Here is a 46,275-nt window from a genome sequence, read left to right on the forward strand (position 1 = left end):
ATACATTTTGCTGGAATCAGCGATATAGCCACCTTTCTCCAGCGTGATATCCACATTGATGATATCACCCGACTTCAGTTTGTGATTGTCTGCAGGAACACCATGGCAAACCACATGATTGACCGACGTATTGAGCACATACTGGTAACCATATTGCCCTTTACTTGCAGGGCGGGCACCCAGTTGATCAACAATATATCGTTCAGCCAAATTGTTGATATCCATCGTGGATATGCCAACTGTTACATACTTATCGAGATAGCTGAAAACGGATGCGAGCAGTCTTCCGGCTTCACGCATCACCTGCAATTCGTCGGCGTTTTTGAGTGTTGCCCTAGACACCGACAATTTTCTTTATTTCAACGTCGGCATGTTTCATCTGGGCGCTGATGATTTCCGAGAAAGACATACTCGGGTTAGCCTCGGCCAGCATACCTATTTTTATCCAATACTCAGCCTGAGCATTGATCGAACGGACCATAACCGAGCTGGACTTTCGAATTTCCTCATGCAAATCATCACTTATTTTTACAATACCCATAATAAATCCCGATATACGAAACGTATACAGATCATATATTCTGACTGTTAATGTAGCAACCACGAAATTGAAGGGGTTTCTAAAATAAGGATCGCCTTTGAATGGTCAATCTTTGGCAGGATCGAACCATTACTCAATAATCTGAAGCTGATGCATATCAGCATTCGATAGCACAAAAGATGTACTTTTATTTTCAACATCATAAGCTGCATAAATCATCGCCTCTGCAACGCATTTTGTTGAAATTGGACGCGCAGCTTTGGGAATAAATGAGGATATAGGTGAGAGCAAACTTTCACCCAGTTTCTCAACAAAACGACCATCATCGGGTCGGCCTAAAAGTAGTGAAGGACGAGCAAAAAACACACTTGTTAAACCCAGTGATTGAATATCCCTCTCAACCTCACCTTTGACACGATTATAAAAACTGGCCGAATTCACCTTGGCCCCATGAGCAGTGACAACACCGAGTCGGCAAACATCAGCAGATTTACATGCTCGTGCAAACGCAATCACCAAACCATGATCAATATGGCGAAAGGCCGCTTTACTACCCGCTTTTTTTTGGGTGGTTCCCAATGCAATAAAAGCAACAGATTGTGGCGGAATCAGTTGATTTACCTGTTGTTCCAACTGTGCAAAATTAACAATATGATTGCTTATTTTTGAAGCAATCGCCTCTGGAAAATCAGTTACTACATCTATTTCGCGACGCGAAATTAACATGATATTAATAACATCTTCCCGGCGGCTTAACTGATTGACTAACTGCTTACCTACAGCGCCTGTTGCCCCTAAAACAATTGCTGTTTCACGCATCATCTACCTCTGAAGATTTTGGTATGACTAACTACTATAGCTATCAAATCTGCTGTTACTGAACTTTTCAAGAACGTCTTAAGGTTACTCTTTCATTCACTATTCTTGCCTTTATTTATGGCCTCTTCAGCTTCTTGCTCATCTTCAGCGTCAGACTGAGGCTCTTCGTTTTCGAAGGAAGCATCAGCGTCGTAATCAAGCACGACAAATAACGGAAAGTGATCCGATCCGATATCTGGAAGACGTCGTAGCTCAACGAGAAGGAAATGCTCAGAGGCAAAAGCGTGATCCAATGGATAGCGTAACAGGCGACTTCTGGTGTCAAAAGTATTCATTAACCCCCGACCTACACGCGGATCGAGTAAGCCCCCCGTTCGCTGAAAAAGATGTGTGGTATGGGACCAGGCCACATCATTAAAATCACCAGCGACGATGACCGGTGTCTCCCCAAGCTCCTTAATCTCTTTAGCAACCAACATCAATTCGGCATCCCGCATATCGGAGTCGGCCCGTTCATCATCTCCCTCATTTTCCTCTTCTTCAGGAAGGTCGAGTCCCGGCGGACGGGGATGCACGCCATAGAACGTTATGGGAGTTCCTGAAGGAAGTCTTACTTTGGTGCGAAATGACGGTATTTCTGGCTCAATCAAAAACCGGACTTCTGGCTTTTCCAACTCCAGCTTGGAAAAAAGCAACATGCCGTAATGGTTTTCCTGGGGCTGGTATATTGTGTGGGGATAATCGTCCTCCAAGCCTTTCAGTTTTTCAAACCACCAATGGGTTGGTTCGCTCAATAAAATAAGGTCGGGGTCGTTATCGCGTATGAGTTTCAGGAGCGCTTTAACTTCACGGTTGTCGTAACGTACGTTATAAACCAGCAGCGATATCCGGTTTGAATCATTTTCCTGTCGGCTTTCAGACATTTCATTTCGATAAAGTACAGTGTATGGAGCAATCGCTATAAGCTGCCAGATCAATGACAGGACAACCAACGCAGCAAGCGCATATTCCCATATTCGCATCCGACGCCAAAAACTTAGTGCCACATAGGCGGCTAAAGCCAGCCCTATCAATACTGAAATTTGTACACGGGGAAAATCGAATACTCGTACCCACCATTGATCAGTATGTATGAGGGGGATTGCGGTACTACAAACCAACGCTAACGAAAACAAGGCTAACGCAATGCGGCAAATAAGATTCAGTACTCTTTCTGAAGGTTTTATTGTCATGATAAGAAATGAGTATGTGGTAATAAGATAAGGGGTATCAAGTAAACAAACTTTTAATATTTATATTAAGTTTTTGTCTCAATATTCTTTTCGATAGAGAGAATATTTAATGTCTGGGCGGATTGAGTGAGCTGCTTATTTATCGGTTAACTTTCTGAGTTATCATTTACTACTACTCTGTTTCTACCTGACTCTTTGGCGCTATATAACATGCGATCAACACTTTGAAGCAGACTTGCCTGGGTTTGGTTCAATTGAAACTCTGTCACGCCAATACTGCATGTCAGAGAAATCGCAAGCCCATCCTCATTACAGAAATGGTGCTGTTCAATATCCAATCTGATGCGTTCTGCAAGCTTTTTGGCATCCTCGGTATCTGTCTCTGGCAACAATAAAAGAAATTCTTCACCACCATAGCGTCCTAATACATCCGTGCTTCTGCACGCATTAGACAAAATAGTGGCAGCTTCAATTAAAACCGAGTCACCATAATGATGACCGTGTTGATCATTCACATGTTTGAAATGATCGAGATCCACCATCAATAGACTTAATTTATGTTTATACCGAACTGCTCGATCAGTTTCTATTGCCAGACTATTCATCAGTCCACCACGGTTCAGTACACCAGTAAGTGCATCAGTACGAGCTAACTGTTCAAGCTCCTTAGTGCGATCTAAAACCCGTAATTCAAGTAACTGGTTTGCTTCCAATAACTCATTCTTGGCCTGAAGTAATGCTTCATTTTTGGTTCGAAAATCCTCATTGCTTGGAATAGTTAGCGCGTTTGGCATCAGACGCCAGATCATCAAGGCGGTCAAAATGGACACAAGGCCGGTGACGAATTTTGCGATGCCTTCAATGTAATAATACCCTTGCCAAATATTGATTAATGAAATTAAGTGTGTTACGCCACATAGAAAAATAAAAGCGGCAAACATCATGAATATCCAGTTAAAAGCGAGATCCGTTCTTTTTTTAACGAGATAAACCAATGCCAGAGGAATAACAAAATAAGCAGTTGCGGTTAATACATCGCCCATCACGTGAAGAAACAGGAGATCTGGAAGCCATCTTAAACAGTGCCCATGGGGCATAAAGCTTCCATCCATCAATTTGTCGACAATCTCCATATAAATCTCCGATGATTAAGCGATTTTTAATAACTACCAGCAATGCTCGGTAATGGCCGTAAGTCACCAGAGATACCGTATACATTCTTAAATAACCAAAACAAAACTGAATAGAAATCAGAATATCGTTATTTCCGATAGTACCTAATCTAACATCGTTGTAGAGACAATTGATGTATAAGACCAACTAAAAGACAGATTTATATCTAAATAATTCTCTTATATTTCTGCTGATCGTAAGTGTTAATAATCAAAGGGGCAGGGTTTACAGCTGTTTTTTTTCCAGACTCCATTGGAGGTGTTTTTAGCGATAATCTTGCTAAAGTCAGATGAGGCAGGGTTGTTAACGGATGAAAAAAGCAATATCGGTAATTCGACTGTATAACCATAAATTATCCTTCCCCTTCATACGCATTAAATGTCCTTACAAATACATTTTGTGGAATCAGGAGAAGGATAATTCTGGCTACCACCAGTCTCTTACTTATCGTTTACATTTGCTTTTCTGGCAGGAGATAAGTTTTTGTCAGTGCTATCTTCGTAATCGAAAGTTTTTGGATCATCAGTACCCTGGGTTCTTCCCTGCTCTGAACCTTGAATATAGGTCTTCTGACCTTCTTTATTTTGCTCAGCTTTTCTAGCAGGGGTTAAATTTTTTTGATCATTGTCTACGTTATCGTTAGCAAAAACAGGTGTGATGATAAAAGCTGTAGCGAAAATAGTAGAAAGAAAAATTGTTTTAAACATTTCATTCTCCTTTTTATTTATCGGCATAGTTTGTATTTAATTGTTTTACTCAAAGATGAGCCGAATGCTCCTCCTTGTATTGGTCGTTTCGCAAGCCTTATGCCAAAACACGGGTTATTGATAATTTACCCGTTCAAAAAATCTGTTAAGACTATCAAACCAATATGTTAAGAGAGTTTCAGCTCATTCAATCTGAATTGATAATTGAGGATAATCGGGAAGCCTTCCCGATAAAGAAATGAATTAATTATGAATTTTTCCTGATAAAACAAATACTTAATCCTGTAATTTTTACAAGATCAACTAAATTTTTCAGAGATTTTATTTCACATCAATCAATTTTACGGAACAATTTCATGTAAGGCCTGGAAACTCGATGAAAATGTATTATCCGAAAATCAATCGCTAAAATACACGACGTGGTTGAAAATGTTGGCATTCTCAATCCGGTATGAACCAACAAACTTTCAGATGAGCCATTGCAAACGAGTATACCTGTAACGGATTTTACCCATGAAGAAGAGATGGGTTACAGCACGGTTGAGAACATTCCGTTTCTGCTGGAGGAAGTGTTAGCCTGAAAAGCGACAAAGTCCTAGGCAAGTCTTTGTTATTGAAGAGGGTCGTGTCATTACCAGTCAAAACCTGTCCAGTGCCCACAGCCACTATTAAACAGCTTGGTGTTTGATCAACCCACTAAATTTACAAAAAACGAATGCGCCAAGGCGCATTCGTTTTGTTTAATCTTATTCGTTATTCAGCAAGTGAAATTTCGCTTTGATTTATTTTCAACTCAGATAGCTTTTCCAGAAGCATCTCAATATTTTTCTGTCCAGCCCCTTCGTTCGCTAAACGAAGTCTTTTTATTGCAGCAAAAGCGTCGCTCATTGTTGCAGTGTACGGAGCAATAATTGTCTCTTTAAAAATAACCGAATCATTCGTCGAGTCGACAAGTGAATATTCAACATACGTCGTTACTTCTAGATCAAATCCCATAAAAGGCTGATCAACACTTAACATGTTTACCGTTAGTTTATATCGTCCGTTATCAGATAATAATCCTTGTGTGGACAAGCTTTGTTTAACTGCCGTTGAAAACGCGTCACTACTGATTTCAGAAGTCCACAAGGGATTCGTTTCCTTGCCACCCGAGACCTTAGCAACTTCCACACTTTGCTTTAATCCTTCCGAGTAGTTTTTTTGAGCTCCCTGATACGTCATATTCTCGACTTTAGCGCCCGATGCACAACCTGATAGATAAAGTATGGCCACCAATATCAACGATATTTTTGCTATTTTCATTTTATTTCCATTCCGTTAGTTTTGATAAATACATTTTCATAACAGCTGGCTTATGAGACTTATAAGATCATAACTATCACATCGCTTATCGCAGCCATAAAAAAGATAACCTTATGAAATAAATATCTTTTTATTGCATTTAACAGTAAATAATAAAGGGTAAATAGCCCCAGTCTTCGGCTGAAAACTGGTCAGATATCAAAGAAACATCTATCAAGGGGAGGAAGTGGCACCAACACAACGTTGTGTTTTAAATCATTAATGCGACAAGCCTCATCCCTGTGGCCGCGAATAACAATAACGGAATCGATTAATGGACACAAATTCTTATATCAAGTCGATATAAGAGCGGTGGAAGCGTCCTAAATTTTTCTGACTCTAATTAACTTAAGCTAAATCAAATTGGTGGGCCAATTGCTTGCGCTTGATTCATAAGCGTTTAAACAATCTTGGATTGTTCTGAATGAATTTTCGAATCAGTCGCAACAAAAAAGATGGCTTTGAAGGTTTTTTCAGATATCGATAACCGAGCAGGCTGATGACCAACGCTCCAACGCAATCAACGATCAGATCCAGTATGGCATCAGGAAGACTCCCATCATTCGCAAAAGTGGCCCTTTCCATCGTATGATCAAGAATGTTACCAGCTACGAATTCAAAAATTTCCCATATTGCGCCAATCATAACAGCGAATGAAAAAGCAAAAAATGCGACAAAACCAGGTTTCATGTTAAAGCCGGTGTCTTGATGCAGACTGATCTGATCCGTTTCGTTAAGAATATATACCAACAGAAAGCCAACAATGCCTAACAAAAAGCCGGAGGAAGTATGAAGTACAATATCCCACCACCAGATTTTATTGTAATAATCATGAATTTCACCGAGAAACAATGAGGCGAAAACAAAAATAATAATGGTGAGCTGAAACTCTGCCGGGATTTTGACCTTCAGTTGTTTTGCCAGCAAATTTGGCAATATCGTCAGTAATAAAATACCGCTGACAATAACCCCCGTGAACCACTGGTTTTGCCAGAATGCACCAATGACACCGCCAACCAGAATAATCTGCAACAGAACAGCAAGGTATGTTTTTGAAGAGTTCTCATCCATGGTTTAAAGCCTCTATTTAACCTGATTACATCTTATACATTCAGCTTTTTGAGATCGAGCTCTTTAGTTAACATGATTTATCAGTTCAAATGGATCTAACATCCTGATTTTCCGGGAATACCTTTAAGTTGCAAATGGAACTTCTGCATTCTCCCGGCAACCCAAAATAAAAAACTATTCTCACTTAAAAGGAGATCATCGCAATGCCAACTGATTCAGCAAAACAAGCAACGCTCTATCGTATGGTCATGGACAAGCATATTTGCCCGTTTGGCCTTAAATCTCTGGATCTGCTTAAACGTGAAGGTTATGAGGTAGAAGATAAATGGCTGACCTCACGCGAACAAACCGATGCGTTCAAGGATAAGCATGATGTGGAAACAACACCACAGACGTTTATCAACGAAACCCGGATTGGTGGATATGACGCGTTGCGGCAGCACTTCGGAAAAAAGGTAAAAGCTAAGGATGAAACCAGTTACCAACCCGTATTGGCAGTCTTTGGCGTCGCCGTCCTGTTGGCTCTGGCGATAAGCTGGATGTCGGGCGAAGGTCTGCTGAGCATCCGTACTGCCGAGCTGTTTATCGCCCTTAGTATGAGCATTCTGGCGCTGCTCAAATTACAGGATGTTGAAAGCTTTTCAACTATGTTTCTCAACTACGACCTGTTGGCGCGTCGGGTGGTGCCCTATTCCTATGTGTATCCTTTTGGTGAATTGCTGGCAGGTGTGCTTATGGTGGCTGGAGCAATGCTCTGGTTGGCTATCCCGGTGGCATTATTCATTGGAACGGTCGGCGCGGTATCTGTGCTCAAGGCAGTGTATATAGACAAACGCGAACTCAAATGCGCCTGCGTAGGTGGTGGCAGCAATGTACCACTGGGATTTGTCTCCCTCACCGAAAACCTGATGATGATCGCGATGGGACTGTGGATGTTCAGATATTTCTGAGGAAAAATCAGCAGTATTTAAAAGATACCCCTCCAAAGATATCCCTTTTTATTCACTGTTCCACCCAAGAACTTAGAGAGGTCAAAAATCAAAAGGGTCAGAATCTGACCCTTTTGATCCATATGACATTGGCTCGACAATGAGAGTTAAATCATCTGTCGAATGTTATTTCAAAAGACGTGCTCGGCCTGCCCATAGCCCGAAAAGTCCGAAAGCGAAAAGAGGTAATGCCGCTGGCAATGGCACCGCACTCGGATTCATAAACTTACCTGCAAGTGCTTCTGTGGAGAAAGAGCCATCATTGGCAAACGTCCAGGTGGAGAAGTTTGTGAATTTTCCAGAGAACAGCTCATTATTCGCGATACCGAAGGACATATATATCAGTGCGTCGGTGATATCAAATGACAAAATATTGGACAGTGAAAAGTCATTAAAGAAAACACTATTCTCGCCCAAGCCGCCATCAAAAATGCCGGTACTCAACATGCCTGAAGTTGAAGTAAGCCCATCCACAATCAGCATGTCATCGCCAGCACCAAAAATAACATCACCAATAATCTCGCTGTTACCACTCAGTTTCAAGCTACTATCACCCTGATTGGGCGCAAACTGAATGGCAGTACCTGAACGGCCAACCAAGGTACCGCTATTCTCAATGGTGATCTCTGAAGTGCTCGCTCCATCCGTCCCAATCGCATGGACGCCTTCGATATAGCCTTCGTTTACAATGGTCAGTGGACCTGCTGTGCGCACTTCACCTTGTGTAGGCTCGTACAATGAATCCACATCAATGCCATTGCCGCCAACCAATGGATCACTCGCCGTTCCGGTAGAGACAATTACGCCTGTGGCATGGTTATGCACCTTACCTTCATCAATGTCGATTCCGTCATCGCTACCAAGGATCACACCGTAGTTATTTGCTTCACCGCTGGCGAATTGCACACCGTCTTCATCGTCCGTCGCACCAGCATTTGTCCAGCTCTGCGTTCCAGCATCCCATGAAAGTCCGTTTAGAGAGATGGTGCCGTGATTTTCCAGAGTGAAATCCTCACGCGCTTCAATCACTTCCTCACCACCGAGTAATGTGCCGTGATTGATCACAGTGCCACCCGGTCCGCGGCTCTGAATGGCGCGGCCATCAGTACTTTGAATCAGCCCATAATTGGTGATGTGGGCGTTTTCCAGTTCGGCATCATTGTCTAATCTGACGGCCTGATTTTCCGCAAAGATTTTTCCACTTTCCCGGTTGATCAGAGTGAAATTATCGGCGTCATCCTGAAGACGGATACCCCGGTCACCGCCACGGATAGTGCCGGAATTGTCGATGGTCAGGTTCGCACCATTGCCACGGATCGCATCATCATCGCCGCTTTCAATCAGACCCTGATTGTTCAGCGACTGGTTTGATCCCTCCAATTGCACTGGGCGTCCATTTGCACGGACAATCTGTGCACCGCTTTCAACGGTCACTGACAAGTTATCTCGGTCGTCATTGATATTGCCGCTGTCTACCACGGTGCAAGTCAGCGTTGGTGAATCACCGGTGCCGCCTCCAATGCATGTTGCCGACATTGCTGGCACGTTATACAGAGCCCCCAGCATTGTAGCGAGTACTAATTTATGCGTATTTTTCACGTTACCTCCAAGTCAGATAATGAACATCGGAACTGAAGATAGTGATTTATTGTGACAACTCTATGAATGTTGAAATTAATGTGAACCAGAGCGCTAAAAGAAAATAAAAAATGTGATAAATGGAAAACGGTTAAGCAACTTGATTTTATTTACTCCCAGCCAATGACACAGTGAGTTCTAATCGAATTCCTGTAAAAGAGGATGTTGGTATTTTATTTGTTTTTACGTTTGCAGCTTGGCAAACCAGGCATGAATCAATCCTGCCTGAAAGAATTGCACAGGCAGGTAAAAACCAGCTGATTTAATGATGGATTCGACCGTAGCAGGTGGCAGAATCGCCACATCTTTGGCATAGGCTTCTCTTATCTGGTTTTGTTTGTCAGCAGGAATGCCAGCCCCCGCCATCATTGTCATCCAGGCATGCAATAAGGCTTCATATTTATCCGATCCTAATTCTGAAGCTAAATCGGCACTTGCCAATATCCCACCCGGTTTCAACCTGCGTGCAATTTCACCAAATAGTTCTGTGCGGAGCGGTTGATCCACAATAAACTGGGAAACCAGAAAGCAGGTGGCTGCGTTATAAAGCTGTTTGTTAGGTAAAGAATCAAGATAGCCTTCGTGAAAATAACAACGACTCGTCATCCCCTCTTCTTCAACCCTTTTTCGACAGACAGCAAGCATGGCTCCTGAAGGCTCAACCGCCGTAAACTGCCAATGAGGAAATTTCCTGACAAGATGTATCAACTCTTTACCAGTTCCAGCTCCTACGCAAAGAATGTGAGCATCAACGGCTAACTCTGCAAACACCGATTCCAGCAGAAAATATAAAGCATTATTAATGGGCGACATTCTGGCCCATTGCTGATCGTATCCTGAAGCTTGCTGATCAAAAATTTCCTTAATTTCATCTGGCTGCATGTTATTACTTGCCTTGATGGATAAATTAAATGAGGACTCACTTAAGCAAGGTGTCCAGCTCTTTTGTTAAGCGGGTGATTTCAGTCGTGGCATGACCAGTGTTCTCAGCCAGTTTTTTTACCTCGGCTGCAACAACAGCAAAACCTCGACCTGCATCTCCGGCCCGTGCGGCTTCAATACTGGCATTCAGGCTAAGCAGGCGCAGTGTTTTCAACATATCCAAAATATTTTGGGTTTGTTTGACGATGTCTGAGCTATGGCTCTCGACCTCTTCCATCCTTGATTGACGCTCCAGTTCCTGCAGTTTCCGAGTTTGAATAGTGGTCACCACTCCTTCAAGAAACGCCACTTGCTGATTCTCGTCAAATACCGGGCCGCCCTTTTCATTCACCCAAATGGGGTCACCCATTTTGCATTTTAAGCGGTAGTCCACATCCCAGTTCTTATGATTTTCGATAGCTGCCGCAACGGCATCATCGACAGCCTGTCCATCATCTTCGTGGATGAGGTTTACGTATGAGGTAACTTTGTTGCCTATTAACTCTTGGTGTTTATACCCAGTAAGCTCCTGCACATTGCCGAACATGTTGAGCATTGTGTAGTCATTGTCCATACGGCAACGATACAAAAAGCCGGACATTCGGCTGGAAATACTTTCAAAGATGTTTTGGTCATCTGCAGGAATTACGTTGGGAAAGGCACTAATACTGCTCATGGTCTCTCTTCCTTTGATAGAGATTGATAACGCCCGCCTAAAGCATGCGAGTTATGAGCGTCGCCTTTGACGCGTTTTGTTGCATTTATTCTGATACAGGAATCAATTAGTCAGCCACTCTAAATAGCGTTGCTTGTCATCATCATGAAAAAATTAATCCTCACGTCGATTACCTTGCTGAGTAGTGTGGTGTGGAATTTTTTGGAAATACATGTCGGACTATTTTGGCTATAGCAATAGACTAGAATATTAACTAATTAAAGGGAAGCGTCCTCTGTACTATCAAATGCCTTTTGAATATGGATCGGCAAAGCGCTAGGGTAAAAGCCAGAACCACAATCAGGATAACAACATGGAAGCGCTTTTTACCGCCTTTGCCAATTTTATGTGGGGCCTACCGCTGGTGATATTGCTGGTAGGCGGCGGACTGTTTTTTGTGGTGTATTCGGGCGGCCTGCCCTATCGCCATTTCAGGCATGCCTTACAAATTCTGACGGGACGCTTTGATCGCGAAGGAGATGAAGGCGATATACCCCATACTCAGGCACTGAGCACCGCCCTGTCCGGGACGCTGGGATTGGGCAATATTGCCGGTGTAGCGCTGGCAATTACTATGGGCGGCCCGGGTGCCATCTTTTGGATGTGGATGACAGCAGTCATCGGTGTCGCCACTAAGTTTTATACCTGCTCACTGAGTGTGATGTTTCGCGGCAAAGACAGTGAGGGCAAGCTTCAGGGTGGCCCCATGTATGTCGTACGCGAAGGTCTCGGCAAACGCTGGTGGCCCCTGGCAATACTATTTGCAGTCGCCGGGCTGATGGGCACTATGCCCGCTTTTCAGGTCAACCAGTTGGTGCAAATTTTGCGTGAAGTGGTGGCTGAACCCGCCGGCTGGGCCACGTCACAAAGCCATTTCACCTTTGATTTGGTCATGGGTCTGCTGATCGCCGCGCTGGTATTGCTGGTGACGACAGGACATATCCAACGCGTTGGCCGCGTCACATTGCGGATGGTTCCGATTATGGTATTGCTTTATTTAGGGATGACCGCCCTGCTGTTGATTCGCTTTGCCAGTGAGATTCCGGCTGCCTTTCAGTTGATTATTACCGATGCTTTTTCCGGTGACGCCGTCGCGGGGGGTGCCATTGGCACTGTCATCCTGATGGGTGTGCGACGCGGTGCTTTTTCCAACGAAGCCGGCATCGGTACTGAGGCAATGGCCCACGGTGCAGCACGCACCAATGAACCGATTCGTGAAGGACTGGTGGCCATGATGGGGCCGGTGATTGATACCCTTCTGGTGTGCACCTGTACCGCCCTGGCCATTCTGGTAACAGGCAGCTGGCAAGTTGATGGTGACATTGATGGCGTGACCCTGACATCACAAGCATTTGAAACTGCTTTCCCCGGTATCGGTGCCTATCTGCTGACCGTGGTCGTGGCGTTGTTGTCGCTGAGCACCATTTTTACCTTCTGGTATTACGGCAGCAAGTGCCTGGGCTTTTTAATTGGGGCACGGCATCAGCACCATTACGTCTGGATTTACGCTGCATTGGTGGTCTTTGGTAGCGTGACCAGTCTGACGGCCATCATCGGACTGATCGACGGACTATATGCGACTATGGCTATACCAACCATGATTTCCGCACTGCTGCTCGCCCCCAAGGTCAACCAAGCGGCGCGAGACTATTTTCAGCGGCATGGGAAATAGTCAGGGGAGCAGCCAACTTGATTTTTTTCTAAGATTAATAAGGTATAGCCTTTAGTCATCCTTATCACGTAACCACAATTGCCTTTCTTGTTCTTCTTCCAGGATCGCTTTGATCTCAAGCATCACCCCATCCACATCAGCGGCTTGGGTGTCTTCTTCAAATTGGCCAGTGAGTTCAGTATCAGGCAGCAAGTCACCAATTTCGAATAAAGACCATATTTCTTTTTCAAAACGTGTTTTACGTAATTCTGGGGCGAATTGAGCGTAGTAACGCGTCATATTTTGTACATCACGAGTTAACATGGCTTGTGCATTATTATTCGCCACCGCATTCACCGCTTGGGGCAGATCGATAATCACCGGACCATGCGCATCGACCAGCACATTAAACTCTGATAAATCGCCATGAACTAAGCCTGCACAGAGCATTTTCTTCACCGAATGCATGACCATCATATGATCTTCGATGGCTTGCTCGGCAGACATGGAGACATCATTGAGGCGTGGTGCGACATCACCTTCCTCATCAGTAATCAACTCCATCAATAACACGCCATTCATGCAATCATAGGGTTGAGGCACTCTCACACCGGCACTGGCAAGCAAATACAGGGCATCGACTTCGGCATTTTGCCAGGTTTCTTCCTGCTGCTGACGACCAAATTTAGAACCTTTTTCCATCGCCCGGCCCCGGCGACTATTCCGTACTTTTCGTCCTTCCTGGTATTGAACGGCTTTTTTAAAGCTACGCTTGACGGCGTCTTTATAGACCTTGGCACAGCGTATTTCATCACCACATCTCACGACATAGACATCGGCTTCTTTGCCGCTCATTAAGCGACTAATCACCTCATCCACAAGGCCATCATCAACAAGCGGCTGAATTTGTTTTGGTATTTTCATTATTCGGTTTTTATCGCTCAAACGTATCCAGTAAAAGATACCGTGCAGTATAAACTACAGTTGCTTATTTAAAGTGACGCTAGCCAGTTTGGGTATTAGATTGGAGTCAGAGTCGATTGCTATTGGTTAACCTAATCTGAGTGCCCAATTACCATTGTGATGTTGATTACAGTTCTCTTCAGAATCGTATGCGATATGATCACCAAGACGTTTGAACTCGATATCCATCGTTTTAAATTCAGCTTGAATAAGGGATATCAATGCTTGGCCTTCATCTGATTGCAGGTAATTTTTCAAGTTCTCATTTGTATCAAATACACAAACTACCATTAAGCTATTTGGATAATCGTCATAGTTCACCAAGTGCGTTAACCACTGAAAACCAGCGATATCTTTTAATGCCTGTTCACATACATCGGTCAATTTTAGCCGAAGTTCGTTATCAATCTTTTTATCTGTTTTACGCATAATTCATATTCGGTCTAATGATTTAATAAAGGACACTTAAGGAGGACAGCTCGAATTAACTGATGAGTTCTAATCAAAAAAAACTGTAGCATTTAACTGGCTATGGTGAACCTAAAACGGCATAGGTTTTCTATCTGATATTATATGTTGCGTTCAATCAGCTTATATAGCCAATAAAACCTCATCCTGAAGGCTATCAAATTTCAAATCAATAATACTAAGAGAGAGAAAGAATGAGTGAAAATTCACCAGCAAAAACATTTCAACAACGTGCCGATGAATTCATCGCCGTTGCAAATCAGCAAGCAGCAGAAAGTACTGTAGACGAGGTCAATACGTCAATACTCTATTCAACCGCTCGATTTAATGCTTTCAGCGTCGCCCGTTCTGTTGAAAGTGCAGAGATTCTGCAGGCCGAAAAACAAGCCGCCATTGAATTTTTCACCCAACGTTACGCAGAAATGCTCAATCAAAATCTTGAAGAATATATTGCCCGATTCGATAGCTATAGACAGAAATAATTAAATAATAAAGTTGCTAAGACACAAAGCCCTGTTCTCTGTAAACAGGGCTTTGTGTATTGATGGACCTCAGAATGTGATCACTAGAAGTGGAGAGGATCTTTTAAAAATACTTTAGGTTCTACAGCCTGTTCTTACGCCACTCACTGGGAGTTTTACCGGTTAACTTGCGAAAAGCAGCTGAAAATTTACTGGGATTACTATAACCAACGCTAAAGGCGATCTCAGTAATAGGTATGGCTGTCATCAACAGATCCTGTGCATAGTCCATACGTTTCTGAGTCAAATAGGCATAGGGAGCACAGCCTAAGGCTGCCTTAAATGCGCCGGAAAATGTTCTAACATCCATCCCAACATGGCGTGCCAACTCGGCCACACTCACATCGCTAGCTAGGCGACTCTCGATTAGATCCAGTGTTGTATGTAAGGCAATACCCGATAGTGGATCGGGAGATCGCACCGTCGTGGTTATAGAGCTATGGTATTCGGCAAGTCGCCTCAATAGAACGCCGATACCTTCATCGAAAAAAGCCGAAGACATGCCATGAAATTCGCAATCACGCCACAATGCAGTCAATACAGATGTAAGCAAAGGATCACGATGTATTGTCGATGCAGCAGGAATAAGTCGATCGATTGAGAATGGATCACCCGCTTGATCATGATAGGCAGACAAATCTATAGCCAGGCCCAGCATTTCCGTTTTTGACCAGTACCCCTCGGCCTGGGTTTCAGGTAAGGCGATGGCCACCGACCCTGGTCTAAGCACACCCTCCAGATTAGGTCCTATGCCACGTCGGCTCATACGACCAACATAAGCTGTACAAAGATTAATCATTAAATGTGGGGCTGACCTGTATTCACCTTCGCTTGCTTCAAAGCGCGCATGAGCAAGTCTTGCATTACCATCTGGGTGAAAAATAACAAGTTTCGATGTAATTCCTGGCTGAGATAATCGCTGATGAAAATCTTGCTCATCCTGTTTTAAATTCCCCATTGCCCCACCTCACCATTCACATCTTATTGGTACTTCTGGATTAATTAGTTCCGAAATGGAGTAGCAGCCGCCATTTTGGATATGTATAAACATCGTAATGATAATCAATCTCAATTACGGTAGCAATGCATAACTATCGTTTTAGTCACTCTAAAAAGGAGCTGTAATGCGTAAATTTTGGTATGCGGGGTATTCGTTGCCCCTTTTGGTGAATGTCGCTCTATATCCTATGGCTGCTTATAGCGAAGAAATAACTTCAAAATCACCTTCTACGAACATTACTCAACTTGATAAATTTGTGGTGACAACGGAAATGATCGAACGACCGCTAAGCGAATCTGGCCACAGCACGGCCATTTATTCTGAAGATAAGTTGCAGAATCAGGCTGGCTTAGTCACGTTACGAGATGTGCTTGACGTTACTCCGAATGTATCAATGGTGACTGGGACAGGTAAAGCCCCAACGATTCGAGGAGTTGACGGCACCGGTCCGGCTGAAAATGCTATTGCCTTTTTTGCCGGAAGCCGTTCAAGGTTGAGCTGGCAAATTGATGGTCGCCCAGCCAGTTATAATGAAATCGCCTTTTCTGATATGAGCTTATTCGATGTAGAACGTATAGAGATCTTACGAGGTCCTCAAAGCACACTGGTTGGACGTAACGCTATTGCTGGCACAATGGTGGTTAAAACCAAGGATCCGTTATTTGATGTGAAAGCGGCAGCTCAATACGCTTTTGGCAATGATCATCAACGGCGAAGATCTGCCATGTTGAATATTCCTGTTTTGGACGATGTACTCGCTTTTCGACTGGTCGCTGATGGATATGAACGCGAAAGTGCAGTGAATTATCAGTCCTACCCAGGGGTAAGCGATCCGGGTCAGATGGATGCCCTTTCACTAAGAGCAAAAATGCTGTTTCAACCAACAAAAGATCCGGATGCACGCTTATTACTAACGGCAGCACATTCCGATTTTGAAGGCCCTAACGGTGAAATTATTGCCAGACCGTTTGATGAGCTCGTATCCAACTTTCCCCAACAACCGGTACATCAACCAAGAACAACAAGTCTCGTGGCTGACATGTCTATGCCATTAAGCGATAATTTTGACCTTGAGTTAATCAGTTCCTATACCGATTTAACCTTTCTCCGCAAGGCTGTTCCCAACACAACAAATGCCCGTATCGAAACAAGCGAATATGTAATTGAACCTCGTTTACGCTACCAAGCTGATAATGGTCTGAAAGGTGTAGTCGGTCTATATTTTTACCGTGCTCGTCAAGATGAGTTTATTGAACTGGGTAATTCGACTTTCGATGATGAGACAGACACCTTCGCGACTTACACTGAAGGCGTGATTCCTTTGAGTGAGAATATCGACTTATCACTCGGTTTTCGTTACGAGAGAGAAGAACGTCAGCGCGTTGGTGGTGATGCCACCGGAATGTTGATACAGGTTGCATCTGATGAAACCTATGAAGCCTTTATGCCCAAATTCGGTATTAATTGGCGACCGAGCGACAATACCAGTTTTGGCGCTATGGTATCCAGAGGCTACAACGCTGGTGGTAGCGGTGTCACTCTGGCCGCTTTTCCCGTCGTGAATTTTGACTATGACGCTGAATATGTCTGGACCTATGAACTTTATGGACGCCAGGAATTTTCTGAAGGCCGCATAAGTGCTACACAGAACATCTTTTTTTCTGAGTACGATGACATGCAACTGCCTTTTGATCTGACTCCAGATAACTCCCAGGACGAAGCCTTTATTGTTCGCAATGCCGACCGCGTGAAAACCTGGGGGGCCGAACTAGGGCTGAATGTGGCCGTTACCGAAAAGCTAGACTGGTTTGGCAACGTCGGTTTGCTTGAAACAGAAATTACCAAATTTTCTGATTCTGGAGTCGAAGGAAACGACTTACAGACAGCACCTAACGTAACCGCAAACAGTGGTCTGACATGGAAAAATAAAGACTTTAGTGCCAGCACCGTTGCACGCTATTCGGATGCTTACTACTCAGATGTTAACAATCGACCACGAGGTAAAACCGATCCCTATGTAGTGGTCGATGCTCAGCTTTCGTGGCAATTTAAACACCTGCGCGTTTTCGGTACCGTCAAAAATATTTTTGATAACGACAAGCCGGTGGCCCGTTCCGCCAACAGCAATCCTGCCCTGGAAACAGAAGTTCAGCTTCAGTCAAGGCTATTTATGGTTGGATTGCAACTGGACTACTGATGAATATGCGTAAATTAATTGCCTGGTTACACCGCTGGCTAGGAGCTGTTTCGTCACTGTTTATTTTATTGATCGCTTTATCAGGCACGATGTTGGCGTTTATGGGAGAGCTATTTCTGCTGCAACATGGAGAGATTCTGCATGCATCTCCACCATCATCAAAGTCAGAATATGCCACCGTGGAAACCTTGATTGATTCAGCCACCGATGGCTACGGCAGTGCCTTTAAGACTATGGGCGTACTGATGCCACAAACTCGAATCGATAAAGTGGAGACAGCCATCGTATTTGGCCTGCCGGCAGGAACTGATTCTGTAGATCAACTGCTTATGCTCAGTGTCGATCCTTGGACAGCGGCATATAAAGGCGATTTTTTGCTTCGACACACCTTTGGTCATGAATTGGTTGAATTTCATCACTCTCTACTGCTGGGAGAGGCCGGTATTGTCTTTGTTTGTGTGATAGCACTGCTGTTGATTGTCATGTGCCTTTCTGGTCTCTATATGTGGTGGCCCAGACAAGGCAGTGTCTGGCGTAAGGCGTCGACAATATCATTTCGGGGTAACCTGAAACGCATAGTGCTTTCTCTGCATGGACTTGTCGGGGTTTGGCTGTCGCTGTTGATTCTATTTTTTTCCATTAGTGGAATTGCAACGGCCAAACCCGGCTGGTTTGAGCCACTGCTTGTAGCACCAACACATGAACCACCGACAACAAGCGAGTTTGAACAGACATGTGATGGTATTATCAATGTGGGTCAAGCCCAGTCCTCCGGTGAAAGTGTGTTTCCTGAGCGTAGTCTGGCTTTTTTCTTTCTACCAAACCGTGAAAACGGACCATATCTGCTGACCTACAGAGAAATGGGAGATGGCAATAAGCTTGAAGGCGATGGCAGAGTTTTTGTCCATGCTTCCTGTAAAGACGTCGTGCATGTAGAGGATTTGCATTTGTCCGAAACACCGACACAACTGGCAAATATGATGTTATCCCTGCATGGTGGCTATAGTTTCGGAAAAACGTTCGGTGATATCCTTGTTCTGTTATGTGGAATTGGACTAATAGGACTCGCCGGTAGCGGTTTATACCTCTTCTTGACAGGATTCTTTCGCTCTAATCAGCAAAATAGCTGAATAATAGAGTTCGCTTAATTGATCAGAGCATAAGACAGTTCTGGTAGCAAACTTTCTATACATTGTGTGGGATGAACAGAGAGTCTTGCCATCTCGTTACAACCTTATAGCGATAAGACTTTAGTAACATTATTTTACGGAATCAAACTAAATCAAGTTTGCTGTAACTGACTGGAGTTTGTTGACCACTATCGAGGCTATCTGTTCATTAACCACCGACTGCGTAGCAGCTTGAGATATCAGGCCATTGTTCGGCCTTAATGGTCGTATAGTGGTTCCAGAACGCATTGTCGATGGATTGCAAGCTCGCGGCGGTGTCTTCGCGACGGTATCGTGACAAATGTCCCGGACCACCGTTATAAGCGGCATAGGTTGCCTTGACCAAATTGTCTTCACCGCCAGGCTGTTCGTGCTCGCCTTTTCGCATCGCATAATCAATCATGTAATGGGTCAGAATGTCGATACCGGCGTTCACATTGTAGTCGACCTCATCAACGAGGCGGTCAAGATCGTAGACATTGCGCCAGACCCGACCGTTGATCTGCATCATACCCACCGCGCCACCAGCTGAACGCAATACTTGAGGTCCGTCACTTGAACGAACAAGGTGGCGCCAGCACGATTCTTTCCATGCTGTAGCACGAACCAGGGGATCGAGTCGCTCTGCCATCATATCCGGAATGTCATCATTTTTTGCCAGCCAGGCACTGGCCTGTTCTTGCAGTAAGCTGTCGACCAGCTCGAGGTAGTTATATAGATTATCCTTTCGCGGGACTAATCCTTTTAAAGCCTCAGCCGGTGGAATACTTTCGGCATGAGCGACCGACAACAGCCAAGCCCCTACCCGGCCAAAACCACTGGAGATTTGTCCCGTCAATTCTGCTGGTCTAAATACGGCTTCGTCTTTGGCATTAAATCCAAACAAATCACGAAACTCTGGATCGACCTCCAAGGGCAACGGTGTAAAACTAGGAGGCGCCGATTCGGCGAGCAGCAAGCGGGCAAGCCGGCGCAGCCCGTCACGGGTGATTTCAAAACCATACTCAGGCCCGAGGGCGTCGAGCGCTCGCAACGCGTCACCACCCGCTATAAACGTAGCAAGCCTGAAATCAGCATCCAGACCCGGGGTCTTCAGACGTTCAAGTTCGCTCATCAATGGCCGCAAGTTATCCCATGTCGACAGGAAAAGCTCTCGAACCGGATCATATTCGGGATCATCGACCGTCAGCGCCTCAGCAATCGCGTGTCGCGCGTCCAGCAGCACGGCGAGTAATTCAAGACGTAAGGCACGGGACTCCGTCGAGTAGGCAAGCGCCGAAATAATGGTGGTCAGAAAACCGTCTAACTCATCTTCAAGCGTTTGCCATTGAGCTATTTCATTTTCGTCAAAACTTGGCTCAGGCGCTTGATCGTCCGGTTCAGGAGCACGAACCTGGAAAGCCAACCAGGCCCTGACGCCTGTTTCTTCAGTTTGGAGGCGGGTAATATGGGTTCGGCGAATCAGGGATTGCTCATCAATCTGATCACTCCCTTGCCCCATCATCTGCTCGATCAATCCATCAAGGCTGTTCAGTGGCCCAGCCAGATCAATTTGCACGCTCTTCATGCGCGGCAGCACCAGCGTATCGGCAATAAGCTGAACGGGTTTACTCAAAAGACCGGGACTACTATCTGGGCGCGACAAAATGATCGAATCAGGCACAAATTCTATAGCCTGTCCTGAAGCCATAACCTGAGGAGTCAGTTTCAACGCAAGACGGCCCTGCCAAGGTTTCGGCCCCCGGCAGGCACCGAGCACGTAGGCACCGGTGGTGGCGGTCAATGCCATGCCTACAGATAGCTGAGCATCCTCGGTCACCACCATCATATCGGACAACTCAACCCGGTTGCATGGGTCGTTGCTAATGGTACTCTGACCATTCTCATCGAATTCAAGGGCGCGACTGATCGCAGTCTGCAGATGAGCGGTTTCAGCCAGCAAAGGGATTTCAACTTCGCCCGCAGACAGTGCGTTCGAACTGTACAAGACGAAAAGCAGCCATCCAATATGTTTCATTCGATGTTCCAATGGTTAAAGCGAGATGATTTAGGGTCAGGGCCCGATCCAGATGCTGACCTGTAATATTATGCAGGTCTTTTTAGATAAGTGTTATGAAATCCTGCGGTCGAACATATCTAGGTTGAGTGCCTCGTTGAGCAGTGGTCTTACATCAGAGTTTAAACCAAGCTCTTCGCCATCTCGCGGCGCTTCAATTCGGTTACAAGACTAACGCTTAGTTAATTTTAGAAATTAATTGACGAACCTCGTCAGAACGTAATGGCCTCACGAGACGAGCCACTTCCTTACCATCGTGCAGCAGTATCAAGGTCGGCCAAAGCTTTACCTTGAACATACGCCCAAGTCGTTTGCCCTTTCCGTCATAGATTTTGATATGACGCAGTTCTGAATATTCAGATACGACTTCGTTTATCGCCGAACTTGCCGCCTGACAGTGACCACACCAGGGCGCACCAAACTCAAGTAAAACGTCACCGGAGGACTCGCTAATTTGTTCAAAGGTAAATGCTTCTTCTGCGTAATCAGAGTTAGAAGCAATATCACTGGTTTTCATCCCTTATAATCCCCAATGTAAATTACAAGAATAATTAAAAGGGTCAGAGTCTGAATAATCTTTTATTACATAAATTTAATCATGTTAAATCTAGTACCCTGTTCCCTTGATTTTAGAGCCTGTGGACTCGGATTCTGCCCCACATATAGTCACAAAGTTTTTCAGCGTGAATTTGTGGTACTTATGTTATCGAATGTGACGTTATATTTATTGAGAAGCATTTTTTCTTTTTCCCCCTTCAACGACAAACGTCCCTCATTCCAGATTTTTATCAGTTCCTGTCTTTTTGCAGCAGGAATTTTTTTGGAGAAGATCGGTATTTCAACTAATTTTTTTTCTAGACCGGGACGTACGATCTCAAGATCATCACCCAAGTTCAACCGATTTAAAACATGCTGAAGGACGAGTTCGTTATCCACATACAAATCGACTCTATTTTCTTTAATCATAAGAAAGATCCGGTCAACCACATCATCGTATCCCGCGATCACTTCAATTAATTCCGAGTTTTTTGGGTCATCGATATAATTTTGATAATCGACGCTCATCGAGCTGTAATCCCAGCCCGGTCCAGTTGCGATACGTTTCCCCTTTATGGATTCAATACCATTATAGCGCCAGGGATCATCGCGCCTGACGACAAAGGCTGATGAGTATGCAAATGTTTTTTCGCTGGCATAAACGAAGCCCTTTGTTGAATTTTTTGAAAACAGGTATTCCGGCAACATATCGCAAAGCCCTTCTGCCACCATATCCAGCCCTCTTGCCAGAGGAACTTCATAATAGGTCAGTTTATAGCCTTTTGATGTGTATATTTGGTGCAGCATATCGATAACGACGCCACGCGCAGGAGACGCTTCTGATGGAAATATTGTCATCGGTGCCCATTGGTCGTAGCAAACTTTTAATGTTTTAGCATGACTCAGATTGAACATACTGGTTGCTAGCAAAAAAAGTATAAGGAACACGGGGCTATTTATTTTACGTTTCGACACGGTCACGACCCTTAATTTTCGCACTATAGAGTTTCAAATCGGCGCGTTTAAATAACGCATCAATTGACTGGTCTTTTAGCTCGGATGACTCAACACCCAGGCTCACAGTGTAGGTGATGGTTTTACCATCAATCTCTAAAATCGAATTGCCAATGATCTTTCGTATTTTATCGGCAAGCCGGGAGGCGTCATCCATACCTGTATCAGGAAGAAATATTGCAAATTCTTCGCCCCCCACTCTCCCAACAAGATCAGACTTTCTCAATAATGTTTGAATTGTATGTATGAAGTGAATGAGTACTTGGTCGCCAATGAAATGACCATATGTATCGTTGACCATTTTAAAGTGATCTAAATCCATCAAAACGAAGGATGCCGGGGATTTTTGGCGCTGGCAAAGAATGAGTAGATGCTGCGCAGTTTCAAAGAAACTTCCGCGATTTAATGCGCCTGTCAAAGAATCTCTTGTCGCTAATTCTTTAAGTTTTTCATTCGAGATTTGTAATGCTTCTGTACGTTTTGCGACGGCATCCTCTAGCCACTTTCGCTTGGCTTGTTCGTCTTCCAATAATTGTTCCCTACTCATCTCCATGGCAGATAACATCTTATTGATATGATCCTGAAGCTGACTGAGTTCATTATTCTCAATGTTAGAAAGGTCAATTCGTTTACTTATGTTTTGATCTAATTGAACCTCATTCACTTGAGACATCAATTCTTTTAAGGGAATTGCCAAATAACGATCAAAGGCCCAAATAAACAGCCAAAACAAAATTGATAATTTTATGATTGCCGAAATTGCAATCAAAGAAAAACCGAATAAAACGCGATCGAAAACAACTTCTGAAGACGAATAAAGTATAAGCGAACCAAGCAGTATCTGTTTCTCATTAAGCACCCAATATAATTCTGATTCTGTATCGAAAACTGACAAAGGGGCTGAGGTCGGTGTGAAAGATCTTTTAGAAATAATATTTTTGCCATTTTTGTCTAAAACATCGACACCTTCAATAATTGGCATCTTAACAAGTCCTGCGACTAGAGCATCTAGCTGAGTCTGATTGTATTGCCACAAACTAGTCGAAACAGAACCTCGAACGGTTTCGTCCAACTGCTTCAATTCATTTAAGATTGAATCCTGAGTTTGTAAATATTCGGTCAAGAACTGCGCGCCTGTGATTAAGCATGTTACGCCCAAATAAATAGAAAAAATAACGCGCATCATTTTTTGGGATAGATTGTTGGGACGCAGAAATTTTAAAAACATTAAAAACGCCCCTACCCAAAAAGCTTTTCATCATAAATTACTCCGGCGCTTAATGGAATGAACTTCGAGGGAGGGGAATCTTGAAAAACGGGAAAGATTCATATCGCAGCCAATGCGTCTAAAAAGTCCGGCACCAGACCAGCATAGTTTTGCTTGCATTCATCAAAAAAAGATAGGGAATGTAGTTAAGTCGGATTCGCAGGCCAAAGCTCAGCCATTACGATTGACCACCACCCGACATACCACGCAAACTGTCAGTCAAAGGCCTTCAACGGAGAACACTAATCCAATGCCAGCAAATGTGAAAACCCGGATTATGTTCCATTCCAAACGCCTCAACATATATCTGGTTCGATATCCTGAGGGTCACAAGGTGTTGCCCCACGTCGACATGATTTCTGAGGGCCGGCTCTACAAACTCAATTGCGTTCTGATTAAGCCCAAAACAGGTGGCGAGTTTATCTGCGACAAGAACATTTTTAACCTGTTCGGACGACTCTACCTGTTTCGTCCGGATCTCTACCAACACCAGGTTTCGAAGATCTTACACGGGAATCGATGGTTACTGAGTTTTGCGCTGATGAAACCACCTAAAAACATTGGAACAAAGAAGCGTTCGAGTAGATAAAAACAGGGCTAAATCAAGTTGGCTACCCCTTGATTTAGAGTCTGATCTTTTTGATTAACTGCCAATAGCTATTTCCAACCCTGAATCCATTTACCTTGATTTTTTAATTCAGTCCAGTCAATTGAATAGAGCTTCTTAGAAATAATTGCTTCCAATTTGCATGAGATAACCGAGCCATCTTCATCAAACTCGATGTCTGATACCAGGAAATGCTTTTCTCGATTTATCGGATTCACCGCTGTCCATTTACTGTTATGTAGTTTAGCTGGGTTAATTCGATTCATAGCAATGCCTGATGATATTGTCTTATTCAAGATTAACATGACACGATCGTAGATAAGCCCACATCCTAAATACTATCTGAGCCTTTTCAGCAGGCATTAAAATATCGATTATAAGAGTCAAGGGGTCAGCCAACTTGATTTTGATATTTCGCACTTTTCCTATCCCCTCCGTGAGTTGTTAACGTCGCTGGTCTTCCAGTTTGTTTGCAAACCCAAAGTTGAAAGTTTTCATTGCCCAGTGCCTCCCCTCGAAGAGGGGCATCAGTAATTTTTTGATTCTCTTTCCCTAACGCCATTTTGTCCATCATTAATTTATATCGGGTAGCTCTTTCTTCTTTGGTAGCTGCCAACTCAAGATAAAGTGGATGCTCTGTTATAAACTGATCTTTTTCGCCAATTGCATTGTGATGGTAACTGGACCAAGGATATTCGTGGATTTCTTTTACCATTTCGGCTTTTACAGGATTCATTTCAATGTAGTTGTATAGCCTAAAAAGATAACTATCACTGTCTATGAGACAGGATTTGAAACGGCCCTCCCAAATAGTGCCAGTGCGTTTTCGGCCGGCATTAAAATATCTGACATAACGATTCGTCATCGACTGCATAAATACAGCAAGTTCGTGTTTATCTTTCGGAGTAAGAAGTAAGTGCAGGTGATTTGTCATGATGACATAGGCGTGAAGATGGCAGTCGGCTTTAACCAGTGACTCTCCAATATCATTGAGAATACGAACCATATCTTCTTCACTTTCAAATATGTTTTGACGGTTATTACCCCGATGCATGATATGCAGAGGCTGATCGGGTAGTACCAATCGGGGAAGTCTTTCCATGTCGTTACATCCTTGTAGCGATAAGATTTTGGTTACTTTATAACTTCAGTTTACGAAATCAAACCAAATCAAGTTGGCTGACCCCTTGATTTTTCCTTGACCCGCTCAACACAAATGAGATCTACCGTTACTAACTGTTACACCCGCATTATTCAAACCGGGCATGATCATGAATTGTGCCGAAAGACCAACGAATGTGGACTCTTGCTTAACACATGTTGCTGGAGCCCTTAAAGCTAATTTTGTGTCACTCATTCCGGCTGCCATTTCAGAGTTCTGATAAAAAAACGCATCCTTATCTGAATCTTTAGGAAAGCTTTGTTGATGTACTTTTCCCGCTGCAAGCAGTTCCTTGTTGATTAATTTGATGTCGTTCAGAATCGCTTCATGATAATTTTTTTGACTTTGAATTGTGAGGTTGATTTGTGAAATGCGGCCATCAGAATGAGTGATAGTAAGTTCGACCTTTTCCCCTTTCCCCTTGCATTTTCTATACACTTCTGCATAGTTCTTCTGGTTAAATTGAAAGCCGCCTTGCTCAACTCTACAACTAAATTGCAAAGGATGCTGGGAGATCAAGCTGTCTAGCTCTGAGGGGGTGGTATTCAATGATATCCCCATGATAGAGAAGTTTTCAATTTTATCTTTTACAAGAATGTCTTGTGCAATTCCCTGGCGTGAAAGCAAAGCAGCTAAAAATATAGTGATAAATGAAAGTGATTTTCTAATTATTGTATACATACGATCCCCCCTTAGTTAGTCAGATTTGTTTAATGATATTGAAGAAAAAATCCATATCCCCTATGCCGAATTAACACATTCAAGAGCAATAATTTGGGTCAGAGTAAAAACTCCCTTTGTTACTGCCCCAGGGCTTCAAATTTTAGATATTTTTACTCTGACCCCAAATATCTAAAGTTTTCATCTCCAAGAGCCTCTCCTCGAAGAGTGGCTCAGAACCAAACCAAATCAAGTTGGCTGACCCCTTGATTTTTACACCGCGGTCCATTTACTGTTATGTAGCTTAGCTGGGTTTATTCGATTCATAGCAATGCCTAGTGACAATATTATCTAATTCAAGATTAACATGACACGATTGCAAATAAACACCCTTCCTAAATAATGCTTGAGCGGTTTCGGCTGGCGTTAAAAGATCTCACACAACGACACTTCATTGGCTGAAATAATAGTGGCTAATAAGTGGCTTAGAGTAGAGTAAAATCAAACGCTCTGACCCGATTGATTAGATTCATTGATTATGGCTAATTACCAAATTCCTTTAATTAGTTAAAAAATTGACGTCGAACAGAAGGAAGCAACAATAAAGTCAGGAAAGCGATAAAAAGCACAATAAAAATAATCATCATCGTGGGCAGGGTTGCCTCACTCGATGAGATTTTCAATGCACTAGAACTGATACCAAATAGTTGATATATACAAGCGGCTAAGCCTAGCCACCATGACCATCTATATAAGTTAATCAGACCCCAGCCAATGATTAACGAAGTGAAAAACGCTATCCATGTTTTAGGTAAGCTAAGACTGTATTGCAAAGTGTATAAATTATCTGAGATAAGATAGTGAACAAAAATGCCACCCATGAAAGTGATGGCATAAATAATCGCAATTATTCCAGCAAGCCTCGCATTTACGTTTTGCATAATTGTTTTCATCCTTGAAACTATATCTATGACGATTGGTGGTTAATTAATGCGTGTTTTTAAAACACGCGATACTCATTATTGATCAAGAGGCCAGCCAATTTGATTTAGCTTTTTAATCAAAAGGATCAGAGTCAATTGATAATTAAATTAAATCTTTCGTTTTTCTCTGAAATTGTACGAACGCCGATCCCCGCCTCGTTTTAGTGGTTCTACTCGCGTGTTCAGTAACTCCCCGACTTCATCTTTGAACTTCGCATTACCAAGGATCCATCCTTTATTAGTACTAAACCGGATCTGGTCAGTCAATTTTTGATCAACAGCCTCAGTAAATAATTCACGATAGCGTATTCGTCTGGCTGGTGCATCATCGGCCAATGCATAAATATGCAGGGTGTGGTGTAACTAAATTATCATCCAATCCCAGAGCATTATATTGATAGCTAGACCATCGATAATCTTCTGGATAAGCATGCATACCAGCACGTATCGGATTCATCTCTATATATCGATAACAAGTTAAAGCGTAACGTTCCGTATCTACAATAGTGGATTTATAACGGCCTTCCCACAAAGTAGCAGTACGTTTATAACAATAATTAAAATACTGTACATATCGACGTCCAACGCTTTGGATAACCTTACCAATCGCACCCTCTTCTGTTGGTATCATCAATAAATGAACATGATTTGTCATCAATACCCATGCGTGAATACTACAGCGATATTTCGATACCGCTTCAGAAAGTAGCTCTAGGTAAAAAAGATAATCATCTTCTGCTACAAAAATAACCTGTCGGTTATTTCCACGAATGATGACGTGTTGAAGATATCCAGGAAGATCCAGACTAGGTCGTCTGGCCATGTTCAAATCCTTATGAACGAAGTTGTTTTTTACTAATTAAAATTCACTTTTAATTAATTTTCAATTGACTCTGACCCTTTTGTTCTCTTACTGTGCTTTATTCATTCGTCTTCCATATAACGCCGACGAAAACCGGTCAATTTGAAGGTATTGTTAAAGGCAGGCTATCGACCTGTGAGGCTTGCCAGACAAAGACTTGACCGTAAGTTACGACGGAGCCAACAAGTTCTCCGTTGATATATTTTACTTTATGCAAAGGAGCCCAAGCTTGTTCGGACTTGGTGGTGCCAGAATTCATTAGCAGCAGCTCATTCCCATTATTTACCATCTCTGAGAGCGAAAACTGGCTCTCAAAATCAAATTGATCTTTATAGTAACCAGAAACCTCTCCTTCATTTTCGGTTATCTCGAAATACTTCGGATATTTAATCTCACCATAATAGGTTTCTGGCATATCGACCTTATATACTTGCCACTTTCCCACGAAGTCACTTGCTATAGCAAATTTCGTTAGTAAACACAGAATCAGTGTGGCAATAACTTTATTCATGGTTACCCTCTAACGCCAAGATAAAAAGCGCCACTTTTCAGGCGTCGTAGCACGCTTTTTTGCGGACAGTTTTTGATATTTTTGTTATGTGTTTTTAATGAATGCATATAGGTCTTTCTTTTTTGTAAACCTCTCCATCGAAATAACTTCCTCCAATGAAGCACCAACCTTGATTTTCGATGTACGATTTGGATGTATTGACTGAGATTTTATTTTCTTCATTCTTACCTATTAGAGCCCGCCACCAACGCCCTGATTTTGTATGTTGCGGCTCCTCAATTAAGTATTTTATCCACTTGGTTCCACAATGCTTACAAGTATCGATTGTAATTTCGCCAAGACCATCCTCACCAACGTCTATGGAATCGAAATCCAAATAGAAAAAAGGTGGTTTCATGCACTTACACTTATCGGACATGTTTACTCGCACATATAAAAGCGTGTTAATGAGGTCGCCCACTCATAATAATTATTAGCGGGCGGCCTTTTAATTCGGAGGCAAATCAAACACTCTGACCCCATTGATTTACTCATTGATTTATCAAAATCAGTCCATTTCATGGTTAATCAAGCACCTCAACCTTCACCGCCTTGCATTCAAACCGATTACTGGATATTGCCTTAACTTGTATTTTGCTCAAATGAACTTTCATTCCTTTTTGTAACGTTTTTCCGTTTTCCATCAGTGACTTGATCATTGATGGCTCAATACGCGCTGTACTTGCACATTTTTCTTTCCATTTCGGATGTGATGGTGCGTCAATGATATGTCTAGCCCTGCCAGCATTATGTCGATATATGCCTACAACATCATTACCAAACCACCACGAACCTGAAGGAAGATAATCTGGATCGGCTTTCGATTGATAGGGTGTATTCGTAAATTTTTTGTTGTGTTCAGCATCACACTGCTCTCCAAGCTTAGCCGTTTTACCTGCCTCTTGTTGCTTAGCGGCCGCAAGACAAAAGCGCCAACAGAGTTTGTATCCGTGCTCAATACATTGGTCTGCCTTGTCCCGATAAGAAAGTGTGTCTGCAAACACTGTATTACCATAAATAAGTAATACCACCAAAACGTAACTCGGAAATAACATGAACTTCATCAACAACTCCTTTGCCTAATTGTTAGGTTTACTTTCGTGATCTGTAAAACATTTGTCAGAACTTGCATGCACATAACGCTGCCATAAACGGCGCGAGCTTGCGAGCGTCCGGCGACCGTAGGGAGTGAATTTCATGGCATTGTTAGGCCAACCTTCATTGCGACTCATTGACTCAATAACCTTTAGATGGCGGACCTTCTGGATACTGGGGAAGACTATCTGCGATCTTTAGCCACGGTTGTTTTGAAGAGACCCAAAAGTGCATATCTGGCTCGAAAAGTGACGGTTCATCTAGGCTGCCAACCGTCAGACCAATGACTCCCGCAGAAGCACGGCGGGAAAATATACTTGAACCGCAACGAGAGCAAGAACCTCGTTCAAGGGTTTCTGAAGAATAAAAGGTCATAATTGGGCCAGTGATAGACACGTCATCAATACGCAGTAACACACAGGCGTTAAAAGCAGCCCCGATAGCCTTCTGACATTCGCTGCAGTGACACACTCTCTGATTCAATGGATCAGCCGTTGTCTCGTAACGAACGGCTTTGCATAAGCACCCGCCACGAAATCTTGTCATTTACTAAGCCCCCAATGCGTACGGCCTAAAACCAGTCTGTTAATGAGGTCTGCGACCTCATAATAATTATTAACGTGAATGGATCATAAATATAATGAACAAATCTCACACCAAATAAGCTATTGAAATATCTACTTTTTTTCAGGTAAGATTTTACTGAATTAATTAATCGTAAATGATTCACGATTAATTTTCTGGCATAGCCATGGTTGGCTGCGTATTTCCAGAACTTCAAGGAGGAGGTCATTTCCATGTCATCATCACCATTTCTCAATTCCATTAGTGAATTTATGTTAGTTCGGCGATATAGCCGCAGAACCATTGACTCGTACCTTTATTGGATAAAGTATTTCATAGTTTTCAATAAGAAAAAACATCCTAGCGAAATGGGTGACAATGAGGTGGAGGCATTTCTAACGCATCTTGCTGTTCAACGTAACGTGGCGGCTGCAACACAGGGAATTGCACTTAATGCATTAGTATTCCTCTACAACAAAGTGCTGGAGAAACCTCTAAATCAAATCGGCGATTTCAAACGTTCATCCAGACAACGGAAACTGACAACAGTACTGACTCGTGAAGAGGTATCCGCTTTGTTGTCACAACTGGAAAGTGTACATTTATTAATGGCATCAATTCTCTACGGCTCTGGCCTGCGCCGAATGGAGTTGGTTCGGTTGAGAGTAAAGGATGTTGATCTTGATAATTTTCAAATACAAGTTTGGAATGGCAAAGGTTTTAAACATCGTCTAGTGACACTGGCGCCGGAGTTGAAAGAGGCCATCATTTTGATGAAACAAATGTAAACAAGATATTACGAACTGCCAGCCAAAAAGCAGGAATTGAAAAACAAGTTGGAAGTCACACGCTTCGTCACTCCTTCGCAACACACTTGCTGCAATCCGGTGCAGATATTCGCACGGTTCAACAGCAATTAGGACATGCCGATGTGAAAACAACTGAGATTTATACTCATCTACTCAAACAAGGTGCTCATGGAGTAAAAAGCCCATTGAGCACCCTGTAAGCTTGTTAATTACTCAGGCCGCATATGCGGAAACAGCAACACATCTCTAATTGACGGTGAATCAGTCAACAACATCACCAACCGATCAATGCCAATCCCCTCGCCTGCTGTTGGCGGCATACCGTATTCCAAAGCCCGGATATAGTCGGCGTCGTAGTGCATGGCTTCGATATCGCCGGCATCTTTTTCGGCGACTTGGGCTTTGAAACGTTCGGCTTGATCTTCGGCGTCATTTAATTCCGAGAAGCCATTGGCGATTTCACGGCCACCAACGAAGAATTCAAAGCGGTCGGTGACAAACGGGTCGTTATCACTGCGTCTTGCTAATGGTGAAACTTCGGTTGGGTAGGCGGTAATAAAGGTCGGTTGCATCAGTTGATGCTCGACGGTTTTTTCGAAGATTTCGATTTGTACTTTGCCAAGGCCATAGCTGTCTTTAAGCGGAATGCCCAAACCTTGAGCGACTTCTCTGGCGGCTTCGATTGTGTCGAGTTGTTCGGCTTTCAGATCCGGGTTGAAATGCAGGATGGAATCTTTGACGGTCATGCGATCAAACGGCTGGGCAAAATCAATATCCAGACCTTGGTAATGTACCTGGCTGCTGCCCAATACATTCTGGGTCACGGTACGCAGCATATCTTCGGTGAGATCCATCAGATCATTAAAATCGGCATAGGCCTGATAAAACTCAACCATGGTGAATTCTGGATTATGGCGAGTCGACAGTCCTTCGTTACGGAAATTACGGTTGATTTCAAACACGCGTTCAAAGCCGCCGACAATCAGTCGTTTCAGATACAGTTCCGGTGCGATACGCAGGAACAGGTCCATATCCAAAGCATTGTGATACGTGGTGAACGGTCTGGCTGTGGCACCGCCGGGAATGGCTTGCATCATTGGCGTTTCGACTTCGAGGTAGTCTTTGTCCATCAGATAACGACGCACGCCATCAATGACTTTGGTGCGAATCCGGAAGGTTTCACGGCTGGCTTCGTTCATGATCAGATCGACGTAACGCTGGCGATAGCGTGTTTCCATATCGGACAGGCCGTGGAATTTTTCCGGTAATGGACGCAGTGATTTGGTCAGTAATTTGATGGTTTCAACATGTATCGACAACTCGCCCTTTTGGGTACGGAATAAGGTACCTTCGGCAGCGATGATGTCACCGTTATCCCAGGTTTTGAATTGAGGATAGACACCTTCAGGCAATTCATCACGCGCTACATAGAGCTGAATATCACCGGACATATCACGCACGGTGGCAAAGCTGGCTTTACCCATCACCCGTTTGGTCATCATTCGACCGGCAATCGCTACGCGAAGTGGTTTTTCCTTAAGCTGATCCACATCCCACTCGGCATATTCGGTTTGTAACTCGCCGTTCATCACATTACGACGGAAGTCATTGGGGAAGGCATTGCCTTGCTCACGAATGGTCGCCAGTTTTTCACGACGTTGGGCAATCAGTCGGTTTTCGTCAAATTCTGTTTCTTGGGTCATGTTGGATTCGCTTATAAACCTGATTTGAGTGAGGCTTCAATGAATTGATCCAGATCGCCATCCAGAACAGCCTGCGTGTTTCCGGTTTCGACACCGGTACGTAAATCTTTGATGCGTGATTGATCGAGTACATAGGAGCGGATTTGACTGCCCCAGCCGATATCCGATTTGGATTCTTCGGCGGCTTGTTTGACTTCGTTTTGCTTTTGTAATTCCAGCTCATACAGTTTGGCGCGTAACTGGCTCATCGCCTGGTCACGGTTTTTATGTTGTGAGCGTTCCATCTGACATTGCACCACGGTGTTGGTCGGTACGTGAGTAATACGTACCGCTGAGTCGGTAGTGTTGACGTGCTGACCACCCGCACCACTTGAGCGGTAGGTATCAATACGTAAATCAGACGGATTAATGTCGATTTCGATGGTGTCATCGACTTCGGGATAGACAAACACCGAGGCAAATGAGGTATGACGACGGGCACCGGAATCAAATGGCGATTTACGTACCAAGCGGTGTACACCAGTTTCGGTACGTAACATGCCAAAGGCATATTCACCTTCAAAACGGATGGTCGCACTTTTCACACCAGCAACGTCACCTGCAGAGACTTCCATCAAGGTGACTTTGTAATCCTGAGCTTCACCCCAGCGTAAATACATACGCAAGATGATATTGGCCCAATCCTGTGCTTCAGTACCGCCCGAACCGGATTGAATATCCAGATAAGCGCTATTGTGATCCAGTTTGCCGGAGAACATGCGCTGAAATTCGAGTTTTTCCAAACCTTTTTCCAATGCATCCAAATCGGCATTCACTGCATTGAAGGTGTCTTCGTCGTTTTCTTCTACAGCGAGTTCGAGCAAGTCTTTGGCGTCATCCAGCACTTCACTGTGTGAAGACAGAGTTTTGACAATGCGCTCGAGGCTAGAGCGTTCCTGCCCCAGTTTCTGAGCGTTTTCCGGATTATTCCAGACATTGGGATCTTCCAGCTCACGGGTGACTTCAACTAGGCGTTCTGCCTTGGTATCGAAGTCAAAGATACCCCCTGAGATCGTCACTGCGATCACGGAGAGTTTTAATTCGTTGCATCGTCGCGCCGAGTTCCACGCTAGTACCTCATTGAAATTAGTTGATAAAGCTGCCGCAGCAAACCCGTTATTGTAACGGATAATGCCGCTTATTGTTTAGGCAGAAAGCGGATTGGATCGACAGGTTTGCCGTTACGGCGGATTTCGAAATGCAATTGTTCGACCTGGGTGCCGGACCGACCCAGTGTGGCAATGCGCTGACCACTTTTCACCGTATCGCCCTCTTTGACCAGCAACGTATCATTGTGGGCATAGGCGCTTAGATAGACATCATTATGTTTGATGATCAGCAAATTACCATAGCGCGGCAAGCCATCACCGCTGTAGACCACCTTGCCGTCTGCAGCTGCCAGAATAGGCTGCCCGGGTTTGCCGAGAATATTTATGCCTTTGCGGCCAGCGGCAGATTCTGAAAACGTGGACACCACTCTGCCTTCAGTCGGCCAACGCCAGATAAGACTTTCATTGCCTGAGGTCAGCGCTGGTGATGACGAAGGCTTAGGCGTGGAGGGTTTCGCCTGGGGTGTCTGCGTGGCGGTAGATGGCCGTGACGGTTGGGCGGTGGTTGAGGGCCGCGTGACCGAAGGTGATGAAGGCCGGCTAGGACTTGGTTTTACAGTCCCCGGACGGGTGGTGGAAGCGGTGGTGACCGACTTACCATCGAATTTGATTTTTTGTCCGACATAAATTGTATAAGGCGGGCGGATGCCGTTGATACGTGCAACATCACGATAGTCCATGCCATAGCGGAAGCTGATTGAATACAGCGTATCGCCTTTTCTGACGGTATAGCTGTTTGGCGCTGGTGCCGGGGAAGGACGTTGCTGATATCTACCCGAATCTTCCCTGCCGATCGGCGCTAATGCATTGTTACCGCTGCAAGCAGTTAACGTAAGCATTAGCACAATGAACAGCCGTTTCATATCAGACAAATATCAGATAAGCCAGAAGCAACAGACCGACCGTTATCCAGCCTAGTCGATCCACCCACAGATGTAATTTTTCTTCAAACGGTTGACCGCCCCATTTCATTAAACCAGCGACCAGGAAAAATCGCATACCACGACCAATCAACGAACCCAGAATAAACGGTAATAACAACATCCCCACCGCACCGGAAGCAATGGTAAATATCTTGTACGGGATTGGTGTAAAGCCAGCTAAAAAGATTGCCCAGAAACCGTACTCAGCAAACCATTGTTGAGCTGTTTCATAGGCTTCAGTATAGCCAAATTGAATAATCCAGGGCTCAACCATTTGCAGGGCAAACAGGCCAATCAAATACCCCAGTAAACCGCCTAATACGGAAGCTATTGTAGTTAAGCCAGCATAAAACCAGGCTTTATCAGGTCTGGCCAGCGACATTGGTGCCAGCATCACATCGGGTGGTATCAGGAAAAAAGATGATTCAGAAAAGCTGACTAATGCCAGCCAATAGGTGGCATGTTTATGCCTTGCCCATTGCATGACTTTTGCGTAAAGCCCTGAAAATAATTTCATCCAATCTGTCCAGTTAAAAGCGGGACAAAACTGACGGCATCCCATTCCGTTTCTTCAAATTTACCACCCACCCGATCAATCACTTTCAGGATCTGTCCCTTGCTGCCACCGACTGGAATTACCAATCGTCCACCGGGCGCAAGCTGCTCCAACAAGGTGGGCGGTATGTGTTCTGCACCACAGGTGACGATAATACCGTCATAGGGACCATTTTCCGGCCAGCCCCAATTACCATCACTGTGTTTGAGGCGAATATTATTAAGCTTTAAGAGATAAAAACGTTCTCTGGCCTGCTTGAGTAATGGCGCAATGCGCTCAACACTGAAGACTCTTGGAACTAATGCAGAAAGCACTGCCGTCTGATAGCCAGAGCCGGTACCGATTTCCAATACCTTATTCCTGGGTCCACCCTGCAGCAGAATTTCGGTCATTCGCGCCACAATGTAGGGTTGCGAAATGGTCTGGCCCAGGCCTATTGGCAGTGCCGTATCTTCATATGCTCTGCTGGCTAACGCCTCGTCGACAAATAAATGTCGGGGGCACTGCCGCATTACTGTTAACAGTTGAATATTCTGGATACCACGCTCCTGCAGACGCTGGATCAGTCGATCCCGAGTCCTTTGCGAGGTCATCCCTATTCCACGTGGATCGGCGATCATGGCAAAGTGCTTTCCAACCATCTTGAGACGCCATCAATCGCATCGTATCGGGTTAAATCAATTTGCAACGGTGTCACCGATACCGCACCACGACGAATCGCATCAAAATCGGTGCCCGGACCTGCATCCTGCTCAGCTCCGGCAGGTCCTATCCAATACAGTGGTCGACCACGCGGATCAAATTCTTTAATCACGGGCTCTGCTTTATGCCGATGACCAAGACGGGTACTTTCAAAACCAATAATTTCTTCTATTGGCAGATCTGGCACATTCACATTGAGAATAGTATCAGCAGGTAATGCTACCGATTTAAGTCTTTCGACTAACTGTTGGGCCACCCAGCCAGCTGTTTCGTAGTGTTTTCCTTCGAAGCTCGCCAATGAAATAGCAATCGCCGGCAATCCCAGAAAGCGCCCTTCCATCGCGGCAGCCACGGTGCCTGAATACAGCACATCATCACCAAGATTGGCTCCTGCATTAATGCCTGAAACCACCATGTCGGGTTCATCTTCCAGTAAACCGGTAATGGCCAGATGTACACAGTCAGTGGGTGTACCTTCTACGCGATAAACACCATCTTCCATCCGGTCCAGCCGTAGGGGATTTTCCAATGTCAGGGAGTTGCTGGCACCACTGCGGTTACGGTCTGGCGCAACCACCGTGATTTCCCCCAGACCGGCAAGCGAGCGTGCCAGCGTACGGATACCCTTTGCCATGTAGCCGTCGTCGTTACTTATGAGGATTTTCATTTATTTTTTTTGACCTGTTGCGTCAAGAGATTATTCGCCGCTATCTTAGCAAGAATGCGAGCTTATGACATAAAAAAGGGCATGAAAACATGCCCTTTTGTGAACCTACCCTCAATCACTGCCTAAGTTTATTTACGGCTTGACCACCACCATAGCTATGAAACTTCAAGGGTTCCCCACCCGGTGTGACTTTCACCGCGCAATACTTGAACTCCGGAATTTTGGCCGCCGGATCCAAAGCTGCGTTTGAGAGTTTGTTTACCGCCGCCTCGTAATAACAGAAGGCCATAAATATCGCTCCGGTTGGCACCGCTTCATCAACCCTTGCCACTACGGACACTGCACCGCGACGAGTGGATAAGGTCACCATCTCACCCGGTCTGACATTCATTTCATCCAGTGTGAGTGGATGAATGGTGGCCACGGCTTCAGGTTCCAGTGCATCGAGTACATTGGAACGACGGGTCATTGAACCGGTATGCCAATGTTCCAGCATACGGCCAGTAATTAGAATGTACGGATATTCTTCGTCAGGACGTTCATCCGGTTCAACAATATCCGCTGGAACAAACAGACCACGACCATCAGTTGTCGGAAAACTATCTGTGAAAATAATCGGTTCACCTGGATCACCCTCCTGTTCACATGGATAAACCACACCGTGTTCACGTTCGAGACGTTCCCAGGTAATCCCACCCATGGAAGGAACCGCTTTACGAATTTCGTCAAACACTTCTTTGGGTCCATCGTAATGCCAGTCCAGCCCCATTCGCTGGGCGATCTGCTGAATGATCCATAAATCCTGACGGGCATCTCCCGGCATTGGAATGGCTTTGCGTCCCATTTGCACCAGACGATCCGTGTTAGTGAAAGTACCGGTTTTTTCCGGAAAGCCTGACGCAGGCAAAATAACATCCGCCAGATAAGCAGTTTCGGTCAGGAAGATATCCTGTACCACCATAATATCAAGCTCAGACAGAGCTTCACGGGCATGATTGGCATCCGGATCGGACATCGCCGGGTTTTCACCCATGATATACAGACCGTTCAAATTACCCGCATGAATCGCATCCATGATTTCCACAACGGTAAGCCCCGGTTTTGAATCAATCTCGGAGCCCCATAATTGTTCCAGATTATGCCGGGCATCATCGTCAGTGACTTTGTAATAATCCGGCAGACGCATTGGAATAAGCCCCATATCTGATGCACCCTGAACATTATTCTGTCCACGCAATGGATGCAGGCCGGTACCCGGACGCCCGATCTGACCCGTCATTAATGCCAGTGAAATCAGGCAACGGGCATTATCAGTACCATGAACATGTTGCGAAACGCCCATGCCCCAAAGAATCATCGCTGCATCTGCTTTCGCATAAAGCCGCGCGACTTCTCTTAAGGTTTGTGCAGGAATGCCACAAATCGGTTCCATCAATTCCGGCGTGTATTTCTGTAGGTGTTTTTTCATATCTTCGAAGCCTTGCGTACGCTCGGCAACAAAGTTTTGATCGACCAGATTTTCTTCGACAATGACATGCATGATGGCATTGAGCATCGGCACGTCACTGCCCGGCTTAAAGGCCAGATGATGCGTCGCCTCACGGGAAAGTTCAGTGGTTCGTGGATCCAGCAGAATCAATTTGGTCCCGGAACGCAACGCATTTTTCATCCACGTTGCACCTACCGGATGATTCACCGTCGGATTCGCACCAATCAACACAATCACATCAGCTTTATCAACATCGGCAACCGGGTTGGATACCGCACCGGAGCCAAGACATTCAAGCAAGGCCACAACAGATGAGGCATGGCAAAGACGAGTACAGTGATCGACATTGTTGGTTTTAAAACCGGTACGAACCAGTTTCTGAAACAGATACGCTTCTTCGTTACTACCTTTGGCACTGCCGAAACCGGCTAATGCATTGGGGCCTTTTTGATCACGGATCTTCATAAAACCCTGAGCAGCCATATCCAACGCTTCTTCCCAGGTAGCTTCACGGAAGATTTTGTCGATATCGTTTGGTTCCATCGTAAATTCACCGTTTTTCGGTGCACCTTCACGGCGGATAAGCGGTTTGGTCAGGCGATGCGGATGATGTACATAGTCAAACCCATAACGGCCTTTCACACATAAACGACCATGGTTCGCCGGGCCATCACGGCCTTCAACGTACAGAATTTTATCGTCTTTAATATTGTAGGTAAGCTGACAACCCACACCACAATACGGACAAACCGATTCAACCTGACGATCCGGTTCAACCATGCCTACTTCATTGGCAGGCATCAATGCACCGGTTGGACAGGCCTGAACACATTCACCACAGGCAACACAGGTGCTTTCACCCATCGGGTCATCAAGATCAAAGACAATTTCGGTATGACTACCGCGCATTGCCAGACCAATGACATCGTTATTCTGTTCATCACGACAGGCACGAACACAACGGGTACATTGGATACAGGCATCCATATTAACGGCAATACCGGGATGCGAAAGATCAGGCGCTACTGATTTGCGGGGCTGAAATCGTGGTGTACTGATTTCAAGTTTACCTGCCCAGTAATCGAGTTCGGAATGCAGCGTATGCGGCTTTTCGGAAACATCAGATTTGAGCAGTTCCAGTACCATTTTTTGCGAATGCAAAGCACGTTCGCTATTGGTCTGCACTTTCATATCATTGCCGGGATAACGGCAGCATGAAGGCGCTAGAACACGCTCACCTTCAACTTCCACCATGCATGACCGGCAGTTTCCATCCTGTCCTTCACGCTCGGAATAACATAAATGCGGGATTTCAATGCCTTCGCGCTCGGCAATTTTTAAAATTGTTTCATCGGCACGGGCACTGATTTTCTGGCCGTTAAGCGTAAATTCGACTATTTCTACGCTGTCTTGTAATTGAGTGGCCATTATTTCAACTCCTCAGGGAAATACTTGACGACGCTACGCAGCGGATTTGGAGCAGCCTGCCCCAGACCACAAATCGACGCATCTACCATTACTTGAGACAACTCTTCGAGCAATGGTTCGTCCCATTTAGACTGTTTCATTAAGTTGACCGCTTTGGCGGTGCCGACACGACAAGGCGTACATTGGCCACAGGACTCGTCCTCAAAGAAACGCATTGCATTGACAGCCAAATCGCGTGCTCTGTCTTTATTGGAAAACACAATCACTGCAGCCGAGCCGATAAAACTGCCATGTTCATGCAGGGTGTCAAAATCCAGAGGCACATCACCTAACGACGCAGGCAAAATTCCGCCTGACGCACCGCCGGGGAAATAGCCATAAAACTCATGACCTTGAATCATACCGCCACAATATTCATCAATCAGTTCCCGCATCGTGATACCTGCGGGTGCCAGATGCACGCCCGGATTATTGACACGGCCGCTGACAGAAAATGAACGCAGGCCCTTACGACCATGACGTCCATGATCGGTAAAACATTCGGGGCCTTTTTCAAGAATATCGCGAACCCAATAAAGCGATTCCATATTATGTTCCAGCGTCGGCCGACCGAATAACCCGACTTGAGCAACAAACGGTGGACGCAAGCGAGGCATACCACGTTTACCCTCAATGGATTCAATCATCGCTGACTCTTCGCCGCAAATATAGGCACCGGCTCCACGTCGTAAATGAATCGTTGGCAGGTTGGTTACCGGAGGGTGCGACCGCAGTTTAGCAAGCTCCTGTTCCAGCATCACACGGATAGCGGCATATTCATCACGCAGATAAATATAAATTTCATTGATGTCCACTGCCCAGGCGGCAATCAGCATGCCTTCCAGAAAACAGTGTGGATCGCGATCCAGATAATATTTGTCTTTAAACGTACCCGGCTCGCCTTCATCGATATTGACGGCCATTAATCTCGGGGCAGGTTGATCACGAACAATTCGCCATTTACGACCGACCGGGAAACCAGCGCCGCCCAAGCCACGCAGGCCTGAGTCATCCATCATGTCGAGTACTTTATCGACATCATGCTGGCCGGCCATACACTGTTGATATATAGAATAACCACCGTTTGCTACATATTGTTCAAACAAAATTGGTTCAATGGTTTCCGGTTCAGTGACGCCCTGTTCAACCAACGCATCAACTTTTTGCACATCGGCAAATTCCACCGGATGCATACCTACAACAGCAACAGGTGCTTTATCACAGCGACCGATACAGGGAACCCGCTGAACCCGGACTTTTTCGCCCATGGCGGTTTCAAGAGAATCAATCAGGCCTTCAGCTCCGGCCATTTCACAACTCATTGAATCACAGACGCGAACGGTTAAATCGGCAGGAACCGCGTCACCTTCTTTAATCACATCAAAATGATGGTAGAAAGTGGCGACCTCATAGACTTCAGCACGAGACAGTTTCATTTCATACGCCAGCGCGACTAAATGTGCTGCTGAGATATGTTTGTAGAAATCCTGGATTTTATGTAGATGCTCTATCAGTAAATCTTTTTGTCTGGATGCATTACCGAGTAATTCACGCACTTCTGCCAATGCTTTTGGCTCAATCTGTCTACCTTTACTGGTAATACGTGATCGCTTGGTCTTTTTTCCAGTTGCTTGAGCATTGATGGTTTGCTCGGTCATTAACTGCCTCTCTCACTTCGTAGCCTGCATTGGCTTTTTATAATAAAAATCCAGTCAAAACTATCATGGCTAACTGCTGATGTGAAGCCTGATGACAAGCAAAAATCAAAGCGAAATCAAGCTTTTGTTTAAAGATAAGATTGGGAGCTTTTGCGAGAGTTCAAAAACGCACTAAATAAATGCACAATGCCTGAACCGGCACGTTTCTCGTGCGCTGCTAGCAGGAAAATTGATCCAATATGGATCATGAAGATATTTTGTCTATGGCTTCAAAAAAACAACAGCCAACCCGTTTTTGCGGATTGGCTGATAACAGGTATCTGATTTGCGCAAATTACTGACGTGTATTTTGCTGCTCTTGCTCGACTTCTTTTAACCAAAGATCGTGATGCTGTTCGGCCCAGGCAACATCAACATGACCGGTGGTCATGCCTTCCAGAGCGCCTTCGGTTCCGATGGTGCCGATATAGATATGGCCCAGCGAAAATGCCATCAGTAACATCGCGGTCAGAATATGAATCAGATGGGCGCCAATGATGACTTCACGTTCCTGTCCAAAATTAGGGAAATCCAGCACCAGCCCTGAAAAACACAATGCCACGCCTGCTGTTGCCAACGTCCAGAACCAGGCTTTTTCACCACCATTGAACTTGCCTGCAGAAGGATGCTTGTCTCCTACCATACCGCCGAAGGCTTTAAACCATTCGATATCAACCTTGGTAAACAAATTATTTTTGAACCATTTGATGAGGATAATAAACAAAGCCACCATAAACACCGGGCCAAGAACATTATGTATCCATTTGGCTGCAGTGGCATAGGCCGAAAACCCCGGATATCCCAATAGCGGAATCAAGGCCAAACGTCCATACAAAAGGCTGAGCCCAGTAATTGCCAGCAGGATAAATAATGTGGCTGTCGTCCAATGCAGACGACGCTCGTTCAACGTCCAGCGTTGGACGGTATTACCGGTACGGGGATGGGTTAATTTAATCTCGCCTCGCCAAAAATAAAACGCAGCGAGAATAACCAGCACACCACTGAGCAACCATGCACCATAAGTAGCAATCGGGCCATTACGCAGCTGACGCCAGTTTTGACCGGCACCCTGGATCAGTTCATTGGTTTCCTGACCTTTAACAGCGCTATAACCTTCTTGGTTTTCACGCACCTGTCGCCAGGTATCAGAACGGGGATTGGTCTGCTCATCTACTGCTGGCTGCTCAGTCATATTGACATACAGATAGCCGGTTAACGGCAATATCAGAATTGCCAATACAATGATCAACATCGCCCAAAGCGATGTTTTTTTACGATTATTCATAGCAGCAGTTGCAGACATGCCTTCTCCGTTAGCGATCCGTTTGTACGCTGTTGAAACGCTGCTTCAGTACTTCTGCGCGTTCATCTGCTGATAGAGCATGATTGTCTTCACTACCTTTATACACGCCAGCTTTATGCATGGTTACATCAGTATCTTCGTAACAAGCAGTCAGCAGAAAGGCGCCAAGCATTAAAACAAGCAGTCTCATGATTAATCCTTGTAGGCTGTTGCCCAACCCCAGTTATCCGGACGACCACCACGACGAACCACGCGGCTGCGGAACAAATCAGCAACGATATCACCATCACCGGCAATTAATGCTTTGGTAGAACACATCTCAGCACACAATGGTAATTTACCCTCGGCCAGACGGTTACGGCCATATTTTTCAACTTCTTCAGCCGAGTTATCTTCTTCAGGGCCGCCAGCACAGAAAGTACATTTGTCCATTTTGCCACGTGCGCCAAAGGCACCTTCCTGTGGATATTGCGGCGCGCCAAACGGACAGGCATAAAAGCAGTAACCACAACCGATGCAGATATCTTTGTCATGCAAAACCACACCATCATCGGTGGTGTAAAAACAATCAACAGGACAGACAGCCTGACAAGGTGCATCGGTACAATGCATGCAGGCAACTGAGATAGATTTTTCACCTGGAATACCATCGTCAATGGTGACTACACGACGACGATTAATTCCCCAGGGTACTTCATGTTCATTTTTACAGGCAGTGACACAGGCATTGCATTCAATACAACGCTCGGCATCACACAAAAACTTCATTCGAGCCATTTAGCAATCCCCTTAATCTAGGCAGCACGGATACGACACAGAGAAACTTTGGTTTCCTGCATCGCCGTTACGGAGTCATAACCATAAGTGAATACGGTGTTACAAGATTCACCTCGAACATGTGGCACAGTGCCTTCAGGATACTTATCAATCAAATCTTTACCCTGGTAATGTCCACCAAAATGGAACGGCATAAACACAACACCCCGTTCAACACGTTCAGTCACCATGGCCATTACTTTTATGGTGCCACCTTCAGGTCCATCGACCCAAACCTGTTCACCATTTTTAATACCTGCATTGTTCGCATCAGCCGGGTTGATTTCGATAAACATATCCTGCTGCAATTCAGCCAGCCATGGATTGGAGCGGGTTTCTTCACCACCCCCTTCATATTCCACCAAACGGCCACTGGTCATAATCAGTGGGAAGTCTTTACTGAAATCTGTCGCTTGAATTGAACCGTAGCGTGTCGGCAGACGATAGAAGCTGCGACGATCTTCGTAGGTTGGATATTTCTCCACCAAATCACGACGTGTTGTATAGAGCGGTTCACGATGAATAGGCACTGGATCCGGGAACTGCCAGACGATAGCTCGGGCTTTGGCATTACCATATGGAGCGCAGCCATGCTTGATCGCTACACGTTGAATACCGCCTGATAAATCCGTTTTCCAGTTCCGCCCTTCGGCTTCAGCTTTTTCTTCCTCGGTCAGATCATCCCACCAGCCCAATTCTTTAAGCATTAAGTCGGTAAATTCAGGATAACCATCCGTGAGTTCAGCGCCAACGGTGCTGGAACCTTCTTCAGATAGCAGATTAACGCCATCGCGTTCCACACCGAAACGGGCACGGAATGGACCACCGCCCTCTGCCACCGGTGTCGAGTTGTCATACAGAATATGACTACCCGGATGCTTCATTTCCGGTGGACCCCAGCATGGCCATGGCAGACCGTAAATCTCACCATCACATGGCCCCCCCTCAGCTTTCAAAGTGGTGGTGTTGAAGGTATGCAGATTTTCCGATTGCAGTTTGAGGCGCTCTGGTGATTGGCCGGTGTAACCCACCGCCCACATGCCCCTGTTGTATTCACGGGTAATATCTTCAATTAATGGTTCTTCACCATTCACGGTAATCTGGTTGCAAAGCTCTTTTTCAAAACCGAATTTTTTGGCGAATTTATACATGATCGTGTGATCAGGCAAAGATTCAAACAATGGTTTGATAATCTGGAAACGCCATTGCACTGAACGGTTCGATGATGTCAGTGAACCATAAGTCTCAAATTGTGTAGCAGCCGGCAACAGATATACGCCGTCAGTGCGATCGTTCATTACTGCTGAAACGGTAGGATAAGGATCGACCACCACCAGCAGATCCAGTTTTTCCATGGCTTGTTTCATTTCCGGGCCACGGGTCTGACTGTTGGGAGCGTGTCCCCATAAAACCATGGCTTTAATGGCATCATTCTGGTCGATGCTATCTTTGTCTTCCAACACACCATCGATCCAGCGAGAAACAGTAATACCGTTGGTGTACATCGGTGAAACCGCCGTGCCATCGATTTCTTCGTATTTACTTTGATCAAATTTTTGTTTCAGCCAGTCCAGCTCAACATCCCAGACACGAGCCCAATGCTGCCAGGCTCCTTCAGCCAGTCCGTAATAACCGGGAAGACTATTGGAAACCACACCAAAATCAGTGGCTCCCTGAACATTGTCGTGACCACGGAAAATATTGGTTCCGCCACCGGATACACCCATATTACCGAGCGCCAGTTGCAGGATACATAAAGCACGGGTATTGCTGTTACCAACGGTATGCTGAGTTATACCCATGCACCAGATCACAGTGCCGGGACGATGTTCAGCCATAGTTTTAGCCGCCTGATAAACATCGGCTTCTTTGGCTCCGCTGACTTTTTCAACTTCTGCAGGTGGCCAGTTAGCGACTTCCTTACGGATTTCGTCCATTCCGTAAACGCGCTGTTCGATAAAGCTTTTATCTTCCCAGCCATTCTCAAAAATATGCCAGAGCATGCCCCAGACAAACGGGATATCAGAACCGCTACGAATACGAATAAATTGATCGGCGTGGGCAGCTGTACGACTGAAGCGCGGATCAACAACAATAACCGGTGCACCACGTTCTTTACCGCGGAAAATATGCTGTAGTGAAACAGGATGGGCTTCGGCCGGATTGGCACCGATAATGAAAATCGCTTTGGAATTATGAATATCGTTGTAGGAATTGGTCATTGCCCCGTAGCCCCAGGTGTTTGCAACACCGGCAACTGTGGTGGAATGACAGATCCGCGCCTGATGATCGACGTTGTTGGTGCCCCAGAACGCGGCAAACTTGCGGAACAGATAAGCCTGTTCATTGCTGAATTTTGCTGACCCCAGCCAGTAAACTGAGTCCGGACCAGATGTTTCGCGAATGTTCAGCATCTGCGTGCCGATTTCATCAATGGCTTGTTCCCATGACACACGCTGCCATTTGCCATCGACTTTTTTCATTGGGTATTTGAGTCGTTTGTCACCATGACCATGTTCACG

General features: G+C 45.0%; 44 protein-coding genes and 1 pseudogene. 6 read left to right on the top strand and 39 right to left on the bottom strand.

Features of this window, described 5'->3' with window-relative positions; translation table 11 throughout:
* The 8 genes from B3M51_RS03010 to B3M51_RS03045 form a co-directional block, all read right to left on the bottom strand.
* A partial coding sequence (locus B3M51_RS03010) for a M24 family metallopeptidase (protein WP_292756729.1) occupies nucleotides 1-342 on the bottom strand: 342 nt, incomplete at its 3' end.
* Complete coding sequence (locus tag B3M51_RS03015; RefSeq protein ID WP_292756731.1) at nucleotides 335-541, bottom strand: ParD-like family protein; 207 nt, start codon at nucleotides 539-541, stop codon at nucleotides 335-337. The genes B3M51_RS03015 and B3M51_RS03010, both read right to left, overlap by 8 nt.
* Before the next feature lie 129 nt (nucleotides 542-670).
* Complete coding sequence (locus B3M51_RS03020) at nucleotides 671-1,363, bottom strand: NAD(P)H-binding protein (RefSeq protein ID WP_292756733.1); 693 nt, start codon at nucleotides 1,361-1,363, stop codon at nucleotides 671-673.
* An 89-nt stretch (nucleotides 1,364-1,452) separates the two neighbouring features.
* Nucleotides 1,453-2,592: an endonuclease/exonuclease/phosphatase family protein gene (locus tag B3M51_RS03025; RefSeq protein WP_292756735.1), complete on the bottom strand. Its 1,140-nt coding sequence runs from the start codon at nucleotides 2,590-2,592 to the stop codon at nucleotides 1,453-1,455.
* A 146-nt stretch (nucleotides 2,593-2,738) separates the two neighbouring features.
* Nucleotides 2,739-3,725 (bottom strand): GGDEF domain-containing protein, encoded by a 987-nt coding sequence (locus B3M51_RS03030; RefSeq protein WP_292480195.1) that lies wholly within the window; start codon nucleotides 3,723-3,725, stop codon nucleotides 2,739-2,741.
* Nucleotides 3,726-4,205: 480 nt separating this feature from the next.
* Nucleotides 4,206-4,472, bottom strand: a complete 267-nt coding sequence (locus B3M51_RS03035) for a hypothetical protein (protein WP_292480197.1) — start codon at nucleotides 4,470-4,472, stop codon at nucleotides 4,206-4,208.
* Nucleotides 4,473-5,225: 753 nt separating this feature from the next.
* The gene (locus tag B3M51_RS03040) at nucleotides 5,226-5,774 is read right to left on the bottom strand and encodes a hypothetical protein (protein WP_292480198.1); all 549 of its coding nucleotides are present in this window, start codon (nucleotides 5,772-5,774) and stop codon (nucleotides 5,226-5,228) included.
* A gap of 429 nt (nucleotides 5,775-6,203) precedes the next feature.
* Nucleotides 6,204-6,884, bottom strand: coding sequence for a hypothetical protein (locus tag B3M51_RS03045; protein WP_292756738.1), 681 nt, complete (start codon nucleotides 6,882-6,884; stop codon nucleotides 6,204-6,206).
* A gap of 203 nt (nucleotides 6,885-7,087) precedes the next feature.
* Here B3M51_RS03045 and B3M51_RS03050 point away from each other — a divergent pair, with 203 nt between their 5' ends.
* Nucleotides 7,088-7,834, top strand: coding sequence for a glutaredoxin family protein (locus B3M51_RS03050; protein ID WP_292480202.1), 747 nt, complete (start codon nucleotides 7,088-7,090; stop codon nucleotides 7,832-7,834).
* 165 nt (nucleotides 7,835-7,999) lie between these two features.
* Here B3M51_RS03050 and B3M51_RS03055 read toward each other — a convergent pair whose 3' ends face one another.
* From B3M51_RS03055 to B3M51_RS03065, 3 genes are all read right to left on the bottom strand, one after another.
* A complete protein-coding gene (locus B3M51_RS03055) occupies nucleotides 8,000-9,472 on the bottom strand; it encodes a hypothetical protein (protein WP_292756740.1) in 1,473 nt (490 codons plus the stop codon).
* 222 nt (nucleotides 9,473-9,694) lie between these two features.
* Entirely contained in the window at nucleotides 9,695-10,393 is a 699-nt protein-coding gene (locus B3M51_RS03060) for a class I SAM-dependent methyltransferase (RefSeq protein ID WP_292756741.1), read from the bottom strand.
* Nucleotides 10,394-10,430: 37 nt separating this feature from the next.
* Complete coding sequence (locus B3M51_RS03065; protein WP_292480214.1) at nucleotides 10,431-11,108, bottom strand: methyl-accepting chemotaxis protein; 678 nt, start codon at nucleotides 11,106-11,108, stop codon at nucleotides 10,431-10,433.
* A gap of 352 nt (nucleotides 11,109-11,460) precedes the next feature.
* Between B3M51_RS03065 and B3M51_RS03070 the strand changes: the two genes are divergently transcribed.
* Entirely contained in the window at nucleotides 11,461-12,819 is a 1,359-nt protein-coding gene (locus B3M51_RS03070; RefSeq protein WP_292756743.1) for an alanine/glycine:cation symporter family protein, read from the top strand.
* A gap of 51 nt (nucleotides 12,820-12,870) precedes the next feature.
* On the opposite strand, the gene B3M51_RS03075 is transcribed toward B3M51_RS03070, so the two are convergent.
* Nucleotides 12,871-13,722, bottom strand: a complete 852-nt coding sequence (locus B3M51_RS03075; RefSeq protein WP_292756745.1) for a PA4780 family RIO1-like protein kinase — start codon at nucleotides 13,720-13,722, stop codon at nucleotides 12,871-12,873.
* A 126-nt stretch (nucleotides 13,723-13,848) separates the two neighbouring features.
* Nucleotides 13,849-14,190 carry a Fis family transcriptional regulator gene (locus B3M51_RS03080; protein WP_292756747.1) on the bottom strand — a complete coding sequence of 114 codons (342 nt, stop codon included), beginning with the start codon at nucleotides 14,188-14,190 and terminating at the stop codon, nucleotides 13,849-13,851.
* Between the two features lie 233 nt (nucleotides 14,191-14,423).
* Between B3M51_RS03080 and B3M51_RS03085 the strand changes: the two genes are divergently transcribed.
* Nucleotides 14,424-14,711, top strand: a complete 288-nt coding sequence (locus tag B3M51_RS03085; protein WP_292480222.1) for a DUF3144 domain-containing protein — start codon at nucleotides 14,424-14,426, stop codon at nucleotides 14,709-14,711.
* A gap of 121 nt (nucleotides 14,712-14,832) precedes the next feature.
* Here B3M51_RS03085 and B3M51_RS03090 read toward each other — a convergent pair whose 3' ends face one another.
* A complete protein-coding gene (locus tag B3M51_RS03090) occupies nucleotides 14,833-15,708 on the bottom strand; it encodes a helix-turn-helix domain-containing protein (RefSeq protein ID WP_292756749.1) in 876 nt (291 codons plus the stop codon).
* A 166-nt stretch (nucleotides 15,709-15,874) separates the two neighbouring features.
* Between B3M51_RS03090 and B3M51_RS03095 the strand changes: the two genes are divergently transcribed.
* Complete coding sequence (locus B3M51_RS03095; protein WP_292756751.1) at nucleotides 15,875-17,947, top strand: TonB-dependent receptor; 2,073 nt, start codon at nucleotides 15,875-15,877, stop codon at nucleotides 17,945-17,947.
* A complete protein-coding gene (locus B3M51_RS03100; RefSeq protein ID WP_292756753.1) occupies nucleotides 17,947-19,077 on the top strand; it encodes a PepSY-associated TM helix domain-containing protein in 1,131 nt (376 codons plus the stop codon). The genes B3M51_RS03095 and B3M51_RS03100 overlap by 1 nt, the downstream gene beginning before the upstream one ends.
* 208 nt (nucleotides 19,078-19,285) lie before the next feature.
* On the opposite strand, the gene B3M51_RS03105 is transcribed toward B3M51_RS03100, so the two are convergent.
* From B3M51_RS03105 to B3M51_RS14435, 13 genes are all read right to left on the bottom strand, one after another.
* Nucleotides 19,286-21,133, bottom strand: a complete 1,848-nt coding sequence (locus B3M51_RS03105; RefSeq protein ID WP_292756755.1) for a lytic transglycosylase domain-containing protein — start codon at nucleotides 21,131-21,133, stop codon at nucleotides 19,286-19,288.
* Nucleotides 21,134-21,350: 217 nt separating this feature from the next.
* The gene (locus B3M51_RS03110) at nucleotides 21,351-21,689 is read right to left on the bottom strand and encodes a thioredoxin family protein (protein WP_292756757.1); all 339 of its coding nucleotides are present in this window, start codon (nucleotides 21,687-21,689) and stop codon (nucleotides 21,351-21,353) included.
* A gap of 161 nt (nucleotides 21,690-21,850) precedes the next feature.
* Entirely contained in the window at nucleotides 21,851-22,624 is a 774-nt protein-coding gene (locus tag B3M51_RS03115; protein WP_292756759.1) for a substrate-binding periplasmic protein, read from the bottom strand.
* A gap of 46 nt (nucleotides 22,625-22,670) precedes the next feature.
* Complete coding sequence (locus tag B3M51_RS03120) at nucleotides 22,671-23,951, bottom strand: GGDEF domain-containing protein (RefSeq protein ID WP_292756761.1); 1,281 nt, start codon at nucleotides 23,949-23,951, stop codon at nucleotides 22,671-22,673.
* A 696-nt stretch (nucleotides 23,952-24,647) separates the two neighbouring features.
* Nucleotides 24,648-24,863, bottom strand: a complete 216-nt coding sequence (locus B3M51_RS03130; protein ID WP_292756763.1) for a TIGR02450 family Trp-rich protein — start codon at nucleotides 24,861-24,863, stop codon at nucleotides 24,648-24,650.
* 125 nt (nucleotides 24,864-24,988) lie between these two features.
* On the bottom strand, nucleotides 24,989-25,699 hold the full coding sequence (locus B3M51_RS03135; RefSeq protein ID WP_292756765.1) for a transposase: 711 nt from the start codon (nucleotides 25,697-25,699) through the stop codon (nucleotides 24,989-24,991).
* Between the two features lie 105 nt (nucleotides 25,700-25,804).
* Nucleotides 25,805-26,440, bottom strand: coding sequence for a hypothetical protein (locus B3M51_RS03140; protein WP_292756767.1), 636 nt, complete (start codon nucleotides 26,438-26,440; stop codon nucleotides 25,805-25,807).
* A 542-nt stretch (nucleotides 26,441-26,982) separates the two neighbouring features.
* Nucleotides 26,983-27,360 carry a hypothetical protein gene (locus B3M51_RS03145; protein ID WP_292756769.1) on the bottom strand — a complete coding sequence of 126 codons (378 nt, stop codon included), beginning with the start codon at nucleotides 27,358-27,360 and terminating at the stop codon, nucleotides 26,983-26,985.
* A 367-nt stretch (nucleotides 27,361-27,727) separates the two neighbouring features.
* On the bottom strand, nucleotides 27,728-28,225 hold the full coding sequence (locus B3M51_RS03150; RefSeq protein ID WP_292756771.1) for a transposase: 498 nt from the start codon (nucleotides 28,223-28,225) through the stop codon (nucleotides 27,728-27,730).
* 136 nt (nucleotides 28,226-28,361) lie between these two features.
* Complete coding sequence (locus B3M51_RS03155; protein WP_292756773.1) at nucleotides 28,362-28,775, bottom strand: hypothetical protein; 414 nt, start codon at nucleotides 28,773-28,775, stop codon at nucleotides 28,362-28,364.
* Between the two features lie 94 nt (nucleotides 28,776-28,869).
* A complete protein-coding gene (locus B3M51_RS03160; protein ID WP_292756775.1) occupies nucleotides 28,870-29,172 on the bottom strand; it encodes a hypothetical protein in 303 nt (100 codons plus the stop codon).
* A gap of 166 nt (nucleotides 29,173-29,338) precedes the next feature.
* The gene (locus tag B3M51_RS03165) at nucleotides 29,339-29,878 is read right to left on the bottom strand and encodes a hypothetical protein (protein ID WP_292756777.1); all 540 of its coding nucleotides are present in this window, start codon (nucleotides 29,876-29,878) and stop codon (nucleotides 29,339-29,341) included.
* Between the two features lie 172 nt (nucleotides 29,879-30,050).
* The gene (locus B3M51_RS14435) at nucleotides 30,051-30,455 is read right to left on the bottom strand and encodes a GFA family protein (RefSeq protein WP_366945460.1); all 405 of its coding nucleotides are present in this window, start codon (nucleotides 30,453-30,455) and stop codon (nucleotides 30,051-30,053) included.
* 290 nt (nucleotides 30,456-30,745) lie between these two features.
* Here B3M51_RS14435 and B3M51_RS03170 point away from each other — a divergent pair.
* Nucleotides 30,746-31,482 (top strand): annotated as a pseudogene (locus tag B3M51_RS03170) (tyrosine-type recombinase/integrase).
* Nucleotides 31,483-31,491: 9 nt separating this feature from the next.
* Here B3M51_RS03170 and lysS read toward each other — a convergent pair.
* The 12 genes from lysS to B3M51_RS03230 all read right to left on the bottom strand — a co-directional run.
* Nucleotides 31,492-32,985, bottom strand: coding sequence for a lysine--tRNA ligase (gene lysS / locus B3M51_RS03175; RefSeq protein WP_292756779.1), 1,494 nt, complete (start codon nucleotides 32,983-32,985; stop codon nucleotides 31,492-31,494).
* 11 nt (nucleotides 32,986-32,996) lie between these two features.
* Nucleotides 32,997-34,074, bottom strand: a protein-coding gene (gene prfB / locus B3M51_RS03180; protein ID WP_292756781.1) for a peptide chain release factor 2 whose coding sequence is annotated in 2 segments (ribosomal slippage) — nucleotides 32,997-34,019 and nucleotides 34,021-34,074 — 1,077 coding nt in all. Because the reading frame shifts where the segments join, the coding sequence is not laid out codon by codon here.
* Nucleotides 34,075-34,162: 88 nt separating this feature from the next.
* Complete coding sequence (locus tag B3M51_RS03185; RefSeq protein ID WP_292756783.1) at nucleotides 34,163-34,996, bottom strand: peptidoglycan DD-metalloendopeptidase family protein; 834 nt, start codon at nucleotides 34,994-34,996, stop codon at nucleotides 34,163-34,165.
* Between the two features lies 1 nt (nucleotide 34,997).
* On the bottom strand, nucleotides 34,998-35,573 hold the full coding sequence (locus B3M51_RS03190; RefSeq protein ID WP_292756785.1) for a YqaA family protein: 576 nt from the start codon (nucleotides 35,571-35,573) through the stop codon (nucleotides 34,998-35,000).
* On the bottom strand, nucleotides 35,570-36,232 hold the full coding sequence (locus B3M51_RS03195; RefSeq protein WP_292400600.1) for a protein-L-isoaspartate(D-aspartate) O-methyltransferase: 663 nt from the start codon (nucleotides 36,230-36,232) through the stop codon (nucleotides 35,570-35,572). The genes B3M51_RS03190 and B3M51_RS03195 overlap by 4 nt, the downstream gene beginning before the upstream one ends.
* The gene (gene surE, locus B3M51_RS03200) at nucleotides 36,229-36,981 is read right to left on the bottom strand and encodes a 5'/3'-nucleotidase SurE (RefSeq protein ID WP_292480255.1); all 753 of its coding nucleotides are present in this window, start codon (nucleotides 36,979-36,981) and stop codon (nucleotides 36,229-36,231) included. Before surE ends, B3M51_RS03195 begins: the two co-directional genes overlap by 4 nt.
* Nucleotides 36,982-37,096: 115 nt before the next feature.
* Entirely contained in the window at nucleotides 37,097-39,898 is a 2,802-nt protein-coding gene (fdhF, locus tag B3M51_RS03205; RefSeq protein ID WP_292756787.1) for a formate dehydrogenase subunit alpha, read from the bottom strand.
* Nucleotides 39,898-41,595 (bottom strand): NAD(P)H-dependent oxidoreductase subunit E, encoded by a 1,698-nt coding sequence (locus tag B3M51_RS03210; protein ID WP_292756789.1) that lies wholly within the window; start codon nucleotides 41,593-41,595, stop codon nucleotides 39,898-39,900. Before B3M51_RS03210 ends, fdhF begins: the two co-directional genes overlap by 1 nt.
* A 334-nt stretch (nucleotides 41,596-41,929) precedes the next feature.
* The gene (locus tag B3M51_RS03215) at nucleotides 41,930-42,937 is read right to left on the bottom strand and encodes a formate dehydrogenase subunit gamma (protein WP_292756790.1); all 1,008 of its coding nucleotides are present in this window, start codon (nucleotides 42,935-42,937) and stop codon (nucleotides 41,930-41,932) included.
* Nucleotides 42,938-42,947: 10 nt separating this feature from the next.
* Entirely contained in the window at nucleotides 42,948-43,127 is a 180-nt protein-coding gene (locus tag B3M51_RS03220; RefSeq protein ID WP_292756792.1) for a hypothetical protein, read from the bottom strand.
* Nucleotides 43,128-43,129: 2 nt separating this feature from the next.
* Nucleotides 43,130-43,714, bottom strand: coding sequence for a formate dehydrogenase FDH3 subunit beta (fdh3B, locus tag B3M51_RS03225; protein ID WP_292353481.1), 585 nt, complete (start codon nucleotides 43,712-43,714; stop codon nucleotides 43,130-43,132).
* Between the two features lie 17 nt (nucleotides 43,715-43,731).
* A partial coding sequence (locus B3M51_RS03230; protein WP_292756794.1) for a formate dehydrogenase subunit alpha occupies nucleotides 43,732-46,275 on the bottom strand: 2,544 nt, incomplete at its 5' end.

This window comes from Methylophaga sp. UBA2689 (assembly GCA_002354555.1).
Classification (GTDB): domain Bacteria; phylum Pseudomonadota; class Gammaproteobacteria; order Nitrosococcales; family Methylophagaceae; genus Methylophaga.

Coding starts and splice junctions, on each gene's coding strand:
- B3M51_RS03080 (WP_292756747.1), bottom strand. CDS start 14,190: ATGCGTAAAACAGATAAAAAGATTGATAACGAACTTCGGCTAAAATTG.
- B3M51_RS03220 (WP_292756792.1), bottom strand. CDS start 43,127: ATGAGACTGCTTGTTTTAATGCTTGGCGCCTTTCTGCTGACTGCTTGT.
- B3M51_RS03140 (WP_292756767.1), bottom strand. CDS start 26,440: ATGTATACAATAATTAGAAAATCACTTTCATTTATCACTATATTTTTA.
- surE (WP_292480255.1), bottom strand. CDS start 36,981: ATGAAAATCCTCATAAGTAACGACGACGGCTACATGGCAAAGGGTATC.
- B3M51_RS03025 (WP_292756735.1), bottom strand. CDS start 2,592: ATGACAATAAAACCTTCAGAAAGAGTACTGAATCTTATTTGCCGCATT.
- B3M51_RS03215 (WP_292756790.1), bottom strand. CDS start 42,937: ATGTCTGCAACTGCTGCTATGAATAATCGTAAAAAAACATCGCTTTGG.
- B3M51_RS03105 (WP_292756755.1), bottom strand. CDS start 21,133: ATGAAACATATTGGATGGCTGCTTTTCGTCTTGTACAGTTCGAACGCA.
- B3M51_RS03185 (WP_292756783.1), bottom strand. CDS start 34,996: ATGAAACGGCTGTTCATTGTGCTAATGCTTACGTTAACTGCTTGCAGC.
- B3M51_RS03155 (WP_292756773.1), bottom strand. CDS start 28,775: ATGAATAAAGTTATTGCCACACTGATTCTGTGTTTACTAACGAAATTT.
- B3M51_RS03090 (WP_292756749.1), bottom strand. CDS start 15,708: ATGGGGAATTTAAAACAGGATGAGCAAGATTTTCATCAGCGATTATCT.
- B3M51_RS03045 (WP_292756738.1), bottom strand. CDS start 6,884: ATGGATGAGAACTCTTCAAAAACATACCTTGCTGTTCTGTTGCAGATT.
- fdh3B (WP_292353481.1), bottom strand. CDS start 43,714: ATGGCTCGAATGAAGTTTTTGTGTGATGCCGAGCGTTGTATTGAATGC.
- B3M51_RS03210 (WP_292756789.1), bottom strand. CDS start 41,595: ATGACCGAGCAAACCATCAATGCTCAAGCAACTGGAAAAAAGACCAAG.
- B3M51_RS03150 (WP_292756771.1), bottom strand. CDS start 28,225: ATGGCCAGACGACCTAGTCTGGATCTTCCTGGATATCTTCAACACGTC.
- lysS (WP_292756779.1), bottom strand. CDS start 32,985: ATGACCCAAGAAACAGAATTTGACGAAAACCGACTGATTGCCCAACGT.
- B3M51_RS03145 (WP_292756769.1), bottom strand. CDS start 27,360: ATGCAAAACGTAAATGCGAGGCTTGCTGGAATAATTGCGATTATTTAT.
- B3M51_RS03075 (WP_292756745.1), bottom strand. CDS start 13,722: ATGAAAATACCAAAACAAATTCAGCCGCTTGTTGATGATGGCCTTGTG.
- B3M51_RS03035 (WP_292480197.1), bottom strand. CDS start 4,472: ATGTTTAAAACAATTTTTCTTTCTACTATTTTCGCTACAGCTTTTATC.
- B3M51_RS14435 (WP_366945460.1), bottom strand. CDS start 30,455: ATGACAAGATTTCGTGGCGGGTGCTTATGCAAAGCCGTTCGTTACGAG.
- B3M51_RS03160 (WP_292756775.1), bottom strand. CDS start 29,172: ATGAAACCACCTTTTTTCTATTTGGATTTCGATTCCATAGACGTTGGT.
- B3M51_RS03165 (WP_292756777.1), bottom strand. CDS start 29,878: ATGAAGTTCATGTTATTTCCGAGTTACGTTTTGGTGGTATTACTTATT.
- B3M51_RS03100 (WP_292756753.1), top strand. CDS start 17,947: ATGAATATGCGTAAATTAATTGCCTGGTTACACCGCTGGCTAGGAGCT.
- B3M51_RS03120 (WP_292756761.1), bottom strand. CDS start 23,951: ATGTTTTTAAAATTTCTGCGTCCCAACAATCTATCCCAAAAAATGATG.
- B3M51_RS03060 (WP_292756741.1), bottom strand. CDS start 10,393: ATGCAGCCAGATGAAATTAAGGAAATTTTTGATCAGCAAGCTTCAGGA.
- B3M51_RS03130 (WP_292756763.1), bottom strand. CDS start 24,863: ATGAATCGAATTAACCCAGCTAAACTACATAACAGTAAATGGACAGCG.
- B3M51_RS03085 (WP_292480222.1), top strand. CDS start 14,424: ATGAGTGAAAATTCACCAGCAAAAACATTTCAACAACGTGCCGATGAA.
- B3M51_RS03065 (WP_292480214.1), bottom strand. CDS start 11,108: ATGAGCAGTATTAGTGCCTTTCCCAACGTAATTCCTGCAGATGACCAA.
- B3M51_RS03095 (WP_292756751.1), top strand. CDS start 15,875: ATGCGTAAATTTTGGTATGCGGGGTATTCGTTGCCCCTTTTGGTGAAT.
- B3M51_RS03015 (WP_292756731.1), bottom strand. CDS start 541: ATGGGTATTGTAAAAATAAGTGATGATTTGCATGAGGAAATTCGAAAG.
- B3M51_RS03195 (WP_292400600.1), bottom strand. CDS start 36,232: ATGATCGCCGATCCACGTGGAATAGGGATGACCTCGCAAAGGACTCGG.
- B3M51_RS03190 (WP_292756785.1), bottom strand. CDS start 35,573: ATGAAATTATTTTCAGGGCTTTACGCAAAAGTCATGCAATGGGCAAGG.
- B3M51_RS03135 (WP_292756765.1), bottom strand. CDS start 25,699: ATGGAAAGACTTCCCCGATTGGTACTACCCGATCAGCCTCTGCATATC.
- B3M51_RS03040 (WP_292480198.1), bottom strand. CDS start 5,774: ATGAAAATAGCAAAAATATCGTTGATATTGGTGGCCATACTTTATCTA.
- B3M51_RS03115 (WP_292756759.1), bottom strand. CDS start 22,624: ATGTTCAATCTGAGTCATGCTAAAACATTAAAAGTTTGCTACGACCAA.
- B3M51_RS03030 (WP_292480195.1), bottom strand. CDS start 3,725: ATGGAGATTGTCGACAAATTGATGGATGGAAGCTTTATGCCCCATGGG.
- B3M51_RS03070 (WP_292756743.1), top strand. CDS start 11,461: ATGGAAGCGCTTTTTACCGCCTTTGCCAATTTTATGTGGGGCCTACCG.
- B3M51_RS03050 (WP_292480202.1), top strand. CDS start 7,088: ATGCCAACTGATTCAGCAAAACAAGCAACGCTCTATCGTATGGTCATG.
- fdhF (WP_292756787.1), bottom strand. CDS start 39,898: ATGGCCACTCAATTACAAGACAGCGTAGAAATAGTCGAATTTACGCTT.
- B3M51_RS03110 (WP_292756757.1), bottom strand. CDS start 21,689: ATGAAAACCAGTGATATTGCTTCTAACTCTGATTACGCAGAAGAAGCA.
- B3M51_RS03020 (WP_292756733.1), bottom strand. CDS start 1,363: ATGATGCGTGAAACAGCAATTGTTTTAGGGGCAACAGGCGCTGTAGGT.